This is a genomic window from Pseudomonas asuensis (genome assembly GCF_014646755.1).
Classification (GTDB): domain Bacteria; phylum Pseudomonadota; class Gammaproteobacteria; order Pseudomonadales; family Pseudomonadaceae; genus Chryseomonas; species Chryseomonas asuensis.
Map to the genome: position 1 here is coordinate 537,889 of NZ_BMNW01000002.1, position 57,528 is coordinate 595,416.

The 57,528-nt window shown below is 52.2% G+C and carries 58 protein-coding genes (2 of these 58 cut by a window edge); 5 read left to right on the plus strand and 53 right to left on the minus strand.

Features of this window, described 5'->3' with window-relative positions; all coding sequences use genetic code 11:
- Positions 1–379: the final stretch of an exonuclease SbcCD subunit D C-terminal domain-containing protein gene (locus IEX86_RS06230; protein ID WP_188865249.1), read on the plus strand. It extends 863 nt beyond the left edge of the window; only the last 379 of its 1,242 coding nucleotides appear in the window; the start codon falls outside the window, past its left edge; it ends in the stop codon at positions 377–379.
- Positions 376–4,041: an AAA family ATPase gene (locus IEX86_RS06235; RefSeq protein WP_188865250.1), complete on the plus strand. Its 3,666-nt coding sequence runs from the start codon at positions 376–378 to the stop codon at positions 4,039–4,041. The genes IEX86_RS06230 and IEX86_RS06235 overlap by 4 nt, the downstream gene beginning before the upstream one ends.
- Before the next feature lie 152 nt (positions 4,042–4,193).
- Here the strand turns inward: IEX86_RS06235 and pepN are convergent, their stop codons facing one another.
- From pepN to ccmA, 12 genes are all read right to left on the minus strand, one after another.
- Positions 4,194–6,851 carry an aminopeptidase N gene (pepN, locus tag IEX86_RS06240; RefSeq protein WP_188865251.1) on the minus strand — a complete coding sequence of 886 codons (2,658 nt, stop codon included), beginning with the start codon at positions 6,849–6,851 and terminating at the stop codon, positions 4,194–4,196.
- A 47-nt stretch (positions 6,852–6,898) separates the two neighbouring features.
- Positions 6,899–7,726, minus strand: a complete 828-nt coding sequence (locus tag IEX86_RS06245) for a DUF2797 domain-containing protein (RefSeq protein WP_188865252.1) — start codon at positions 7,724–7,726, stop codon at positions 6,899–6,901.
- Positions 7,727–7,804: 78 nt separating this feature from the next.
- Positions 7,805–8,068, minus strand: coding sequence for a YeaC family protein (locus tag IEX86_RS06250; protein ID WP_188865253.1), 264 nt, complete (start codon positions 8,066–8,068; stop codon positions 7,805–7,807).
- A 121-nt stretch (positions 8,069–8,189) separates the two neighbouring features.
- On the minus strand, positions 8,190–9,395 hold the full coding sequence (ccmI, locus tag IEX86_RS06255; protein ID WP_188865254.1) for a c-type cytochrome biogenesis protein CcmI: 1,206 nt from the start codon (positions 9,393–9,395) through the stop codon (positions 8,190–8,192).
- Positions 9,395–9,868, minus strand: a complete 474-nt coding sequence (locus tag IEX86_RS06260) for a cytochrome c-type biogenesis protein (RefSeq protein WP_188865255.1) — start codon at positions 9,866–9,868, stop codon at positions 9,395–9,397. The genes ccmI and IEX86_RS06260 overlap by 1 nt, the downstream gene beginning before the upstream one ends.
- A complete protein-coding gene (locus IEX86_RS06265) occupies positions 9,865–10,401 on the minus strand; it encodes a DsbE family thiol:disulfide interchange protein (RefSeq protein ID WP_188865256.1) in 537 nt (178 codons plus the stop codon). Before IEX86_RS06265 ends, IEX86_RS06260 begins: the two co-directional genes overlap by 4 nt.
- Complete coding sequence (locus IEX86_RS06270) at positions 10,398–12,371, minus strand: heme lyase CcmF/NrfE family subunit (protein ID WP_188865257.1); 1,974 nt, start codon at positions 12,369–12,371, stop codon at positions 10,398–10,400. Before IEX86_RS06270 ends, IEX86_RS06265 begins: the two co-directional genes overlap by 4 nt.
- A 47-nt stretch (positions 12,372–12,418) precedes the next feature.
- Positions 12,419–12,877 (minus strand): cytochrome c maturation protein CcmE, encoded by a 459-nt coding sequence (gene ccmE / locus IEX86_RS06275; protein WP_188865258.1) that lies wholly within the window; start codon positions 12,875–12,877, stop codon positions 12,419–12,421.
- Entirely contained in the window at positions 12,874–13,050 is a 177-nt protein-coding gene (gene ccmD, locus IEX86_RS06280) for a heme exporter protein CcmD (protein ID WP_188865259.1), read from the minus strand. The genes ccmE and ccmD overlap by 4 nt, the downstream gene beginning before the upstream one ends.
- Positions 13,047–13,808 carry a heme ABC transporter permease gene (locus tag IEX86_RS06285; RefSeq protein ID WP_188865260.1) on the minus strand — a complete coding sequence of 254 codons (762 nt, stop codon included), beginning with the start codon at positions 13,806–13,808 and terminating at the stop codon, positions 13,047–13,049. The genes ccmD and IEX86_RS06285 overlap by 4 nt, the downstream gene beginning before the upstream one ends.
- Before the next feature lie 12 nt (positions 13,809–13,820).
- Complete coding sequence (gene ccmB, locus IEX86_RS06290) at positions 13,821–14,492, minus strand: heme exporter protein CcmB (protein WP_188865261.1); 672 nt, start codon at positions 14,490–14,492, stop codon at positions 13,821–13,823.
- On the minus strand, positions 14,489–15,124 hold the full coding sequence (gene ccmA / locus IEX86_RS06295; protein ID WP_188865262.1) for a cytochrome c biogenesis heme-transporting ATPase CcmA: 636 nt from the start codon (positions 15,122–15,124) through the stop codon (positions 14,489–14,491). Before ccmA ends, ccmB begins: the two co-directional genes overlap by 4 nt.
- Positions 15,125–15,267: 143 nt before the next feature.
- Here ccmA and fliK point away from each other — a divergent pair, with 143 nt between their 5' ends.
- Together fliK and IEX86_RS06305 are read left to right on the plus strand one after the other, a co-directional pair.
- On the plus strand, positions 15,268–16,791 hold the full coding sequence (gene fliK / locus IEX86_RS06300) for a flagellar hook-length control protein FliK (protein WP_188865263.1): 1,524 nt from the start codon (positions 15,268–15,270) through the stop codon (positions 16,789–16,791).
- A complete protein-coding gene (locus IEX86_RS06305) occupies positions 16,788–17,102 on the plus strand; it encodes an EscU/YscU/HrcU family type III secretion system export apparatus switch protein (RefSeq protein ID WP_188865264.1) in 315 nt (104 codons plus the stop codon). The genes fliK and IEX86_RS06305 overlap by 4 nt, the downstream gene beginning before the upstream one ends.
- Positions 17,103–17,227: 125 nt before the next feature.
- Here IEX86_RS06305 and IEX86_RS06310 read toward each other — a convergent pair whose 3' ends face one another.
- From IEX86_RS06310 to flhA, 14 genes are all read right to left on the minus strand, one after another.
- Positions 17,228–17,626 (minus strand): DUF2802 domain-containing protein, encoded by a 399-nt coding sequence (locus IEX86_RS06310; protein ID WP_188865265.1) that lies wholly within the window; start codon positions 17,624–17,626, stop codon positions 17,228–17,230.
- On the minus strand, positions 17,626–18,105 hold the full coding sequence (locus IEX86_RS06315; protein WP_010797947.1) for a chemotaxis protein CheW: 480 nt from the start codon (positions 18,103–18,105) through the stop codon (positions 17,626–17,628). The genes IEX86_RS06310 and IEX86_RS06315 overlap by 1 nt, the downstream gene beginning before the upstream one ends.
- A gap of 93 nt (positions 18,106–18,198) precedes the next feature.
- Entirely contained in the window at positions 18,199–19,086 is an 888-nt protein-coding gene (locus IEX86_RS06320; RefSeq protein ID WP_188865266.1) for a CheW domain-containing protein, read from the minus strand.
- A gap of 77 nt (positions 19,087–19,163) precedes the next feature.
- On the minus strand, positions 19,164–19,955 hold the full coding sequence (locus IEX86_RS06325) for a ParA family protein (protein ID WP_188865267.1): 792 nt from the start codon (positions 19,953–19,955) through the stop codon (positions 19,164–19,166).
- A gap of 92 nt (positions 19,956–20,047) precedes the next feature.
- A complete protein-coding gene (gene motD / locus IEX86_RS06330) occupies positions 20,048–20,869 on the minus strand; it encodes a flagellar motor protein MotD (RefSeq protein WP_188865268.1) in 822 nt (273 codons plus the stop codon).
- Between the two features lie 3 nt (positions 20,870–20,872).
- Positions 20,873–21,613 carry a flagellar motor protein gene (locus IEX86_RS06335; RefSeq protein WP_188865269.1) on the minus strand — a complete coding sequence of 247 codons (741 nt, stop codon included), beginning with the start codon at positions 21,611–21,613 and terminating at the stop codon, positions 20,873–20,875.
- A gap of 85 nt (positions 21,614–21,698) precedes the next feature.
- On the minus strand, positions 21,699–22,793 hold the full coding sequence (locus IEX86_RS06340; RefSeq protein WP_188865270.1) for a protein-glutamate methylesterase/protein-glutamine glutaminase: 1,095 nt from the start codon (positions 22,791–22,793) through the stop codon (positions 21,699–21,701).
- A gap of 28 nt (positions 22,794–22,821) precedes the next feature.
- The gene (locus IEX86_RS06345) at positions 22,822–25,044 is read right to left on the minus strand and encodes a chemotaxis protein CheA (RefSeq protein WP_188865271.1); all 2,223 of its coding nucleotides are present in this window, start codon (positions 25,042–25,044) and stop codon (positions 22,822–22,824) included.
- 26 nt (positions 25,045–25,070) lie between these two features.
- The gene (locus IEX86_RS06350; protein WP_188865272.1) at positions 25,071–25,856 is read right to left on the minus strand and encodes a protein phosphatase CheZ; all 786 of its coding nucleotides are present in this window, start codon (positions 25,854–25,856) and stop codon (positions 25,071–25,073) included.
- A 19-nt stretch (positions 25,857–25,875) separates the two neighbouring features.
- Complete coding sequence (locus IEX86_RS06355; protein WP_173869067.1) at positions 25,876–26,250, minus strand: chemotaxis response regulator CheY; 375 nt, start codon at positions 26,248–26,250, stop codon at positions 25,876–25,878.
- Between the two features lie 78 nt (positions 26,251–26,328).
- Positions 26,329–27,069, minus strand: a complete 741-nt coding sequence (fliA, locus tag IEX86_RS06360; protein ID WP_010797938.1) for an RNA polymerase sigma factor FliA — start codon at positions 27,067–27,069, stop codon at positions 26,329–26,331.
- Positions 27,066–27,893, minus strand: coding sequence for a flagellar synthesis regulator FleN (gene fleN, locus IEX86_RS06365; RefSeq protein ID WP_188865273.1), 828 nt, complete (start codon positions 27,891–27,893; stop codon positions 27,066–27,068). The genes fliA and fleN overlap by 4 nt, the downstream gene beginning before the upstream one ends.
- 174 nt (positions 27,894–28,067) lie before the next feature.
- Positions 28,068–29,396 (minus strand): flagellar biosynthesis GTPase FlhF, encoded by a 1,329-nt coding sequence (gene flhF, locus IEX86_RS06370; protein WP_188865274.1) that lies wholly within the window; start codon positions 29,394–29,396, stop codon positions 28,068–28,070.
- 10 nt (positions 29,397–29,406) lie between these two features.
- Positions 29,407–31,506 (minus strand): flagellar biosynthesis protein FlhA, encoded by a 2,100-nt coding sequence (flhA, locus tag IEX86_RS06375; protein ID WP_188865345.1) that lies wholly within the window; start codon positions 31,504–31,506, stop codon positions 29,407–29,409.
- 279 nt (positions 31,507–31,785) lie between these two features.
- Here flhA and sodC point away from each other — a divergent pair, with 279 nt between their 5' ends.
- Positions 31,786–32,313, plus strand: coding sequence for a superoxide dismutase family protein (gene sodC, locus IEX86_RS06380; protein WP_188865275.1), 528 nt, complete (start codon positions 31,786–31,788; stop codon positions 32,311–32,313).
- A gap of 33 nt (positions 32,314–32,346) precedes the next feature.
- On the opposite strand, the gene flhB is transcribed toward sodC, so the two are convergent.
- The 27 genes from flhB to rpsA all read right to left on the minus strand — a co-directional run.
- A complete protein-coding gene (gene flhB, locus IEX86_RS06385) occupies positions 32,347–33,483 on the minus strand; it encodes a flagellar biosynthesis protein FlhB (protein ID WP_188865276.1) in 1,137 nt (378 codons plus the stop codon).
- A gap of 12 nt (positions 33,484–33,495) precedes the next feature.
- Entirely contained in the window at positions 33,496–34,272 is a 777-nt protein-coding gene (gene fliR, locus IEX86_RS06390) for a flagellar biosynthetic protein FliR (RefSeq protein WP_188865277.1), read from the minus strand.
- A gap of 3 nt (positions 34,273–34,275) precedes the next feature.
- Positions 34,276–34,545, minus strand: a complete 270-nt coding sequence (fliQ, locus tag IEX86_RS06395) for a flagellar biosynthesis protein FliQ (protein WP_188865278.1) — start codon at positions 34,543–34,545, stop codon at positions 34,276–34,278.
- Between the two features lie 12 nt (positions 34,546–34,557).
- Positions 34,558–35,343: a flagellar type III secretion system pore protein FliP gene (gene fliP, locus IEX86_RS06400; RefSeq protein WP_373290405.1), complete on the minus strand. Its 786-nt coding sequence runs from the start codon at positions 35,341–35,343 to the stop codon at positions 34,558–34,560.
- A gap of 73 nt (positions 35,344–35,416) precedes the next feature.
- A complete protein-coding gene (gene fliO, locus IEX86_RS06405) occupies positions 35,417–35,830 on the minus strand; it encodes a flagellar biosynthetic protein FliO (RefSeq protein ID WP_188865279.1) in 414 nt (137 codons plus the stop codon).
- Between the two features lie 4 nt (positions 35,831–35,834).
- Positions 35,835–36,290 carry a flagellar motor switch protein FliN gene (gene fliN, locus IEX86_RS06410; protein ID WP_188865280.1) on the minus strand — a complete coding sequence of 152 codons (456 nt, stop codon included), beginning with the start codon at positions 36,288–36,290 and terminating at the stop codon, positions 35,835–35,837.
- A 67-nt stretch (positions 36,291–36,357) separates the two neighbouring features.
- Positions 36,358–37,329 carry a flagellar motor switch protein FliM gene (gene fliM, locus IEX86_RS06415; protein WP_188865281.1) on the minus strand — a complete coding sequence of 324 codons (972 nt, stop codon included), beginning with the start codon at positions 37,327–37,329 and terminating at the stop codon, positions 36,358–36,360.
- Between the two features lie 8 nt (positions 37,330–37,337).
- Complete coding sequence (gene fliL, locus IEX86_RS06420) at positions 37,338–37,850, minus strand: flagellar basal body-associated protein FliL (RefSeq protein WP_188865282.1); 513 nt, start codon at positions 37,848–37,850, stop codon at positions 37,338–37,340.
- Positions 37,851–38,009: 159 nt separating this feature from the next.
- On the minus strand, positions 38,010–39,335 hold the full coding sequence (locus IEX86_RS06425) for a flagellar hook-length control protein FliK (protein WP_188865283.1): 1,326 nt from the start codon (positions 39,333–39,335) through the stop codon (positions 38,010–38,012).
- A 72-nt stretch (positions 39,336–39,407) separates the two neighbouring features.
- The gene (locus IEX86_RS06430) at positions 39,408–39,761 is read right to left on the minus strand and encodes an Hpt domain-containing protein (protein ID WP_188865284.1); all 354 of its coding nucleotides are present in this window, start codon (positions 39,759–39,761) and stop codon (positions 39,408–39,410) included.
- A 425-nt stretch (positions 39,762–40,186) separates the two neighbouring features.
- The gene (gene fliJ / locus IEX86_RS06435; protein ID WP_188865285.1) at positions 40,187–40,636 is read right to left on the minus strand and encodes a flagellar export protein FliJ; all 450 of its coding nucleotides are present in this window, start codon (positions 40,634–40,636) and stop codon (positions 40,187–40,189) included.
- A gap of 6 nt (positions 40,637–40,642) precedes the next feature.
- Positions 40,643–41,989 carry a flagellar protein export ATPase FliI gene (gene fliI, locus IEX86_RS06440; protein WP_188865286.1) on the minus strand — a complete coding sequence of 449 codons (1,347 nt, stop codon included), beginning with the start codon at positions 41,987–41,989 and terminating at the stop codon, positions 40,643–40,645.
- Complete coding sequence (gene fliH / locus IEX86_RS06445) at positions 41,979–42,761, minus strand: flagellar assembly protein FliH (RefSeq protein WP_188865287.1); 783 nt, start codon at positions 42,759–42,761, stop codon at positions 41,979–41,981. Before fliH ends, fliI begins: the two co-directional genes overlap by 11 nt.
- A 121-nt stretch (positions 42,762–42,882) precedes the next feature.
- Complete coding sequence (fliG, locus tag IEX86_RS06450; RefSeq protein WP_188865288.1) at positions 42,883–43,896, minus strand: flagellar motor switch protein FliG; 1,014 nt, start codon at positions 43,894–43,896, stop codon at positions 42,883–42,885.
- Entirely contained in the window at positions 43,883–45,697 is a 1,815-nt protein-coding gene (gene fliF / locus IEX86_RS06455) for a flagellar basal-body MS-ring/collar protein FliF (RefSeq protein WP_188865289.1), read from the minus strand. Before fliF ends, fliG begins: the two co-directional genes overlap by 14 nt.
- An 11-nt stretch (positions 45,698–45,708) precedes the next feature.
- On the minus strand, positions 45,709–46,047 hold the full coding sequence (gene fliE / locus IEX86_RS06460; protein WP_188865290.1) for a flagellar hook-basal body complex protein FliE: 339 nt from the start codon (positions 46,045–46,047) through the stop codon (positions 45,709–45,711).
- 347 nt (positions 46,048–46,394) lie between these two features.
- Complete coding sequence (locus IEX86_RS06465; protein ID WP_188865291.1) at positions 46,395–46,763, minus strand: ComEA family DNA-binding protein; 369 nt, start codon at positions 46,761–46,763, stop codon at positions 46,395–46,397.
- Between the two features lie 148 nt (positions 46,764–46,911).
- The gene (gene rfbD, locus IEX86_RS06470) at positions 46,912–47,841 is read right to left on the minus strand and encodes a dTDP-4-dehydrorhamnose reductase (RefSeq protein ID WP_188865292.1); all 930 of its coding nucleotides are present in this window, start codon (positions 47,839–47,841) and stop codon (positions 46,912–46,914) included.
- Positions 47,838–48,374 (minus strand): dTDP-4-dehydrorhamnose 3,5-epimerase, encoded by a 537-nt coding sequence (rfbC, locus tag IEX86_RS06475; protein ID WP_188865293.1) that lies wholly within the window; start codon positions 48,372–48,374, stop codon positions 47,838–47,840. Before rfbC ends, rfbD begins: the two co-directional genes overlap by 4 nt.
- Positions 48,374–49,255, minus strand: coding sequence for a glucose-1-phosphate thymidylyltransferase RfbA (gene rfbA / locus IEX86_RS06480; RefSeq protein WP_188865294.1), 882 nt, complete (start codon positions 49,253–49,255; stop codon positions 48,374–48,376). The genes rfbC and rfbA overlap by 1 nt, the downstream gene beginning before the upstream one ends.
- 62 nt (positions 49,256–49,317) lie before the next feature.
- Positions 49,318–50,382 (minus strand): dTDP-glucose 4,6-dehydratase, encoded by a 1,065-nt coding sequence (gene rfbB / locus IEX86_RS06485; protein ID WP_188865295.1) that lies wholly within the window; start codon positions 50,380–50,382, stop codon positions 49,318–49,320.
- Between the two features lie 306 nt (positions 50,383–50,688).
- The gene (locus IEX86_RS06490; RefSeq protein ID WP_188865296.1) at positions 50,689–52,665 is read right to left on the minus strand and encodes a polysaccharide biosynthesis protein; all 1,977 of its coding nucleotides are present in this window, start codon (positions 52,663–52,665) and stop codon (positions 50,689–50,691) included.
- Positions 52,666–52,701: 36 nt separating this feature from the next.
- Positions 52,702–53,718, minus strand: coding sequence for an MraY family glycosyltransferase (locus IEX86_RS06495; RefSeq protein ID WP_188865297.1), 1,017 nt, complete (start codon positions 53,716–53,718; stop codon positions 52,702–52,704).
- A gap of 1 nt (position 53,719) precedes the next feature.
- Positions 53,720–54,697 (minus strand): UDP-glucose 4-epimerase family protein, encoded by a 978-nt coding sequence (locus tag IEX86_RS06500; RefSeq protein ID WP_188865298.1) that lies wholly within the window; start codon positions 54,695–54,697, stop codon positions 53,720–53,722.
- A gap of 160 nt (positions 54,698–54,857) precedes the next feature.
- Positions 54,858–55,076, minus strand: coding sequence for a hypothetical protein (locus IEX86_RS06505; protein ID WP_188865299.1), 219 nt, complete (start codon positions 55,074–55,076; stop codon positions 54,858–54,860).
- 302 nt (positions 55,077–55,378) lie between these two features.
- A complete protein-coding gene (gene ihfB / locus IEX86_RS06510) occupies positions 55,379–55,660 on the minus strand; it encodes an integration host factor subunit beta (protein WP_019365163.1) in 282 nt (93 codons plus the stop codon).
- 195 nt (positions 55,661–55,855) lie between these two features.
- Positions 55,856–57,528, minus strand: partial view of a 30S ribosomal protein S1 gene (gene rpsA / locus IEX86_RS06515; RefSeq protein ID WP_188865300.1) — the 3' portion only. Its footprint extends 10 nt past the window's final position; 1,673 of the gene's 1,683 nt are visible here — the last part of the coding sequence; the start codon falls outside the window, past its right edge — the gene reads right to left on this strand; it ends in the stop codon at positions 55,856–55,858.

Genomic DNA, 57,528 nt, shown 5'->3' on the forward strand with positions numbered 1-57,528 from the left:
ACCTGCGCCGCTACAGGATATTATCGAGCACCTCCATAGCCTGCCTGACCTTGACCTTTTCAATACACCTGACAGCCAGTTGGCACCTTGGCTTGAGGTCAGGGTCACCCTTGATGCGCCCCAACCAGACTTGCGGCAACGCCTGGAGTCTGCCCTGGAAGGTAAATCGCTACGCCTAGTGCGCATTGGCGTTCACTACGCAGGAGCGACTAATAGCACACCTGATGAGCCCTCAGCGCTCGTCGCGCTGGAACAACTGACCCCACAGGACCTCTTCAGCCGTGCATGGCAAGACACCTATGGCCAAGCACCTGAATCGGCAGTGCTCGATGATTTCGCGCAACTGCTTGAAGACGTAACACTAGGAGAGCAGGCATGAAGATTTTGGCCGTTCGCCTGAAGAACCTGGCCTCACTCGCCGGCCCTCATGAAATAGACTTCACAGCAGAGCCCCTTGCTAGCACGGGCTTATTTGCCATTACCGGCCCTACCGGCTCAGGCAAAAGCACACTATTGGATGCTCTCTCACTTGGCCTCTTTGGAGAGGTACCCCGCCTGAGTAATGTCCGAAAAGAGGCGAAGGTACCTGATGGCGAGGGTGAAATTGCCACGGGCGATCCTCGCACGCTTCTGCGGCGAGGCAGCGGTGCCGGCTATGCTGAAGTGGACTTTCTGGGAATCGATGGCCACCGCTACCGTGCTCGGTGGGAGGCCAATCGCGCCCGCGACCGGGCGGATGGCAAGTTGCAACCCAGCCGCCAAAGTCTACGCAACCTGGATACTCAGCAACTTCTAGCGGCCGACAAGAAAGCAGAGTTCAAAACGCAGCTTGAGCAGCGGCTGGGCCTGACATTTGAGCAGTTTACCCGGGCTGTACTGCTCGCCCAAAGTGAATTCGGAGCCTTCCTGAAAGCAGATGACAACGGTCGCAGCGAGCTTCTGGAAAAATTGACCGATACGGCCATCTACAGCCAGCTGGGTAGACGTGCCTTTGAACGATCCAAACAGGCACGACAGGTTCTTGATCAACTCGAGCAACAAATTGGCGGGATCAAACCTCTGGATGAGGCCAGCCGTACTGCATTGGAAACACAGTGCCTGACCGTCCAGGAAACGTTGAACCGTATCCAGGGTGAGCTTGCCGAGGTAGAGCAACAGCGGCGCTGGCTTACCGAGCTTAAGCGCCTGGAGCATGACCTTTCCAACGCACAGGCGCAGTTTGTATCCGCTCAACAGCAACAGGATGAGCAGTCCGAAGCGTGCCAGAGACTTCATTGGCTCGATCAGATCCTGCCGCAACGGCACCGCTTTCAACACAAGCAACAGCTTGAGCATGAGCTGAATCAAATAACAGTCCGTATTGCGCAACTTGAACAGGACAAGCAGGTGCTTGAGCATCGCTTGAATGAGCTCTCTCGTCTTCAGCAACACGCTCAGGCCAAACGCCAGGAGGCAGAGAGTGCACAACAGCAAGCAGCTGATCCTCTTCGGCAGGCCTTCCAGGAGGAAAGTGATCTCAGCCGTCTCCAGTCTGAGGTCCAACAAACCCGCGAAGCCTGGCGTCAAGAAGACAGCTTCCAACGAGATGCCCTTGGCCGAATCAAAACCCTAGCCGAAAAGGAAGCTGAGCAGCGCGATGCATTGGCACAAACAATGGCCCAGCTTCAGCAGAGCGAACCCCTATCAGCTCTATGCGATACCTGGTCAGCCTACCGCCCTCGCTTCCAGCAAAGCCTGCAGCTTGATGAACGTATAGCAGCATCACGCTTGCGCATTCCTGAACTACAGTCAGCCCTGAAGGCTGCCGAAAGCGAAGCCAGCACTCATCAGAATGCTATCCAGCAATTGCAGCAGCAATCCGGTGCAGAGGGTAATCTGAGTGAACAGATCCAGGCCCTAACGCAGCAGCAACAGGCCAGCCGCCCTCTGCTCAGCTCATTGGAGCGGCTTGTCTATCTATGGCAGCAAGGAGAAGAACTTGAGGGCTACTGGGCAAACAATCAGGAAAAACAGACAGTCCTGCTTCAAGAGCGTGCACACACCATAGCCGAAGGCAAACGTGCAGCAGCGAAGCATGCTGAAGCAGAACAGAGCCTGAAGACCACACTCGCGTTACTCGAACGGCAACGGCTCGTGCGCAGTGTTAGCGTAGAAAAGTTGCGCGCTCAACTGACTGAGGGGGAGCCTTGCCCGGTTTGCGGTAGCCAGGAGCATCCTTATCATCAGGGAAATGCTCTGGCAGAAGCCATGGCCTCCCATGAGGCGCAGGAAGAAGAGCAGGCTCGGTTACACGTCCAGCAAGCCTACGAGCGCCTGATTAGTCTGCGCACCGCTGTTGCAGGCATAAATGAGCGCCTGAAGGATCTCAAACAACAGGAAGAGCAGCTGACTACGCAACAGCTGGCGATTCACGAGCAGCTAAGAGGTCACCCTCAAGGCAAGGCCCTGCTCGCCCAACCAGAAGAGCACCGCTCCTTCTGGCTGAACGAACAATTGGTCGAACTCGGAAACCGTATAAAGGCCGAAGAAGTACGCCTGCAATACCTGCTGGATCATCAGAGAAAGATCGATAGCCTGCAGCAGCGTTGGCAAACAGCACGCGAGCAGAGCAAGCAAGCTGCTTGGGATCTTGAAGAGCAGCTAAAGACCATTCATCAGGATGAGCAGCGTCAAGCCCAGGAGCTGGAAGCACTGGAAGCGCTCCTGCCTAAACCATGGCTGCAAGACTGGCAACAGGCGCCGCAACCCACCTTTGCTCACCTGGAAGAGGTCATGGAAAACCGGCGTCTGCAACTGACCAGGCAGCAGGCGCTGGAGAAAGCCTTGGCAGTTTGTGTCGCAGACCTTGAGCGGGAGCGCTATCAACAGCAGACACGCTTGCAGCAACACGAAAAGCTCTCCAGCTTGCTAGCGACACTTGAAGAGCAGTTGACCAGTAGTCAACTTCGGCTTCAGGCAACATTGGGCGAATACCCCAGCGCCCATACCTGGCAGCATGCCTTGCATCAGTGCGTCGAGCAGGCACGTCAGGCAGAAGCGCAGGCGCGTGAAACCTGGAGCGAAACGAACCTGACTCATGAACAGCTGCGCCATACTGTTGAGCTTCAGCACAACCAACACCAAAAGCTGAATAGCACCTATCAGGTGCTTCAGGCCGAACTTGAAGAGTGGAGAGTTCAGCACAGTGAACTCGACGATTCACTTCTGACCGAACTGTTAGCCTTTGATGAAGGCAAGCATCATCACCTACGTCAGCAGCAGCAAGCCCTAGAGCAGTCCCTTAGTGAAGCGAAGGTAGTACTGCAGGAGCGCGAAAAACGTCTGATGGCACATCGTGCAGAGCGCACCAAACCTCTTGAGAGTGAAACGCTGGAACAACACTGGAGCGAGCTGAACCAGCTCATCCAGACCTCCCGAGAGCACCATGCCGAATTACGAGCTGAACTCGCTGAAGATAATCGTCGGCGCACGCAAAGCGATGATTTAGTGAAAGCGATCGAGACCGCGCGGACAGAGTATGTCCGCTGGGCCAAGCTGGACGAGTTGATTGGTTCAGCGGACGGCCACACCTTCCGCAAGATTGCACAGGGCTATAACCTGGATCTGTTGGTTCACCATGCCAACGCTCAGCTGCGCCAGCTGGTCCGTCGCTACCGTCTCAAGCGCGGTGGCAGCGCATTAGGCTTACTGGTCATGGATACCGAGATGGGTGATGAGTTGCGCTCAGTCCACTCCTTATCTGGTGGGGAAACGTTCCTGGTTTCGCTGGCATTAGCATTAGGCTTGGCTTCGATGGCATCAAGCAACCTCAAGATCGAGTCGTTATTCATCGACGAGGGCTTTGGCAGTCTTGATCCTGACTCCTTACAGCTGGCCATGGATGCACTGGATGGCCTTCAGGCTCAGGGTCGTAAGGTTGCGGTGATTTCGCACGTTCAGGAGATGCATGAGCGCATTCCCGTTCAGGTGCAGGTCTGCAAGCAAGGTAACGGATTGAGCACCTTAAGAATACAAGGCCCTACCCCACGCTTTATAGACTAGAACCAAGCCGTTGGTATGACTCTCCAACGGCGTCTTTGATTAGCTTGCATGTAATTTAGGGTTCAGCCTGACTTTACACGGCTGTTAATGAGTCGCTAAATACCCGCCAGAAGCGGCAGGCCCTCTTCAGGCCAGCCGCTTAGGCATGCACCTTATGCCAGGCTCTTACTGACCACCTCATACACATCGCTCGAAAGCTGACCGCTTGCCATGATGCGCTCAAGCTCACCACGGATAAGCTGCTGGCGTACCTCGTCATACTTGCGCCAGCGAGTTAGCGGAGTCAGCAGGCGGGATGCAATCTGCGGATTCAGCGCATTGAGTGTGATGATCTGATCGGCCAGGAAACGATAACCGCTACCATCTTTCTGGTGGAAATTGACCAGATTCTGATTGGCGAATGCACCAATGAGCGCGCGAACCTTGTTTGGGTTTTTCAAGGTGAAGGCTGGGTGCTCCATTAGCGCCTTGACCCGATCCAGACTGCCTGGACGATAGCTCGTCGCCTGCACGCTGAACCACGAGTCCATGACCAGCGGATCGTTCTGATAGCGCGCTGCAAAGCGCTCCAGTACTTCGGCCTTCTCCGCCTCGAAGTCAGAGTTCACCAGTGCAGACAAGGCTGCCAAGCGCTCCGTCATGTTGTCACAATTATCAAACTGCTCCTGCGCTGCGGCCAGTACTTCAGGCTTGCGGCTGAGCATGAGATAACCAAGGGCAATATTCTGCAAGCTACGGCGGGCAATATGGTCAGCCTGGGCAATATACGGCGTAGTGCGCGAGGTCTCGCGGTTCGCCTGGTAGCGACTCCATAATGGCTCATATAAGGCCTTGACCAGCTCATCGCGGGCAAAATCGCGAGCGGCGTGAATAGCATCAATATCGGCTACTTCAGATAGCTCGACCAGATAGGCTTCGGTTGGAAGCGCAAGCATCTCGGCTACCATCGCTTGATCGAGACTTTCGTCTTCCAATACCGTACGCAGCGCTGCTACAAGGCGCTGGTCCAGTACCAATGCTTCGCCTTTCTGCTGCTGGGCGATCAGCTCCTGCAGTGCCTGAACGGCCAGCTGCTGGCCAGCATCCCAGCGGTTGAACCCGTCGGAGTCATGCTGCATAAGAAACATCAGCTGCTCACGGGTATAGGGAAAGCTCAGCTTGACCGGTGCAGAAAATCCGCGAAGCAACGACGGCAGCGGCTTTTCCGCGATGCCTTCGAAGGTAAAGGACTGCTCGACCTCAGTGACTTCAATAACTCGATCCGTTGCAGCTTCACCCACCTCGCCTGCCAGCTGTAAAGGTAGCTCTTGTCCTTGGGCATCGAGCAAGCCCAGCTTGACCGGAATCACAAACGGCTCTTTGGTCGGCTGGCCAGGTGTAGGCGGACAGCTCTGACGGAAGGTCAATGTATACGTCTTGGCCTGCCCATCAAATGCTTCGGAAACCTCCAGACGCGGCGTACCGGATTGGCTGTACCAGCGCTTGAATTGGGTGAAGTCCTTACCATTGGCATCTTCCAGTGCCTTGACGAAATCCTCAACAGTCACGGCTTGTCCATCGTGACGCTCGAAGTACAGGTCAGTGCCCTTGCGGAAGCCTTCGGCACCCAGCAGCGTGTGCAGCATGCGCACGATTTCAGAGCCCTTCTCATAGACCGTCAGGGTGTAGAAGTTAGAAATCTCGATAAAGGAGTCCGGACGTACCGGATGTGCCATCGGGCCGGCGTCTTCTGCAAATTGATTGGTCCGCAGAAAAGCGACGTCTTCAATACGCTTGACCGTTTCCGAGTTCATGTCGGAAGAGAATCTGGCATCACGAAAAACAGTAAACCCTTCCTTCAGGGACAGCTGGAACCAATCGCGGCAGGTTACGCGGTTGCCCGACCAGTTATGAAAATACTCGTGAGCAACGATGGCTTCGACACGCTGATGCGCAGCATCCGTAGCAGTATCCGGGCTCGCCAGCACAGCGCTGGAATTGAAGATGTTCAGACCCTTGTTTTCCATGGCGCCCATGTTGAAGTCATTTACCGCGACGATCATGAAAATATCCAGATCGTACTCACGGCCATATACGTCTTCATCCCAGCGCATCGAGCGCTTGAGGCTGTCCATGGCGTGTTGTAGCTTGCCGATATTTTCCGGCTCCACATAGATCCGCAGCGCCACGTCACGCCCACTACCTGTAGTGTACGTATCTTCGATGCACCAGAGATCACCCGCTACCAGCGCAAACAGATATGATGGCTTCTTGAAAGGATCTTCCCAGGTCGCCCAGTGACGCCCACCCTCTTCTTCACCACTGGCAATTGGGTTGCCGTTGGATAACAGGATTGGATACTTGGCCTTGTCCGCCTTGACGGTCGTAGTAAATACGCTCATCACATCTGGACGGTCAAGGTAGTAAGTAATCTTGCGGAACCCCTCAGCCTCACACTGGGTACAGAACATTTTGCCTGAGGTATACAGGCCTTCCAGCGCAGTGTTGGTTTCTGGATGGATACGTACGGTCGTGCTGAGGGTGAAGTTATTACCACAGGGCTGAATCGTCAGCTGGTCAGACTCGACCTGATATTCATTGGAGGTCTGTGGTTCAGCATTTATCGACAAACTCAATAGCTCGAGTTCTTCGCCATGCAATACGAGCGGTGGAAGACCAGCGCCACGCTCAGGGTTACGCCGCATATGCAGCTCGGCGTGAACGAGCGTATGGTCATCGAACAGCTCGAACGTAAGATGCGTCTCGTCAATGAGGTACTCAGGGGCCTGATAGTCCTTGAGATGTATCGTCTTCGGTTGTTCGGTGCGCATGACGTAACCCTTATGCTAATTCACGACGGCGGTTGTACCGCGGTGGCTTAATGATGCACGGCCAGCTGGTAAGCTGTGTATTTGCGAATGTTAATGACCCCGGTATCAAACATCAGGTATTGACCCTTGATACCGAGCAGTGTGCCTTCCACTATGGGTGTTTTCTCCAGATCATGGCTAACGATCTTGGTGGGATACACCGTAACCGGATAATGAATCTGAAGCGGTTCCATGTCGACTATTGGTTGGATTGCCTGCAGGCCAAAACGCTCCTGCAGAGTCTGCATGCCTTCAGCACAGGCATCCAGTATCCGATCACGTAGCGCGATAAGATCCTCTTGCTGGGCCTCGCCTTTCAGCATAGCGCGCCAGTTGGTGCGATCCCCTACCTGACTACGGAAAAGAGCCTCTACCAAGCCCGATTGCTGTCGTGTAGCAACACGCAAGATGGCCAGCGCCTGATGAGCCCCCTGGTCGATCCAGCGGGTAGGTATCTGATTGGCGCGGGTAATACCGACTTTAAGCCCAGAGGAGTTGGCAAGGTAGACAATGTGCGGCGTCATGCAAAAGGACTCGCCCCACTCCGGCTCACGACAGGTGCCATGCTCGAAATGACATTTTTCAGGGCTCATCATGCAGCTGTCACACTGGGCAAGCTTGGTAAAACACGGATAGCAATATCCTTGGCTAAAGCTTTTCTTGGTTTTGCGGCCACAGTGGATACAGTGGATGTCACCCAGGTATTCCAGACGAATCTTTTCGCCAATCAATGGATTGACTGGAATTTCTGTTTTGCCTAAACGAAACGAATACTGCACGGGGTCGCCGAGACGCACCTTCATCTTACTTAGCGCGCCGCGCCCTAACTCTGTCATGGTTGTTGCACTACCTTTAGAAATGAAAGCGCCACGGCTTTTGAGGCCGCGGCGCCTGGAACTGCCGAGTCGTGGCGATTAATGAATCGCGTCGGACTTGAAGAGAATATTGGGAACTGGCTCGGACTTAGAACTGCACTCCTGTGGGCCCATATAGCCGACTCGCTGGTCCTCTGGCACATGCTTGGCCTCGTAGGCAATGACCGCCTGCAAACTTAGCTCGACCTGCTCACGTGTCAGCTTGCGACCGTCCGGCCATTTGCCGATTTCTACGGCGCGCTTTAAATTCTCGTAGATTTCCGGCGTGATGTTATCGAGCATCTGGTCGAAGGGTGTAGACATGCTCCCGCTCCTGCTAAGTAGAATTACCTGCAAATAAAGGCTTAAGTGTAGCGGGACGTGAGTGCTTACGCACAGCCATCCGGCAAGGCATGGCCCTCTTTTAGGGGGCCATATCTTCATCTTATTTGGCGTCAGGCTGCACAATTTTCAACTGCTGCGGCTGGGCATCTTTTACCGTAATCGGCTTACCCAGCGCTTCCCATTCGCCTGACGTGGGGTTGCCAGCTCGAGAAATACGGGCCACCAGCTGAACCTGATCAAAACCTGACAGCTTTAACTGAGGCATCATGGCATCTGCATCGCTTAGCGACACACTGACAGGCAAGTCAGCGACGGTCAGCCGTTTTACGGCCAGCGGCATGGGCGGCCCCGACACGGCGCGCGCAAACACGAATACGCTATCACCCGGTTTAACATACGCGCTCAAGGACGGATCAAGGCTGACCGTGACCCTTAACGTGGCTGCCTGAGCGGCACTGGGTGCAGAGGGTATTTCACCGCGATCAGCCATGTATTGTCGAGCCCGCTCAATACCACTTTGAATGGCCTCACGAGAAGGGTCCGCAGCAGGCAGTTGGTCGATCAAGGTTTGCCAATGGGCGATGGCGCCGGCGTAATTCTTCTGTTCAAAAGCGGCAATACCCAATAGCCCAAGCGTGGTTACTTCTTTTGGATTGGCTTTGAGCGCTTCGTCAGCCAGTGCCTTGGTCTCTGGCGTCAGGGTTTTACCTTCTGCAAAGTAACGTGCCTGTGCCAACTGCCCCAGCAACTCAGGCTGACGACCTGCATACTGAACAGCTTGAGTAAATGCGTGGGCAGCATCGGCAAATCGTTCCTGGCTCATGTAGGTGCGGCCTAGCAGATACCAGCCCTCGGAAGACTCAGGCTGAGCCTTGACTGCTCGCTCAAGGCGGGAAGTCATTTCATCCATAGAGCGCGGTGGCTGGCTGAACTCGCGAGTTAGTTCGACTCGGTCGCTAGCGCCCCAGTGCAGATAGAGCCCAAGCCCGGCGAGCGGAACGATCAACGCCACAATCAAAGGTACGACTCGCCCACTCCTCGTGCCTACTATAGCGATGTCTGGCTGATTAGTGTCGGACAACAGCTCACGTGCAGCCTCAGAGCGCCCCTCCTCCCATTCCTGGTTATTTAACAAGCCTGTGGCATGTTGCTGGGATAGCTCCGCTAAACGCTCTTCATACAAGGCGACATTGAATGCAGTACGATCTTTGCCAGGCATTAGGCGCCAGCGGCGTATTGCGGGAATCAGCAAGAAGCCCAAGGCAACAAGCAGGAGCAGCCCTATGGCGAGCCAGAAGTCGATCATCAGGAGTTTTTCTTTTCCAGAAGGGATGCAAGGCGTGCCTGCTCATCGGCAGACAATTGAACGTGGGAAGGCAGAGCTTCGTGTCGGCGGCGCCGAACGACAATTAGGATAATGCAGAATCCGATAAGCAGAAACGCGGCAGGGCCATACCAGAGCAGCCAGGTTCGTTTTTCAACCGGCGGCCTGTACATGACGAATTCCCCATAGCGGGCGACAAGATAATCGATGATCTGCTCGTTGCTGTTGCCTTCTTCCATCAAGCGATGGATCTCTCGTCGCAAGTCGGCGGCAATGGGCGCATTCGAATCGGCAAGGTCCTGGTTTTGGCATTTAGGGCAGCGCAGCTCACGTGTGAGCGCTTGAAAACGTTCTCGCTCGGCATCGTTCGCATAATTGAACGTCTCGATGGCCGCCTGCGCAACGCCAATCCATACCAGTAACAGCAGCAACGATGCTGCGATGTAGCGGATCACGGCGCCTCCATAAGCTGCTGATAACGCGGCGCCAGCTCATCGCGCCAGACCTGCTGGCTCACGATGCCCACATGCTTGTAGCGGATCACACCCTTGCTATCAATCAGGTACGTTTCCGGTGCACCGTATACGCCCAGGTCTAATCCAAGGCTGCCTTTGTCATCACGAACATCAAGCTGATAAGGATTGTGAAACTCCTGCAACCACTTCAGTGCGCTGGCGTTATCATCCTTGTAATTGATGCCATAGATGGTAATCCCCTGCTCTTTGAGAGCATTGAGAACCGGATGCTCCTCCCGACATGCCACACACCAAGTACCCCATACATTGACCAAGGCAGGTTTGCCTTTGAAATCGGCCTGAGTAAGGATTCGACCCGGATCATTTACTGCAGGCAATGCGAAAGCCGGCAATGGCTTATCGATTAGTGCTGATGGCAGCTCAGAAGGATTCAGGTACAGGCCTTTGAATAGAAAAACGGCCATTCCAAGGAAAAGCACTAAGGGAATCAGTAAAATCAGACGACGCTTCATACCTGCGCCTCCTTAAGCCCTAGAGACTGACTGACGCGTTGACGGACCTTGAACCGGTAACGCTTGTCCGACATGGATAGCAGCCCGCCGATCGCCATCAACACGCCCCCTAGCCAAATCCAGCGTACAAACGGCTTTATGTGGATGCGAACTGCCCACGCGCCGTCTTCCAGTGGCTCTCCAAGCGCTACGTATAAATCACGCTTGAAGCCTGCGTCGATGCCTGCTTCGGTCATGACCGAGCGCTGCACCACGTAAAGACGTTTTTCAGGATGCAGGACTGCGACATTCCGATTGTCCTTTGATACCCGCAAGGTGCCGTAATCCGACTTGAAGTTAGGACCCTCGAAATGCTGAGTACCATCAAACACAAAATGATAACCCGCCAGCTCGACTGACTCTCCAGGCGCCATCCGCAGGTCCCGCTCAGCCGTGAACTGGGTCGAGAGGACAATACCCAGCGCTGATACTGCAAGCCCTAAATGAGCAGCCTGCATTCCCCAATAACTGCGGCTCAGACTGCGTATCCCTTGTATCCAGCCCTTGTGGCGCGTCTTATCCTGCAGGTCGCGAAGACCTGCCAATACGACCCAGGACGCCAACGAGCACGCAGCCAGAACGGCCCAATGAAAATCGCCCAGCATAAACGCGGCCAGCATACCGAGAACCACACTGGCGATCAGCACAGGCACGAGCATACCCTGCAGCCAACGCAAGGGGGTTGTCTTCCAGCGCACCAGCATACCGATTGCCAGTGCCATCATCAGAATGACCATCAACGGCACGAACAAGGCGTTGAAGTATGGCGGGCCTACTGACAGCTTGGCACCGCTTAGCGTATCGATAATCAGTGGATACAGCGTACCCAGCAAAATGGTGGATGCCGCCACAACCAGAATCAGGTTATTGACCAACAGGAAGGTTTCCCGGGACCACAGGCCAAAGCTAACCTGACTTTTTACAACAGGTGCTCGCAGCGCGAACAGTGTTAACGAGCTCCCGACCACGACCAGAAGAAACGCCAGAATGAACACCCCTCGGGTAGGGTCCGAGGCAAATGCATGAACAGACGTCAGTACGCCCGAGCGGACCAGGAACGTACCCAGAAGACTCAAGGAAAACGCAGCAATCGCCAGTAGTACCGTCCAGCTTTTGAATACCCCTCGCTTTTCTGTGACAGATAACGAATGAATAAGCGCCGTTCCGACCAGCCAGGGCATGAATGATGCATTTTCTACCGGGTCCCAGAACCACCAGCCACCCCAACCCAGCTCATAATAGGACCACCAGGAGCCCAAGACGATACCGATACCCAGGAATGTCCAGGCAACCAGTGTCCAGGGGCGTGACCAGCGTGCCCAAGCCGCATCTAATCGCCCACCCAGAAGCGCTGCGATAGCAAAAGCAAACGCGACGGAGAAGCCTACATAACCCATGTACAGCATGGGCGGATGCACAATAAGCCCGACATCCTGCAACAGCGGATTAAGATCATTCCCGTCTACGGGTGACTGCGGAAGCAGGCGCGAGAATGGATTGGACGTCATAATCAGAAATAGCAAAAAGCCTGTGCTGATCATTCCCATGATCGACAGGACCCGCGTCAACATGTCCTCAGGCAGCTGTCGAGAAAAAATCGAAACAGCAAAGGTCCAGCCTCCCAGGATCAATGCCCAGAGCAGAAGCGAGCCCTCATGCGCGCCCCATACCGCACTGAACTTGTAGTACCAGGGCAAGAGGCTGTTGGAGTTCTCAGCTACATAAGTCACAGAGAAGTCGTCGGTCAAAAATGACCAGGTCAGGCACCCGAAGGCAAAGAGAAGAAAGGTGAACTGCCCCCATGCGGCAGGTTGGGCGAGCCCCATCCACTGTTGATTGCCTCGCCATGCTCCCAGCAGGGGAAAGGTTGACTGGACTACAGCCATACAAAGCGCAAGTATCAGAGCCAGATGGCCTAATTCAGGAATCATGAATTTCTCGCATTACACTAAAACCAAAAAATGCAGGCAAGGCAGAATCAGCTGCCTTTCTGGTTAGTAAACTGCTGATAGGCGCCGCTATCCTTAAGGGCCTTGGTTACCTCGGGCGGCATGTAATTCTCGTCATGCTTCGCCAGCACCTCGTCGGCAATCAGTACACCTGATGCATTGAGTTTGCCTAACGCCACGATGCCCTGCCCTTCGCGAAACAGATCCGGCAGGATGCCATGGTACTCGATGGGAATCCGTTGAATGCCATCACCTACGATGAAGCGCACGTCGAGCGAATCAGCCGATCGCTTGAGCGATCCACGCTCAACCATGCCACCAGCCCTGATGCGAGTCCCTACTGGCGCTTCACCTGAAACAATTTGACTGGGGGTATAGAACAGGTTGATGTTCTGTTGCAGCGCTGACAGTGCCAACGCAACGGCCACCCCTACTCCTGCCAGAATGGCCAAAATTATGAAAAGACGTTTTTTACGGACAGCGTTCAAGCATTCATCTCCCGACGCAGGCGACGTGCTTCGCTTTGCAGATAACGACGACGTGCCAGCCGTGGCATCACGATATTGAGGATCAGGACCAGAGCAGTGATCCCATAAGCCGACCATACATAAGGTCCGTGATGACCCATAGCCAGAAACTCGCCTATTGAGTGAAATGTCATGCACTGCCTCCCCTGCCAATACTCTGCTCAACCAAAGTCCTGACCCAGGACGTCCGTGACTCACGACGTAGTACTTCGAGACGCATGCGCATCAGAACCACTGCGCCAAAAAAGCAGTAGAAACCCACCACCATGACCAGGAGCGGAAGCCACATCTGGGCAGGCATTGCTGGTTTTTCGGTAAGCGTGAATGTGGCAGGCTGGTGCAGGGTGTTCCACCACTCAACGCTGTATTTGATGATGGGTAGATTAATAACACCCACGATGGCAAGTACAGCGCAGGCCTTAGCGGAGCTGTCCCGGTTGGAAATAGCCTGTCCCAGCGCGATGATGCCAAAGTACAAAAACAGCAGGATCAACATGGAGGTAAGGCGAGCATCCCATACCCACCAGGTACCCCAGGTTGGCTTGCCCCAGATCGAACCGGTTACCAACGCGATAAAGGTCATCCAGGCACCTACAGGTGCCGCGCACTTCAGCGCGATATCCGCCAGCTTCATTTTCCAGACTAGACTCACTACCCCGGCGATCGCTAAAAGCAGATACCCCGATTGCGCCAAAAATGCAGCTGGAACGTGAATGTAGATAATGCGAAAGCTATTACCCTGCTGGTAGTCCTGCGGTGCAAAGACCAGTCCCCATACTGTACCGGCCAGAATCAGAAGTACGGCTGCCCACCCCAGGATGGGCAGCCAGCGACCACTGATCTCGTAGAACCACTTGGGCGAGCCTAGTTTATGAAAAAACGTCCACTTCATAGCTGTTCCACTTTATTCACCCACACTGATGCGTAACCCAGCGCCAATGGCGAACGGGGATAACGTCAGCGATAAAACCATCAGACTTCCCAGCCACAACAACTGCCCTGTAGCGGGCATTCCATGCAGGCAGGCTTGCAATGCACCACTGCCTAAGATGAGTACTGGAATGTAGAGTGGCAGGATAAGCAGGGCCAGTAACAACCCGCCCCGCTTGAGCCCTACGGTCAATGCCGCACCCACGGCGCCCAGCAGGCTTAACACAGGCGTACCTAGCAGCAGAGAGAGCAGCAGCACACCAAAACATTGCGCAGGAAGTCCCAACATGAGCGCCAGAACAGGCGATAACACGACCAGGGCCAGCCCTGTAAAGACCCAGTGAGCCGCAACTTTGGCCAAGACCAGAACAAAGAGTGGATGTGGAGAGAGCACCCATTGCTCAAGCGAGCCGTCTTCGTAATCGCCACGAAACAGGCCATCTAACGAAAGCAATACTGCCAATAGTGCGGCGACCCAGACCAAGCCTGGAGAAAGTTCCTGTAAAAGCTGACTCTCAGGCCCCACTGCCAAGGGAAACAGCGCGATGACGATCGCGAAGAAAACAAGAGGGTTAGCCAGCTCTGCAGGGCGTCGGCAAAGCAGCAGTGCTTCACGTTTAAGCAAAAGCACAAAGAGCCCAATCATGAAATTTCCTGCCCCAGCTCTAGCTGGCGATACCGAGCTGGCTTCATCATCAACTGATGGTGCGTCGTCAGCACAACTGCTCCGCCCCGATCGCAATGCTGACTGAGATGGTGCTCAAGATGCTCTACCGCATGGCGATCCAATGCGGTAAACGGCTCATCCAGTATCCACAAGGCAGGTGGATTAAGGTATAGGCGAGCCAAGGCGACACGGCGCTGCTGGCCTGCAGAAAGCGTGTGACAAGGAACATCCTCGAATCCACGAAGCCCTACCTGACCCAGCGCCTGCCAGATTGCTTCTTGAGTGGCAGGCTTGTTCAGGGCACACAGCCATGTGAGATTTTCCTCGGCTGTCAGGAGCCCCTTGATTCCAGCGGCGTGACCCAACCAGAGCAGTTGGCGGACCGACTCGTGGCACTGTTCTGAGTAAGCACGTCCAGCCAGACGCACTTCACCGGCAGTTGGCGCCATAAGCCCTGCCAGAAGGCGTAGTAAACTGGTTTTCCCGCTGCCGTTCGGCCCCATGATCTGCAGCATTTCACCAGGCTCGAGTATCAGATTGAGTTGCTCGAACAGTACACGCTCGTCACGCTCACAGGTGAGCGCAACGCCTTCAAGACAAGGGGGTATCACTACACGCAACCATTGGCATTAAGTCGGAGCGGAATCGGCCGCTATAGTGGGCTGGAAACAAGACCAAACCCGTCAAGTGGCCAGCATTATACACATCACGCCAGTCTGGACGACCGATTGCATGAAACTATCAGAGTGGCTATATGGCTGACATAGGCACTATCCGCCCCGCTCCCGCTTCCCCTACCGTTGCACGAACCGCGCCGCCAGCTGAGTCGGTCGTGCGGATTAGCTTGCCGACGGAAAGTCCATTGCTCACTGGCGAAACGGCCCAGGCGCAGGTGGTCGCACTTAAAAAAAACTTACAAAGCTTTCAATTGTTGCTGCAACTGACGCTAAGCAATGGGCGCCAGCTTACCCTTCCCGCTGAAAGCGCCTCGCCCCTGCCAACAGGGTCTTTGCTCAATATAATAGCGCTCTCACCTAGTCGGCTTGCTGTATACATTGATAACAAAGCAGAAGCACCGCTGAAAAGCCTGGATATCAAGATGCTTCCTGTCGGCACGTTGTTACAGACCCGTGTTATCAGCAGTCAACCTACTGATGCACTGGAAGGGCAACAGCCGTTCAAATCTGTCGTAACCCTACTCAACAGCAACCTTGCAGGCAAGCAGCTGGTAATCGATTCGCTTAACGAGCTCAAGCCCGGCAGTCTTGTGACCCTTGCAGTGCGCGATGCACAGCAGGTTGCGCTGATACCGTCCAGCGGAAGGCTCGATCAGATCGAACTCGGGCAGCAATTAGCCTCCCAGTTCCAGCGACAAGGCTCACTTGCCCAGCTCTTTCAGGCCCTGTCATTATCGGCTGGCTCGCCTGACACATCAAAAACGCTCCGCACTACGCTTAGCCAGCTGCTTGGCTCTGTACCTGATATTGAAGATCTCAAAAATCCAGATGCCCTGAAAGCATTATTCGAGCGAAGCGGCATTTTATTGGAACGTCACCTAGTTTCAGGCGAGACCGAGCGCCTGTCGCAAGATTATAAAACTCTTCTGCTACGCCTGATTAGCCAGCTGAGCCAGAACACAGCAGCCTCTGCCAGTCCTCCTCCAGCTACCGTACCGAATCTTCCAGGAAATCTGCGTAATGCCTTAACGGCGCTAGGCCAGAGCAATCCTAAAAACGCTGCATTGAACTTTCCACTGCCGTCACGTTTAGTCAGCTCGCTGCTGCAGGAAGGCATTGAATTGGAAGAGCTGCTCAAGCTGGCAACGGCGGCCTTGTCACGCCTGCAAACCCATCAGCTTTCCAGTGTCGAGCAGACGCACCTTTACCCTGATGGATCCAGGCTACTCACGTGGCAAGGTGAATTGCCTATGCGTAACGGTGATCATTTTACTAGCTTGCAATACAAGATACAGGAGGAGCGCCCACCTCAAAGCACTGGTGAGTCTCGCGACAGCATCTGGAAGGTAGATCTGGCATTTGATCTTGATCCACTAGGCAATATGCAAGTGGAGGCCAAGCTTGCTCGCGGTATGTTTTCGAGCCAATTCTGGGCCGAGCAGAAAGAAACCGCTGCGCTAATCACTCATGAACTAGAGCATTTTAAAGAGCGATTACTCGAAGCTGGACTGACGGTAGGCGACTTACAGTGCACGCTGGGAAAACCCGTGCGTGGATTACGTACTCACATTGAAGAACGCTGGGTGGACGAAAGCGCATGAATACTTCAAAACAAGCTATCGCCCTGGTCTATGACGGCCAGACAGCTCCCACGTTAACCGCCAAGGGTGATGCAGATCTTGCTGAGGCCATCCTCGCCTTGGCAAGAGAACACGAAGTGCCTATTTATGAAAATGCCGATCTGGTCCGCTTACTGGCACAGCTTGAGCTTGGCGATACCATTCCTGAAGCGCTATACCGCACGATTGCTGAAATTATCGCATTCGCCTGGTATCTGAAAGGCAAGCATCCTCACAATAAGCCAGTCAAGGGAGAAGGCCCTGGGTTACTCGCTCTACCTGGCAAAGTCTAAGCACCTTATTACCGCGCATAAAAAGCTATCGGCACATAGCCGATAGCTCTCTGGGAAATAAAGAAATGCAAAAGGCCTGCCCGGTACAAGGCTATACCGTATGGCAGGTCAAGCAGTGCCATGCATTAGGATTGCTGGCGTGCCTTATGCATCTTGCTGATCAGTTCGGCCTCGGCCCGTGAAAGTCCGCAAGACTGGGTCAGGTCATCGACACTGGCACCCAGTCCGGCGAGACGGGCAGCCTGACTGAACGACAGGCTGGCCGGGTCGCTTTGCTCGATACGGGTCAGCCTGTCAGGCAGAGGGGCAACAATCTCGTTGATTTCATGCAACTGTTCGCCCATGCGGACCGTGCCGGCCTGATAGGTTTCAAGCCGCTTGGCCAGAGCCCTCAGACGCTTTTCAGTTGTCTCCTCATGCTGGACAAATTTTGACGATTGCCGTTTAAGCTCCTGCCATAGCAGAAAGCAGGCACCCGCCAGCCCGAGGCAAATGAACACCAGCACGATCAACGCTGCCAACATTAGATACTTTCCAACTCAGACCATTCTTCTTCGCTCATCATCTTATCCAATTCCACCAGAATCAGCAGCTCGCCGTTCTTATTGCAAACGCCTTGGATAAACTTAGCGGACTCATCGTTACCAACGTTTGGCGCGGTTTCGATTTCAGATTGACGTAAATAAACGACTTCCGCCACGCTGTCGACAAGAATACCAACAACTTGCTTATCGGCCTCAATGATCACAATGCGAGTATTGTCCGTAATCTCGGCAGAATCCAGGCCAAAACGCTGACGCGTATCAATGACTGTCACGACGTTACCGCGTAGGTTGATGATACCCAGCACGTAGCTTGGAGCACCAGGTACCGGTGCTATTTCCGTATAGCGCAGAACCTCCTGAACCTGCATGACGTTGATACCGTACGTCTCGTTGTCCAGACGGAAGGTTACCCACTGCAGGATTGGATCTTCGGAACCTTGTGCAGACGTTTTCTTCATTTTCCCAGCCTCGTTGATACCGCCTTGGCGGTCTTGACGGTCTTGCCGCCTTGGTTGATCCAGAATCGACCCCTTAAGCGTAGGCCAACCCTTCTATTGTTTCCTTTGCTTTGCAGCACCGCTTTCAATCAACGCAGCAAGTGCTGATACATCCAGCAAGGCACACATGTGCTCAATTACCGTACCCGCCAGCCATGGCCGCTGGGATCGTTGTGTCCGCCACTTGACCTCAGCAGGGTCCAGGCGTATCGAGCGACTGACCTGATGCACAGCAATTCCCCAGTCATACCCCTCTACCGAGATAACGAACCGGAGACCGTCCTTGAAGTCTTCGCGGTAACGCTCTGGCATGACCCAACGTGCCGCGTCCAACACCTTCAAATTGCCCTGCGGGCTAGGCAGGATACCCAGGAACCAGTCAGGCTGACCAAATAGGGGCGTCAGCTCTCGATTCTCAAGTGAATGAATCGTACCCAAACAAATCAACGGCACCGCAAGGGTCAGCCCTGCCACGTCGAACAACAGGCATTCAAACGGCTCTTCAGCCCAATCTGGGCGCCCATCGTCGTTTGCCTTGACAGGCTGCACCTGCGGTTCTGCAACCTGACCAGCCTTAAGCGGAACGACTGTATCAGCAATTTTTTCCGGCACTGCCATAGCAGGCCTTACAACTGGCACTACAGGAAGCCTAACAGGCTCAGCAGCTACCTGGGCAGGTTTAACCCTGACCTGAGCATCGCGTGCCTTTTCTTCGAGTACCGCAGCTTCGAACTCATCCAGCGTCACGCACTCGGTCGCGGGCGTAATAAGAGCAGGCGCAGACACGGGCACCGCTTCGGCAAAAGAGACGACAACTGCCTCATGCTGGAGGGTGGCAGGCGTCTCTACCGGCAACTCAAGTGTCGCTTCCATCAGCAAGGCATCCAGATAGGACTGCAAAGCCAGCTGTGGACGAATTTCAGTGCTAGTAGAACGGTTCATGTCACGTTTCACACTTGAAGATTGAAGAAACTATCGGCTGGACACCGAGAAAACTTGAGCGTTACGTCACATCTAGGCTAAGCGACATTAACTGCAGCCGGTTCCGCTCCTAGCAGGTGCTTGAGCAAGGCTCTATAAGCAATGACACCACGACTATTCGCATCGTTCTGCGAGGGGGTTATCCCTGCACGGCTGGCATCCCGCAGTTTAGTATCGATGGGGATGAATGCCTGCCACAGGTTTTCAACGTAGTTGTCTCGCAGATGCTTAAGCGTTCCAAGCGAAGCCTGTGTGCGGCGATCGAATAGGGTCGGCACAATGGTGTACGGGAGCGCCTGCTTACGTGAGCGGTTAATCATGGCCAACGTATTCACCATGCGCTCTAATCCCTTGATCGCCAGAAACTCTGTCTGGACAGGAATGACCAACTGCTGACTTGCGGCTAACGCATTAACCATCAGAATGCCCAGCAATGGCGGACTATCGATTAGCGCATAGTCAAAATCATTCCATAGTTGTGCAAGACTTTTGGAAATCACCAACCCCATGCCATTCTGTCCAGGCGACTGCCGTTCCAATGTTGCCAGTGCCGTACTGGCTGGCAGCATTGAGATGCGCTCATGGCTGGTAGGCAGCAAGAGGTTTTTAGGGAGCCCTTCTGGAACCTGTCCTTGATGCAGGAAGAGTTCAAAGGTGCTTCGCTCTAACCGGTCTGGATCCTGCCCAAAATAGCTCGTCAACGAGCCGTGAGGGTCAAGATCAACCATCAGGACACGCTTGCCCGAGTCGGCCAGAAGTCCTGCCAGAGAAACAGACGTTGTAGTCTTGCCTACCCCGCCCTTTTGATTGGCTATTGCCCAAACTCTCACGTTCTACCCTCCCCAGGCAGCGCATTGCAGTGCCAAGGCCAAGCCGCTGGCTAAACCAGCGGCGAAGATTTGACAGCGATTGGTTCTACCGCTTACTTAGAGGGAGCAGGTGCACTTTGCGTGCCATTTTTGCTAGCAGCGGAACGCTCCTGGAAGCCACTGATACCACGATGAATATCAACGTTACGAGAAATAAGTAAGACAACCCGGCGGTTACGCGCCCTACCCATAGCGGTCGAGTTATCCGCAATTGGCTGATAGCTACCATACCCAACGACAGCAAGCCGCTCAGGCGTAACACCATCACCAATAAGCATCCGGGCAATACTGGCGGAGCGCGCAGCGGACAGCTCCCAGTTGGTCGGATATTGCGGCGTACTGATTGGAATATTGTCAGTAAACCCTTCTACCTGAATTGGATTTTTGTAAGGCGCCAGAATTTTGGCAACCTTAGCCATTAGCCCAAACGCAGGATCTCCCGGTATAGCATCCCCACTGGGAAACAGAAGATTGGAATTCAGTTCAATTTCCAGCCAGGTTTCAGTTGCCCTCAGGCTCATCTGATCCGAATCAATAAGGTCGCCAAAGGCGTTCTGCATGCTCGTTGCAATCTGCTCAAGCGGATCGACTGTCTGAGTCGTCGCTGGAGAGGTGTCTGTGGCAGGCGTATTCTGCTCAATGGTTGGCTGAACGCTACGCGGTACCTGGTCACCAATGGGAATAGGTTTCATGGAGCGATCTGGCTCTGTGAAGATCCCCGTAAGCGCTTCAGAAAGAATCTTATATTTGCCCTCATTGATGGATGAAATGGAGTACATCACAACAAAGAAGGCAAATAAGAGGGTAATAAAGTCCGCATAGGACACCAGCCACCGCTCGTGATTTTCGTGCTCTTCGGGTCGACGACGGCGCATCGGTTACTCCATGAAGCCTTGCAGCTTGAGTTCGATGGAGCGAGGATTTTCACCTTCGCCAATAGACAACAGACCTTCCAGAAGCATTTCTCGATAACGCGTCTGACGTAGCGCCATGCCTTTGAGTTTGTTGGCAATAGGAAGCAATAACAGGTTGGCAAAGGCGACACCGTAGATTGTGGCTACGAAGGCAACGGCAATACCATTGCCTAGCTGGGAAGGATCTGCCAGATTCTGCATGACATGGATAAGCCCCATCACGGCACCGATAATACCAATAGTCGGTGCATAGCCACCCATGGCTTCGAACAGTTTGGCCGCCTGAATATCACGATCCTCCTGACCGTACATGTCCACTTCCAGAATGCTACGAATGGCTTCGGGTTCAGCACCATCAACCAGAAGCTGTAAGCCTTTACGCGCAAAGGGATCACGTTCGGAGTCAACAAGCGGCTCAAGCCCTAACAGCCCTTCCTTGCGCGCCGACATGCTCCAGCCAATGATGCGATTGATACCAGCCGGCATATCAATTTTAGGCGGCAGGAAAACCCAACTAAGCATCGTAAGAGAGCGCTTGAGAGTGCGAGTAGGCGTTTGCAGCATTGCAGCACCGCACGTACCGCCCAATACGATCAGGGCTGCAGGCCCGTTGAGTAAAGCGGCAATGGTGCCACCTTCAAGAAAGTTACCTCCAATGATGGCAATAAAGGCCAACAGGATGCCAATAAGGCTTAAGACATCCACACATCATCTCCCTAAGGCATGGCCGCCAGCCAAAACCTGTCAAATTCAAACCCAGCGCCGCTTCTGCCGAGCAGAAGCAGTACTATTACGTGCACGCGTCAGTAATATGTCGACCGATGTCGTCAAGACTGTAGACGGCATCTGCCAGATTTGCCTTGACCACTGCCATTGGCATGCCATAAATCACGCAGCTGGCTTCGTCTTGAGCCCATATCTGGCTGCCACCCTGCTTGAGCAGGCGTGCACCTTCGCGACCATCGGAGCCCATGCCAGTCAACACAACGGCCAATACCTTGTCGGTGAAGACCTTGGCAGCCGAACCAAACGTAATATCAACGCAGGGCTTGTAATTCAGTCGCTCATCACCCGGCAGGATTTTTACAGCACCCCGCCCGTCCAGCATCATTTGTTTACCGCCGGGTGCCAAGAGCGCCAGCCCTGGACGAAGCTGATCACCATCCTCAGCTTCCTTGACAGAAATCTTGCATAACTTGTCTAAACGCTCCGCAAATGCCTTGGTAAAGGCTGCAGGCATGTGCTGAATTAGCACAATCGGCGCAGGAAAGTTGGCAGGCAGCTGAGTCAGCACACGCTGCAAAGCCACCGGACCGCCGGTCGACGTGCCAATTGCTACCAGCTTATAGTTTTTACGACGTGGCGCAGCACTACTCACCGGCGCTGAGGACGACGAGCTTGCTGAAGCAGACCGTACCGCCGGACGAGATATTGCTGGCGAGGATGCAGCGGTATGAGCCGATACGCTCCCCGAGGCAGAGCGACGATTGCTTCGGGCAATGGTATGGATTTTCTCGCACAGGAGACGCTTTACGCTCTCTGGATGACGAGAAATATCCTCAAAATTCTTGGGTAGATAATCCACCGCGCCCGCATCCAGCGCGTCGAGCGTAACTCGAGCGCCTTCATGCGTAAGCGAAGAGAACATCAGAACGGGCGTCGGGCACTTTTGCATGATGTGCCGAACAGCCGTAATACCGTCCATGAAGGGCATTTCGTAGTCCATGGTAACGACGTCGGGTTTCAACGCCATCACCTGGTCAATCCCTTCACGCCCATTGGTCGCCGTCCCGACGACCGTGATATTAGGGTCACCCGCCAGGATTTCAGTCAAACGGCGGCGGAAGAAACCCGAATCATCCACCACCAACACTCTTACAGCCATATGACACTCCTAACGGCGGGGCTTTGGCTCAAATACTGCGGCGGGCGTAGCGCTTGAGCATGCTTGGTACATCAAGGATCAATGCGATCCGGCCATCACCGGTAATCGTAGCTCCAGACATACCTGGCGTTCCTTGCAACATCTTGCCTAAGGGCTTGATGACTACTTCTTCCTGGCCTACCAGTTGATCTACCACAAAACCGATGCGTTGCGTGCCAACTGAAAGAATCACGACATGACCTTCCTGTTGCTGCTCGTCGTACGCTGCATCCTTGACCAACCACCGCTTGAGATAGAACAGGGGTAACGCCTTGTCGCGCACCACTACAACCTCTTGTCCATCTACCACATTGGTACGTGACAGATCCAAGTGGAAAATCTCGTTGACGTTGACTAGTGGGAAGGCAAAAGCCTGATCACCCAACATCACCATTAGCGTTGGCATGATTGCCAAGGTCAATGGAACCTTAATGACGATCTTGGAGCCTTGGCCCTTGGTAGAAAAAACGTTTACCGTGCCGTTAAGCTGGGTAATTTTGGTTTTCACCACGTCCATTCCCACACCACGGCCAGAAACATCGGAGATTTCAGTCTTGGTAGAGAAACCTGGAGCAAAAATCAGGTTGTAGCATTCAAGGTCGGTCAAACGATCCGCTGCATCCTTATCAAGCAGCCCTTTCTCAACCGCTTTGGCACGCAATACATTGGGATCCATACCTTTGCCATCATCAGAGATAGCCAGCAAAATATGATCGCCTTCCTGCTCTGCGGACAAAATAACGCGCCCTGAACGAGGCTTGCCATTCATTTCGCGTTCGGCAGGCTCCTCGACACCGTGGTCTACTGCGTTACGCACCAAGTGCACCAACGGGTCGGCCAGGGCTTCAACCAAGTTCTTGTCGAGGTCGGTTTCTTCACCTACCAGCTCAAGACTGATTTCTTTCTTCAAATTGCGCGCCAGATCGCGAACCAGACGCGGGAAGCGGCCGAATACTTTCTTGATCGGCTGCATGCGGGTCTTCATGACCGAGGTCTGAAGGTCCGCTGTCACGACATCCAAGTTCGATACAGCCTTAGCCATGGCTTCATCGCCGCTGTTCAACCCAAGGCGAACCAGACGGTTACGAACCAGCACCAACTCGCCGACCATGTTCATGATCTCGTCGAGACGAGCCGTATCAACACGAACGGTAGTTTCGGCTTCGCTCGCCGGCTTCTCGGCAGCTGGAGCAGCTGCTGCACGGGGTTCGGCCTTGGGTGCTGCGCTTGCTGCCGGTACAGGAGCTGCTACCGGCTGAGGCTTCGCCGCTGGAGCAGGTGCCTTAGCAACAGGAGCTGGTGATGCCGGGGCAGCAGTAACGCCGGCGTCGAAACGGCCTTTTCCGTGTAGCTCATCCAGCAATGACTCAAACTCATCGTCAGTGATTTCATCGCCTGACTTCGGAGCAGGTGCAGCAGCCTTGACGGGTTCAGATGGAGCTACAGCAGCAGCGCCGTCAAACTTGCCCTTGCCATGCAACTGATCCAGTAATGACTCAAATTCATCATCAGTGATTTCATCGCCTGACTTCGGAGCAGGCGCAGCAGCCTTGGCAGGCTCAGACGGAGCTACAGCAGCAGCGCCGTCAAACTTGCCCTTGCCATGCAACTGATCCAGTAATGACTCGAACTCATCGTCAGTGATTTCATCGCCAGAAGCCGGCACGGCCGGGCTAACGGCTTCCACCGATGCAGGCTCGTTCCCAAGAGCGCTGAGAAGTCTGTCGAACTCATCGTCACTTACATCGCTAGCTGCAGGCTCTTGATCAGCCGCTATGGAGACCTGAGCCGGCTCCATAGCTACTGGAGCAGGCTCGGCACCTTGAGGCTCTGCCAGGCGTGCCAAGGCAGCCAGCAACTCAGGAGTAGCGGGTGTCGGCTCGGTACGTTCACGCACCTGACCAAACATTTCATTGACCGTATCCAAAGCTTGCAGGACAACGTCCATCAGCTCGGCATCTACACGACGCTCCCCCTTACGGAGGATGTCGAACACGTTTTCGGCAATATGGCAGCACTCAACCAGGGCATGCAGCTGCAAGAAGCCTGCACCACCCTTTACAGTGTGAAAACCACGGAAGATAGCGTTGAGAAGATTCATATCATCCGGGCGGCTTTCGAGTTCCACCAATTGCTCGGATAACAATTCGAGAATCTCGCCGGCCTCTACCAGGAAATCCTGGAGGATTTCTTCATCGGCGTCGAAGCTCATTCATGCACTCTCCAAAAAAGCCTGGCTCAGAAACCGAGGCTGGACAGAAGGTCATCTACGTCATCCTGGCTGGATACGACGTCTTCTCTTTTATCGGCATGAATTTGCGGACCTTCACCCCTCGAAGACTTTTCTTTTTGAATTTCTTCGATGGCCTTGACGTGGTCGTGGCTAATTCCTGCATAACGATCCACCTGACCGGCCATACGGACCAGTTTGACGAGATCGCGCTCGACTTGTGTGACAAGACTCGTCACACGCTTGATAACTTGACCGGTAAGATCCTGGTAATCCTGAGCCAACAGGATGTCGTTCAGCAGCGCAGAGAGCTTGTGGGCGTCCTCATCACTGCGGCCCAGGAAAGCACCGACACGCTTGGCCAAGTCACGAAACTCTTCAGCGCTGAGTTCGCGCCGCATGAAGCGGCCCCACTCTGCATGAAGCTCATGCGCGTCCTTACCAAACGACTCGATAAGCGGTGTACTGGCATCGACCAAATCCATGGTGCGGTTGGCAGCACGTTCTGTCATTTCTACAACGTAGCTAAGACGATCGGTTGCGTCCGCAACATTGGTCACTTCATTGGCATAGGACGCCTGAGGGTCAATTTGAAAATTGACGATTGCGTTGTGCAACTCCCGCGTCAGCTTGCCAATTTCCTGATACAGACCGCGATCACGTACCTGATTAAGCTCATTAATGAGCAGTACTGCCTGGCTAAAATTGCCTTCCTCAAGACTGGAAACCAGCTCTTGGGCATGCTTTTTCAGGGTCGTTTCCAGGTCTTCGAATGATTTACTGCCAAGGTCCATAACATCCTCGAGATGGTTATCAGCCGTTGACCCGCTCAAAGATCTTGTCAATCTTTTCTTTGAGCACCTGGGCAGTAAACGGCTTTACAACATAACCATTCACACCCGCTTGAGCTGCCTCGACAATTTGTTCGCGCTTGGCTTCGGCCGTTACCATCAGAACAGGCAGGTTCTTCAGGCGTGCATCGGCACGGACTTCCCGCAGCAGGTCAATACCCGTCATGCCCGGCATGTTCCAATCCGTTACCAGAAAGTCGAAGTTACCGCTTTGCAGCATTGGCAACGCCGTCAAACCGTCATCGGCTTCGGTAGTATTGGTGAACCCCAGATCTCGCAGCAAATTCTTGATGATGCGTCTCATAGTGGAGAAATCGTCCACGATGAGAATTTTCATATCTTTGTCCAAGTCGACCTCCATCCTTACCCAGACATGCCTTTTTGAAGGCATGCCATACATGCTTAGTGTTTTGCCTTAGCGCGAACGCCATTCAGCCAGACGAGCCCGCAGACGCGCTGCGCACTGACTGTGCAGTTGACAGACTCGGGATTCACTCACCCCAAGCACCTCTCCAATTTCCTTTAGGTTCAACTCCTCGTCGTAGTACAGCGACAAGACGAGACGCTCACGCTCTGGAAGATTGGCAATGGCTTCCGCCAGAGCCTGCTTGAAACGATCATCTTCCAGTCCTCGACCTGGCTCAAAATCATGGGCTCCGCTCTCTTCAAGACCGTGCTCACCCTCTTCCATCAAGTCATCAAAGCTAAACAGGCGACTTCCCAAGGTGTCATTGAGAATGCCGTAATATTCTTCAAGGCTTACACCAAGTTCGGCAGCAACTTCAGGATCTTTAGCGTCACGACCTGTTCTTGCTTCAACGGCACGGATAGCATCGGCTACCATACGGCTGTTTCGGTGCACCGAACGGGGTGCCCAGTCGCCCTTGCGGACCTCATCCAGCATCGCTCCGCGGATACGGATACCCGCATAGGTCTCAAAACTTGCACCTTTACCGGCATCGTATTTCTTGGATGCCTCAAGTAAACCGATCATGCCGGCTTGCATCAAGTCTTCTACCTGAACATTGGCAGGCAGACGCGCCAGCAAGTGATAGGCAATACGCTTGACCAACGGTGCATACTGATTAATCAGTTGCTCCTGCTGTGAGTGGGTCTGAGATTTACTGTACATACGGAGACCGCTGGAAGCTGTCATACATTTGGCCCTACAGTGGGTTGCACCAATCGTTCGACGAAAAACTCCAAGTGACCGCGTGGATTGGCCGGTAACGGCCAGGCATCCACCTTCTGGGCTATTGCCCGGAAAGCCAGAGCGGCTTTGGAGCGCGGGAATGCTTCGAATACGGACCGCTGCTTCTGGACGGCTTTCCGTACACATTCATCAAAAGGAACCGCACCCACATACTGCAGAGCCACATCCAAGAAACGGTCAGTTACCTTGGTCAGCTTAGCAAAGAGATTGCGACCTTCCTGGGGCGTCAATGCCATATTCGCTAGTACGCGAAACCGCGTGATTCCATGATCGCGGTTAAACATCTTGATAAGCGCATAGGCGTCCGTGATGGAAGTAGGCTCATCACAGACCACCAAAAGCACTTCCTGGGCAGCCCGTACAAAGCTCACTACCGAATCACCGATGCCGGCAGCCGTGTCAACGACAAGCACATCGATATCGTTGCTAATGTCGCTGAATGCCTGGATTAGACCGGCATGCTGAAGAGACGACAACTGCACCATGGCTTGCGCACCAGAGGCAGCCGGAACAATCCGAACACCACCTGGACCTTGCAGAATCACATCACGAAGATCACATCTACCTTCGATCACATCGGCGAGGGTCTGCTTTGGCGTAAGACCAAGCAGAACATCGACATTTGCCAAGCCCAAATCGGCATCGAGCAACATGACGCGTCGGCCAAGTTCGGCTAACGCCAGCGAAAGGTTCACTGAAACGTTGGTTTTACCAACGCCTCCCTTGCCGCCTGTCACTGCAATTACCTGTACGGGATGCATACCCATTGCTGTACACCTATGAAAAACCAGCCAGCCCGTTGGGGCAATTATGGTGTAGCCAGTTCGTTATCCTAACGAGCCAGCTGGCACTTAATCCTGAAGCGTGTACTGCTTTCTGACACTACGCCGCCTTTAAACCTTCTATTGCAAAAACCTTACCCAACTTGCAAAAAATGTTGCTCAACCTACACGCTTGGCCGGCTTTTGATACAGCTCGGCAAACATGTCTGCCATGGTTTCTTCAGCAGGCTCTTCAGTCAGCTGACGATTAACGGCACGGCTAACCAGCTGATGCTTGCGAGCAATGTGCAGGTCATCAGGGATACGCGGACCATCGGAGAGATAGGCTACCGGGATATGATGGCCAATTGCTACACCCAGTGCCTCACCGAGTGTGGCGGATTCATCCAGCTTGGTCAGAATGCAACCGGCCAAGCCACACCCTTTGTAATTTTGATAAGCCGCTTTAAGTACCTGGCTCTGACTGGTAACGGCCATTACCAAATAACTGCGAATTTTTAGTTTCTCACTTGCAAGCGCTTCCAGCTGCAGCCGCAGGGATGGATCATTGCCGGGCAGACCTGCTGTATCGATCAGCACCATGCGCTTGCGAGAAAGCGGCTCAAGTGCCTGAGCCAACGACTGCCGTGGATCTACAACGGTCACCGGCACATCGAGAATATGACCCAGCGTCTTGATTTGCTCTTGAGCGCCAATACGATGGCTATCCATGGTGACCAGGGCGAGGCTCTGCGCGCCATACTTCAAAACATAGCTCGCTGCCATTTTGGACAATGTTGTGGTCTTGCCTGATCCAGCCGGCCCGACGAAAGCGACAATACCGCCCTCTTCCAATAGATCAACCTGCGGGGTGTCGATAGCTTGAGTCAGGTGTGCCAGCAGCATACGCCAAGCCTGACGCGGCTCGTTGATGCTCGCTACACGCGCCATGAGGTCACGGCACATGTCAGCAGGAAGTCCCATGCGTTGCAGGCGGCGCCAGAAGTTTGCTTCATCCGGACGCTTATCCTGCATCTGCCCCCAAGCAATGGAACCCAACTGTACTTCGATCAGCTCACGCAGGCCGGTAATCTCGGAGCGTACGGCATCCAGAGCACGGCGATCTTCAGCAGAAGGTACTGCAGCCGCTACAGGTGCCGGCTGGGCAACTTTTGGCTCAGCAAGAACAGGTTCCTGGCGGGCTGTAATCTGCTCACTGCCAAAGAGTTGACTGTCTTTAGCTTGCGGTGCTGCCATACCCTGGTTAGGCGAGCGAATGGCCAGCTCAGCATGGGCTTCGGCGATACGCACTTGAGTCTTACGCAGCTCAGCTTCCAACGCGACATTCGGGGCAGTAGGCGTCGGCGCCTGATAATCCAGGGCAGCGGTTAGCTCAATGCCACCGGCAACACGACGATTGCTCAGGATTGCGGCTTCTGCACCCAGCTCGTCACGAACCAATTTCATGGCTTGACGCATATCAGCAGCAAAAAAGCGTTTAACTTGCATGGTTCAAACCTCAGCCGTTCTGGCCAACCGTTGCGATAATGGTGACTTGTTTGTTATCCGGAATTTCCTGATAAGCCAGCACAGACATAGTGGGAACTGCCATTCGAGCGAAGCGAGACATCATGCCGCGAATCGCACCGGCTACCAGCAACACGACTGGTTTACCCATCATTTCTTGACGCTGTGCTGCATCTACCAGAGAGCGTTGCAATTTCTCGGCCATTCCTGGTTCCAGGAACATGCCATCTTCAACGCCCTGTCCGGCCTTCTGCATACCATTAAGCAACATCTGTTCCAATCTCGGCTCTAGCGTAATAACAGGCAGCTCAGGCTCCAATCCAACAATGTTTTGGACGATTGCGCGGGACAGTGCCACGCGAACCGACGAAACCATGACGGCGGGATCTTGACTACGTGGCGCCACATTCGCAATAGCCTCGGCAATCGTACGGATATCACGAACCGAAACCTGCTCCTGCAGCAATTGCTGCAATACCTTAAGAAGCGTAGACAAGGAAATCATGCCTGGCACCAATTCCTCCGCCAGCTTTGGCGAACTCTTTGTTAAAAGCTGCAGTAACTGCTGTACTTCTTCATGGCCAAGCAACTCATGAGCATGCTTCTGTAGAACCTGGTTAAGGTGCGTCGCAACGACTGTGCTGGCATCCACTACGGTATAACCCAAGGACTGCGCCTGATCACGCTGACTCACGTCAATCCAGACCGCATCCAGGCCAAAAGCCGGATCCTTGGCAATCACACCATTTAGCGTGCCGAATACCTGACCGGGATTGATAGCCAGTTCGCGCTCAGGATAGATTTCAGCTTCTGCAACATTGACCCCCATCAGCGTCAAACGATAGGCGTTAGGCATTAGTTCCAGATTGTCGCGAATGTGTACCGCTGGCATCAGGAAGCCAAGGTCTTGAGACAGCTTCTTGCGGACACCCTTGATTCGTGTCAGAAGCTCCCCTCCCTGATTACGATCCACCAAGGGAATCAGGCGATAGCCTACTTCCAGCCCTACCATGTCAACCGGCGTTACATCATCCCAGCCGAGTTCTTTGGTTTCAGCCGGGCGTTGTACCGGAGCGAGATCCTGCTGACGCTTGGCTTCCTGTTCTGCTGCCTGCTTGACCTTACGCTGGCGATCCCAGATGAAATAGGCACCGGCTGCGGCCATAAAGCCCAGGCCCAGGAAGGGTACGTGCGGCATGCCCGGCACCAGACCCATCGTAATGATAATCGCAGCCGAAACCGCAAGCGCCTTTGGTGAGGCGAACATCTGGCGATTAACCTGCTGCCCCATGTCTTCAGAGGAAGACACACGAGTTACCATGATGGCAGCTGCAACAGACAACAGCAGTGAAGGTACTTGCGCAACCAGACCATCACCAATGGTCAACAACGCATAGATACGGCCAGCGTCAGCAATGCCCAGATTATGCTGCGTCATACCGATGGCGATACCGCCAAGAAGGTTGATAAACAGCACGAGAAGACCGGCAACAGCGTCACCACGAACGAACTTACTGGCACCATCCATCGAGCCGTAGAAATCAGCTTCCTGACCTACCTCAGCACGACGCTTCTTTGCTTCGGCTTGGTCAATCACACCTGCGTTCAGGTCAGCGTCGATAGCCATCTGCTTACCCGGCATGGCATCCAGGGTAAAGCGTGCGGATACTTCAGAGATACGACCGGCACCCTTGGTCACCACCACAAAGTTGATGATCATCAGGATGGCGAACACGACCGCACCGACGACGTAATTACCACCGACGACGACGTCACCAAATGCCTGAATCACCTTACCCGCAGCAGCATGGCCATCATGACCGTGGAGAAGAACAACACGGGTAGAGGCGACGTTCAGTGCTAGACGCAACAACGTTGCTACTAGCAGAATGGTCGGGAATACGGCGAAATCCAACGGTCGCAGCGCGTAGACGCTAACCAGCAACACCACAATCGACAGTGCAATGTTGAAGGTAAATAACACGTCGAGTAGAAACGGCGGGATCGGCAATGTCATCATGCCGAGCATGGCTAGAACCAATATCGGTACAGCCAGATTACCGCGGCTTAGGCTGCGAACATTGGTTAACATTTGCCCGTGATTAACTTTCACAGTCGTTCCTCTTGAATGCCTTGCATATCAATCTTTTGACGTCAGAGCGTCTTGATACAGGCTATTCAGCAAGCAACGGGCCAAGTCTCTTTTTTATTTATATTTGTTGCGTTTATACCGACTATATCGGCACACGCCGCCGTTTTCTTGAGGCCGGCCTTTGGCCATCCTTGATACCAAAACCATAATGAGGAAACCTGAACACCTGTACGAGGTCCCTTCACAAGACGCGCACGAAGCGCATAACAGGAGAACGTGATGAAAAAATGGATCGCCGTAACGCTTATGTCGGCAGGACTGGCTGGCCTGGCCCATGCAGATGAGGCATTAACTGTTCCACTCAATAGTGCGACAGCGAAAGGCCCAGGCGAAAGCGTAGGCAGCGTCACCATTACCAAAACTGAATACGGGCTGGTATTTACGCCGGACCTCAAAGGTCTGGAGCCGGGCGTACATGGATTCCATATTCATGCCAAACCCAGCTGCGATGCAGCAGAAGTCGATGGAAAAAATACGCCGGCGGGCGCTGCTGGTGGTCACTGGGATCCTGAAAACACCGGTAAACATGATGCGCCATGGGGGAATGGCCACAAAGGTGATCTTCCCGCGATCTACGTCACTCCCGATGGTATGGCCAGCCAACCAGTGCTAGCACCACGCCTCAGCGATCTGAACGAACTAAAAGGGCATGCCTTAATGGTACATGTAGGCGGTGATAATCATTCTGACCACCCCAAGCCTCTAGGCGGCGGTGGAGCCCGAATGGCGTGTGGTGTCATCAAGTAATAAAAAGGCCCCATTCAATGGGGCCTTTTACCTTTATTCGTCGCGTCGTAAATCTGGCGGAATAGGCGGTTCGTATGGCCGCTCTGGACGCCGACCCTGACCTGCCTTGTATTGCTTGAGTTGATAGACATAGGCTAGTACTTGCGCTACGGCAATATAGAGTCCGGCCGGAATTTCTTTATCTATATCAGTCGAGTAATACACTGCTCGCGCTAGGGCTGGAGACTCCAGTGTGGTAACGGCGTGCTCTTGGGCAAGCTCCCTGATTTTCAATGCAACAAAGTCGCTTCCCTTGGCCACCAGGATCGGTGCTCCTCCGGTAGCCGAATCGTATTTTAGTGCGACTGCATAATGCGTCGGGTTAGTAATAATGACATCCGCCTGCGGCACAGCAGTCATCATGCGCCGCTGAGCCATTTCCCTCTGCATCTGCCGCATACGCCCTTTCACCTCGGGCTTACCTTCACTGTCCTTGTATTCATCCTTGATCTGCTGTTTGGTCATCATCAACTTTTTCTTGCTGCTGTACCATTGAAATGGCACGTCAACACCAGCAATGATGAAAAGCCCTAATGACACCATTAGCGCTGCGTGCCCTGCTACTTGTATGCTATGCACAATAGCGCTTCCCAAGGGCTCCTTGGCAATAGATAGCAAGGCATCACGCTCAGACAAGAGAACCAGTATTGCAATCGTCAATAAGAGTACGAACTTGATCAGCGCCTTGCTCAACTCCATCAGCGCATGCGTCGAAAACATTCGCTTGAGCCCCGATAGAGGATTCATACGACTGAACTTGGGCTGGAGGGATTTGCTGGAAAATAAAAATCCCCCTAGTGCTATAGGACCAATAACGGCAGCCAGCACGAGGACAACAAAAATAGGTATCATGCCAAGCATGGCCGTCTTGCCTGAAGCCAGCAGCAGAATCCCCATGCTTCGCTCATCGAGAACGGCCTCCCGGTTCAACGAAAAGCTTCCGCGCATAAGATCCAGCAGCGCATCCCCCAGTACTGATCCAAACGCCAAAAGCGCTATGAGTCCGCCCATCACAACTGTCAGCGTGCCCAGCTCTCGGGATCGGGGTAACTGCCCTTCCTCTCGCGCCTCACGCTTACGTTTATCGGTGGGTTCCTCTGTACGATCTTCACTGCTGGATTCGTCCGACATGGCGACCTCCTATTATCGCGCCCGCACCAGCTCGCGGAGCCATTGCAGTGCTTCAGTGACTAATGATTCGTAGTGCGAAAAAATATCAGCCGTCCCAATCCAGATAATGACCAGCCCCAACCCAACGGTTAGCGGCATACCGATGGAAAAAATGTTGAGCTGAGGCGCTGCACGGGTCATTACGCCAAAGGCAAGGTTAACAACCAGCAATGCTGTAACGGCAGGCAAAACCAGCAGCACCCCAGCCCCCAGTACCCAACTCAATTTGCCCGCCAAATCCCAGAAGTGATCAACCGAGAGTACCTGGCCAACTGGCAGGGTCGTAAAGCTTTCCGCCAATATCTCCATGACGATCAGATGCCCATTCATGGACAAGAACAAAAGCGTCACCAGCACATTGAAGAACTGCCCCAGCACCGGTACCGAAATACCATTAGCCGGATCAACCATCGAAGCGAAGCTAAGGCCCGCCTGGGTCGATAACAACTGTCCGGAAATCACAAACACATGAAAAAACAGCTGGAGGCTAAAGCCCATCAGCGCTCCAATCAGTATCTGCTCTGCAATTAATGGCATGGCCTGCACGCTAACCGCATCCACTTGCGGCATAGGAGGCAGCGTAGGCACCAGCAATGCAGTAAACGCTAGCGCCATATAAAGCTTTACGCGCGCGGGAACCATATTGGTTCCAATGATAGGCATTGTCATAAAGAGCGCAGCAACTCGGAACAGGGGCAGCAGGAATGTACCGACCCAGCCGCCGATCTGTGCATCACTGAGTTCCAGCATGACTCAACCAATCAACATAGGAACGTTGATGATTATGTTACGCATAAACTCCATTAATTGGCGCGTCAACCAGGGCCCTAGAACAATTAGTGTCAACAGCGTAACAATCAATCGGGGCAGAAAGCTTAAGGTTTGTTCGTTGATCTGGGTTGCCGCTTGAAACATCGAGACAATCAAGCCAACAACCAAACTCGGCACAATCAAGATGCCCACTAACAACGCGGTTAACCAGAGCGCTTGTCGAAACAGATCTACGGCGACTTCAGGCGTCATGGGCCATCTCCCTTATACGGTACCGAAACTGCTAGCCAGGGTGCCCATGATCAGGGACCACCCATCAACCAGCACGAAAAGCATCAGCTTGAAAGGTAGAGAGATAATCATTGGCGACAGCATCATCATGCCCATACCCATCAGCACGCTGGCGACCACAAGATCGATCACAAGGAAAGGAATAAAAATCATGAACCCGATCTGAAAAGCCGTTTTCAGTTCAGAGGTTACGAACGCTGGAACCACAATTGTCAATGGGGCCTGATCAGGTGAAGCGATGTCCGTACGCTTGGACAACCGCATAAACATATCAAGATCAGACTGCCGGGTCTGTGCAAGCATGAAGTCCTTGATCGGTCCCTCCGCCCGCGCAATTGCATCCTGCGCGGTCAACTGCTCATTCAGATAGGGTTGCAAGGCGTCATTATTGATGCGATCAAAAACCGGCGCCATGATGAACAGCGTGAGAAACAGTGCCAAACCAATCAACACTTGGTTTGACGGTGTTGTCTGAAGTCCCAAGGCCTGACGGAGAATAGCGAATACAATAATGATTCGCGTAAAGCTGGTCATCAACATGACGAACGCTGGAATGAAACTCAGCGCTGTCATGATCAGCAAGATCTGCAGGCTGACGGAATATTCCTGCTGACCGTTAGCGTTTGTATTGAGTGTAATGGCGGAAATAGATAGCGGATTATTATTAGCCGCGCTTTCCTGACCAAAGGCCAAGGGTGCTGCAAGCGCGAGCAGCACGAGCAGGCAGTTACAAAGCAAACGAAGATTAGGTTTTAACAACGTTGTAAACACACCGGTTGTAACAGTCAGCACCAGTTCATTCTCCGCACCAGTAGCGCGAAAGGCTTCAATGTCATGATTTATCCTTAGGATCACGACTGATCAGCTCGAAAAGCCGTTGAGCAAACTCAGGCGAAGCCGGCTGTTCGTCAGCCAAACGAACCGGCTCTTTCATCACATGCAAAGGCGTAATACGCCCGGCAGTAAGCCCTACAAGCACTTGCTCTTGCCCTACCTGCACCAGCACTAATCTCTCCCGCGGGCCTAAATGCTGAGTCGCTACCAATTTGATAGTGTTATTACCGCGTGGTCCCACTTGCTGCACACGGCGGATAAGCCAGGCAAGGCCGAAGATAAGGCCGACGATCAACAGAAGACCCAGCACCAGTTGAGTCAACTGAGACCCTGTATTGGTAGCCGGAGCAACCGTCTCGGCCGCCTGAGCAGCAAGCGGCAAGGTAGTCAGTAGAGCTATGAGCATTCGCATAAGGTCAGCGTAGTTTCTTGATACGTTCACTGGGGCTGATGACATCGGTCAGCCGGATACCGAACTTCTCGTTAACCACCACCACTTCACCGTGAGCAATCAATGTACCGTTGACCAGAACATCGAGTGGCTCGCCTGCCAAGCGATCAAGCTCGATAACCGAGCCCTGATTCAGTTGTAGCAGGTTCCGAATGGAAATGTCGGTATGACCAACCTCCATCGAGATCATTACCGGGATGTCCAGAATCACATCCAGGTTCGGACCTTCCATACCCGTGATTTGCTGATTGTTACCCTGGGCTCCAGCAAACTCTTCTACAGGCGCACGGGCCGCAGGACTAGCACCCTGAGCCATCATCGCATCGATTTCATCCTGATTGGATTCGCCCGCCTCTGCCATCGCAGCGGCCCACTCATCAGCCAGAGCCTGTTCTTCGCTGTTGGTGTTTTGATCTGCCATCTTAACCTCAATCCAAAACGGTGAGCCTACGGCTCGAAAGAAATAAAAGCTTTCAGTCAAAATCGCATCAGCGAGAGCTCTTGACCGGTTCGATGATTTGCAAAGCCAGGTTACCTTTACGAGCGCCCATCTTGACCCTGAAAGTCGGCATACCATTAGCGCGCATTAGCATTTCTTCCGGCATTTCGACCGGAATTACATCGCCAGGCTGCATATGCAGAATGTCACGCAGTCTGAGCTGACGACGCACCACTGTCGCCTCCAGCGGTACACGGATATCCAACAGATCTTCGCGCATGGCCTTGACCCAGCGCTCATCCTGATCATCTACATCTGACTGAAAGCCAGCATCCAGCATTTCGCGGATTGGCTCAATCATGGAGTACGGCATGGCAATATGTAGCTCACCGCCACCGCCATCGAGCTCAATGCTGAACGAGCTAACCACTACCACTTCATTCGGGCTGACGATATTCGCCATAGCCGGATTGACTTCAGAGTTAATGTACTCGAACTGGCACGCCAGCATTGCGCCCCAAGCTTCCTTGAGGTCAACGAAGCACTGATCAAGCACCATGCGCACTACACGCAGCTCGGTCGGCGTAAACTCACGGCCCTCGATCTTGGCATGACGACCATCACCACCAAAGAAGTTATCCACCAGCTTGAAGACCAGCTTGGCATCCAGAATGAACAACGCCGTACCACGCAACGGCTTGATCTTTACCATGTTCAAGCTAGTCGGAACGTACAACGAGCGAACGTACTCGCCAAACTTCAGGACTTGTACACCCCCTACGGAAACGTCTGCCGAGCGACGCAACAAGTTGAACATACTAACGCGGGTATAACGAGCGAAGCGCTCGTTGATCATCTCCAGCGTTGGCATACGCCCACGAACGATGCGGTCCTGGCTTGTGAGGTCATATCCCCTGACCGAGCCTGTAGGTGCTATAGGATCCGTTTCTACAAGACCATCATCGACTCCATGTAGAAGTGCATCGATTTCATCCTGAGACAGTAAATCTTGTACAGACATGGCAATCCCTATTGCAGGACGAAGTTAGTGAACAAAACCTGCTCGACTGTAGGTTGACCCACCTGCTTCTGAGCAAGCTCCTGAATCTTGGACGTTGCCTGCTGACGCAACAGCTCTTTACCAACTGGCGTCAACAAGGCGTCATAATTTTGTGCCGAAAGCAGCATGACCAGCTGGTTACGCACTTGGGGCAAATGCGCCTTGAGCTCGTCCATCTTTGCCTGATCGCGCCCCATTAATGCTACGCCAACCTGCATATAACGCTGCCTACCGTTCACATTGAAGTTGACCACAAAAGACGGCGTTAATTTTTCATAGATAGCAGGTAACCGGACAGGAGTGGTCGGCTCTGCCTTTGCGGCTTCGGCATCATGAGCCTTCTTGTTCATGATGAACCATGTTGCTCCGACCGAAGCACCTATCGTTAATAGCAGCGCGACTACGACAATGATGATGAGCTTAAGCTTGCTTTTGCCAGCAGGTTTGGCGCCGTCATCAGCCGTTTGTTCTTTCTTGGCCATGCTTATATCCGTACTTGAGTGAACCGCTTACAGCCCTAGCAAAAGAGAGGGATAACAGCAGTCTTGTTGATACATTCATCTTTAGCCAGTCGCTTAAAGCCTGGCCTTCAGATTTGCCCTTGGTGAGACAAGCCTCATTACCTGTGAAAACCTTAGCGATCAGGCATAGAAGTCCACGACACCGTCATTTCTTTTTATCGCATGCGCTACCGTCTCACTTGAGGCTGCAGCTACTTCGTCGTTTGCACGATCCTCGTTACCCGATTTGGCATCTGAAGAGCGCCGCCCGCCCGTTCCCGTGTCCTGCTGCGCGGTTTGCCAGTCACGATGCGTCGACTGGTCAGAAACGTTTACATCAAGCGTCATACCCTGCTGCAGAAACATGTCCCGCAAACGCTGAGACTGGCTATCGAGCGCATCACGAACATCAGCATGCGGACTCGCAAAAGTAACCTGTGCCTGATCACTGGTCATGTCGATACGGACCTCCAGGCGACCCAACCCTGCCGGCTCGAGGCGAATATCTGCACTTTTAAGGTTTTGGCTCGACATCCACATGACTCGATCAATAACACCCTCGTGCCAATCGGACTGATTCATTGCCAACGGCTGGCCAGGCACTGTAGGTGCAACGGGCCGAGCAGTCTGAACGGGTGTTCCCATTGCCTGGGACAAGCTATTCAACTTGTCTGCAAAGGATTCATCGCGCCCACCAGATAATGCCCTGTCGTCAACATCCTTTAAGCCCTGCAGCACTTCTAGAGAGGCTTCGCCCTCAGCAGGTTGGTCTCCAGCTGCCGCTGCCAACAGAGAGTTCATCATCTCAGTCTGTTTGGTTACGCCTTGATTTGTACCTGCACTGGCTTGTCCAGCATTAGACGTTGTGTCGGTAGTTTGCGGCAGCTTACCGCCAGCCTGGGCCAGCAGTTGGCCAGCAACCTCATCCGAAGGCGTTGTCTGGCTGCTCAAAGTATCAGTTTCAGAAGCTGCATCCAGCCCTTGCAAAAGTGCTGGCTCATCACCTGCCATTAACGTCGACGTCAAAGAGCTGACGGCATTGGGAACAGGCACAGGGGCTATCTCAGCAGGTAGAGCCCCTGTCATTCCGAGTAGCAATAGCGGATCCAGCTGAACCTCGGGCACAGGGGATACATTCTCTTCCGCTATCGGCAAAGCTTTGCCGTAATCGGCAGACTGGGTGTCACCCTTCTGCTTCACCTCTGAAGAGGCAGATTCGCCAGCCTTGCTGTCATCAACCCTGCTGTCTTTAGGCGATGCAGATGACTCACGTCTTACAGATTTAGTGTCCGTGTCACGCGTACGTGTTTCGTTGCGAGCAGGTTGTTGCTCCTTGGCATAGACATCGGAAAAACGCGGGGTATCACTGCGAATTGACTCAGCAGGCTTTGACGGCGCTTTAAATGCCGATTTGGCCGAGCTGATGTCAGGCGTCGACGACAAGGTGAAGTCAGAGGCGACAGCCATAAAATTGCTCCAGTTAAGGTATCTAGAGCTAGAGAAGCAAACGCTGGGCCAGCTTTGAGGAAAGCTTTAAAATTATGTATACCGTTGCCGTTCCGATTTAAACAGAATGCGCACAATGGCAAACTCACGCTGGATGCTTTCGATTTTTTCATCGATTATGGCCAGAGGAGCATTCCGGCGAGCAGCCTCCTCTAAATCCCGACAAAGATTTGTCAGAATTATAGCGCCCATATTGCTAGAGCTTCCCTTGAAGCTATGCGCTACATGCCGAAGCTGTACCAAGTCTTGTGCCCCACAGGCGTTCCTCAGCGCACGAATGCGCTCCTCGGAGTCAGAAATATAGGTATCGAGCAAGTTACCGTACTCATCTTCCATGATTTCCTGTAAAGCAACGAGGGTATCGGTATCTAAATGTGGCAATGACATGCTAGGACTCACTCATCAGGCCAAAGATGCCAGACGAAATGGTGAAGTAACGTGAGGGAAAAGCGTAAGCGCAGCGTTGCACAAAGCTTCCACATTAAACCCTCCGTTAATAGTTAAGACTGGTAAATGCTTTGAGAGATGATTCTGACAAAGCTGGCACTCTAATGGCACCCCTAATCCAGAATAAATTGCTCCAAGGCGAGTCCGGTAAGCTTTTATGCTGCTGTAATTAAGCTTGTAGACATCATAATGACCAATCTTTTACCAGACTTGAAAGGATAACCATAAGCCTGGCGTCAAAAATCCAGCAACTTGTAATCCTTATCTTTCACTTACTGCAAAAATTGACTTGCTGACTTTTATATGGCGGCATTTGAAGCAGATGATGACGATAAAAAAGGCCAGCAAATAGACTGGCCTTGAGATCACTGCATACGGACCCGCTGCAAAATTCGCTGAGAGAACTCATCCATCTGCTTCTGCTCTCGCTTGTCTTCCACGAGCCGCTGCTCCTGACGGTACTTTTCAACCAGCTTCTTCAAGCCTTCCAGTCGAGCATAGCGCTGCTGCCAGGACTGGCGCGCCTTGTCCACAACATCGCGATGCCAATGCGTGCTTCGCTCCTGTTGAGCAATAGCATCCTCAAGCTGGCTGAGAAAGCGCTGATAACCAATCATCCACTGGCCTGAAACACCTTGGCTTCCGGCATTGAGCCACTGCTTGTGATAGTCATCCCGATAACGCTGTAGATCGGCGAGCTTCTGCTCGGCTTGCATCAACTGCGTCTGGCACTTGCCTAATTGACGAGCGGCATCCCGCTCCTCTTGCTCACTCATGTCTACTACTGGAGACAACCGTTCAGCACGACCTTTCATGATTCATCAGCTCTCCAGCAATACGCCTAGATTTTGCCCGCTCTGCTCAAGCGACTCGCTTTCATTCAGACCCTGCCGCAAATACTGCTGCATGGACGGGTAGCGCTTGATTGCCTGGTCAGTTTCAGGGTCACCACCGGGCACATAAGCCCCTACACTGATCAAGTCACGGCTTTGCTGGAAGCGAGACCACAACTGCTTCATACGCTGAGCATTACGCAAATGCTCAGGGCTTACGACTTGCGGCATTACCCGGCTGATCGACGCTTCAATATCGATGGCTGGATAATGACCCTCTTCCGCTAAACGCCGGGATAAAACGAAGTGACCATCCAGCACACCTCGCGCCGCATCGGCAATAGGATCCTGCTGGTCGTCACCCTCAGACAATACAGTGTAGAACGCTGTGATTGAACCACCACCTTTTTCAGCATTACCGGCGCGTTCCACAAGACTAGGTAGCTTGGCAAACACAGACGGCGGATAACCTTTTGTTGCAGGCGGTTCGCCAATAGCCAGTGCGATTTCACGCTGAGCCTGTGCATAGCGGGTCAGGGAATCCATTAGCAGCAGAACGTTTTTGCCTTTGTCACGGAAGTACTCAGCAATACGAGTGCAGTACATGGCGGCACGCAGACGCAGTAATGGCGCATCATCCGCAGGCGAGGCGACAACGACGGAGCGTTTGATACCCTCCTCTCCCAGGATGTGCTCGATAAACTCCTTAACTTCACGACCCCGCTCACCAATCAGCCCGACCACGATGATGTCCGCCTTGGTAAAGCGGGTCATCATGCCGAGCAGCACGCTCTTACCTACGCCAGTACCCGCAAATAGACCCAAACGCTGGCCGCGGCCGACCGTCAATAAACCATTGATGCTACGTACACCAACATCGAGGGGCTCATGAATAGGTTCGCGATTGAGTGGGTTGATGGTTGGGCCGTCGATTGGTACCCAATCCTCAGCCCTCATCCTTCCTTTACCATCCAGTGCATTGCCCAATCCATCAAGAACGCGACCTAGCATCGACATGCCCATCGGCAAACGTCCGGTATCAGGCAGGGGAACAACACGCGCTCCGGGTGCAATGCCAGCCAAACTACCAATCGGCATTAAAAATGTTCGATCTCCTGAGAATCCCATCACCTCAGCTTCTACCTGAGCATGCTGGTAAGTGCCGCCATTGATGACTCGGCAACGGCTACCTACGGCAGCACGTAAACCCTCGGCCTCAAGCGTCAGACCTACCATTCGCAACAGGCGTCCCTCAATCACGGGTTCACCCGGCAGGCTTACCGCGTCAATATAACCACCCAGGCGACGTTGAAAACTCAGTCGATCAAGATGCATCAGCAGCATCCTCCAGCGAGATATGCAGATCAGGGTCAGCAGGTTGTGTAGCTTGGTGGCGTTGCTGTTCCATAATTTGAGTCAGCGCTTGGGCCAGTCGCGTTTCAATGCTGGCGTCGATCACACTGTGCTCGCTTTCGATCCGGCAACCGCCCGGCAAAAGATTTTCGTCCTCCAACAGCTTCCAACGCTCGTCATGTCGATCACGCAGGGCTTTTACTAGATCGAAATCCTGCGGGTTGAGATGAATACGAATATTCTCAGCGCCCATAGGCAGAAGCTTCAACGCCTCCCGCAAAATCCTTTGTAGCTGCGTAGAGTCGTCCTTCAGTTCACGTTGGATGACCTGCTTGGTGACGTGCTCCACAAGACGAACCAGAGCCTGCTCCAGCTCGCGGTCTTGCTGAGCGATAGGTTCAAGAAGCTGCTCCATGAGGATTTCCAGGCTACGCAGCTTGGCTGTCAACACTACCTCAGCCTCTTGTCGGGCCTTCATTTGCCCAGAGTGGAAGCCGTCACGTTCACCCGTTACAAAACCTTCGTTATAGGCTTCCTGGCGGATAGCCTCCACTTCCTCGAGCGTCAACGGCTTGACTTCCTCTACCGGAACGTCCTCAACCGTGACAGTCTCTTCGTCAGCTGCCTCAGGCTCAGGCTCAGGATCAATAGCTACGTCTTCGACAGGGTTACTGTCTAGATCAGGCAGAAGCCATCGCTCGAAGATACTGACTTCCTTCGCGCGAATCAGATCGCTGACATCCTCTTTGTTCATGACCCACCTGACAGAAAAGCTACGGTATACCAAGTAGGTAGCAAGGCTTGGGCCAACTTAGAATAAAAAAGCCCGATCACTGCCAGAGGGCAGTGATCGGGCTTAGAGCTATTGCAAAGGCTTACACCATTTCTTCGCCGCCCTTGGCACCTAGAACGATTTCGCCAGCCTCAGCCATACGACGAGCCACTGCGATAACCTCTTTCTGAGCCCCTTCCACTTCAGAGATACGAACAGGTCCACGAGACTCTAGATCATCACGCAGCAACTCACCTGCACGCTTAGACATATTGCGGAAGAATTTTTCCTTGATCCCTTCATCTGCACCCTTAAGCGCTAGAACCAGGATATCGGACGACACCTCACGCAGCAGTGCCTGGATACCACGGTCGTCCACATCAACCAAGTTACCAAAGACGAACATAAGATCTTCGATCTGGGCAGACAGTGCATCGTCCACGCTGCGGATCGCATCCATAAGAGGAGCTTCGACCGCGCTGTCCAGATAGTTCATGATATCGGCAGCACGCTTCACACCTCCCAGCGTAGTACGAGCCGAGCTGGCGCTACCAGAGAATTGTTTCTCCAGAATCATGTTCAACTCTTTCAAGGCTGCTGGCTGGACCGTATTCAGCGAGGACACTCGCAGAATGATGTCCAACCGAATCTTCTGATCGAAATGCGCCAGAACTTCGGCAGCCTGATCTGCATCCAGGTAAGCCACTACAATCGCCTGAATCTGCGGATGCTCGTAGCGGATGACATCCGCTACAGCACGAGGTTCCATCCATTTAAGACTATCCAGACCGCTCGTATTGCCACCTAGCAGGATTCGATCGATCAGGCCATTCGCCTTATCCTCACCCAGTGCCTGAGTCAGCATCTTGCGAATATACCCGTCGGTACCTACACCTAGGCTGGTCTGCTCACCCACTACTTCGATAAAGTTACCTAGTACATGTTCGGCTTGGTCCCGGCTGATGTTACGCACTTGAGCCATCGCAGTACCGACACGCTGTACTTCTTTCGGGCCCAGGTGGCGCAGGATCTGGGCAGCGTCTGCCTCTCCCAGGGAGAGCAACAGGACAGCTGCTTTATCTACATTGCTCATGCTGTTGAATTCACTCGTCGGCATTGATCCAGTCCCTCACAACTTGGGCTACCAGGCCCGGGTCTTCGGTCACCAATTGCTTGATGGCGTTGAGTTGTACTTCGTAGTTTTCGCTCGGTCCAGGCAGCATCAGCGCTGAAGGACTTGCCAGACTTACCTTGTCATCGGCCAAATCACCACCACCCAGGCCACCCGCTCCACTGCCTGCCAGATCTCCAGCAGTACCGCCTATACCATCAGCCGGCACCAGGTCCTTGCTCTTGTTAGTACCTGCCAGGTTGTTAAGAACCGGACGCAAGACACCAAATACCAAGACCAGGATAAACAGCACACCCAGACCTTGCTTAACGACATCCCAGAACCAAGGCTGCGAGTAGAAGGGAACGCTCTCCACATCATCAGCAGCGATCGGGGCAAAGGGCGCATTGATTACGCTAACACTGTCACCACGACTTGCATCAAAACCTACCGCGTCTTGTACCAGGCGAGTAAAGCGAGCCAGGTCATCGGCACTCCAAGGGGTACGATTTACTTGCCCCGTTGCCGCATCCAACTTCACCTGATCATCCAGTACTACCGCTACAGAGAGTCGACGTACTCGGCCTTGCTGTTGGCGGGTGTAGCTGATACTGCGATCCAACTCATAATTACGTGTGCTTTGGTCACGCTTGTCTGTCGGGTAAGGCACTGTCGCTGGCAAGCCGGTCTTCGGATCATTGATGAACTGATCATTAGGGTCACGAATCGGCTGACCTGGCGCCGTAAAGTTAGCACCCGCTGCTGCCGTTGCATTCTCAGGTGCAGTTGCTGGTCCAGGTGGCTGATTGGACAGAGCACCCGGTACCCCCTGCGGCCCACCGCCAGCCGTTTGACGCTGTTCGGTATTGACCTGCTCGCTACGGAGCGCAGGCTGATCAGGGTTGAATTGCTCAGATGTTGATTCAACCGAGTTAAAATCTACATCTGCCGATACTTCTGCCTTAAAGCGACCGTTACCTACAATCGGTTGCATCATGTTTTGCACACGTTGAGTCAGTGTGCTCTCGATGCGATTCGTATAATCCAGCTGCTTACCTGCAACACTGAATTCAGACTGGTTTAGCTGATCAGACAGAAGCTGCCCTTTCTGATCAACCACTGTTACCTGAGACTTCGTTAACTCGGGAACACTTGTGGCTACAAGATTAACGATTGCCATTACTTGTCCAGTCTCTAAGGTACGACCGGGATAAAGATCAACCAAGACCGAGGCTGTCGGCTTACGCTCATCCCGTACAAAGACAGAGCCTTTTGGAATCGCCAAGTGAACACGTGCACTTTTGATGCCATTCAAACTAGCAATGGTACGGGACAACTCACCTTCAAGACCGCGACGGTAATTTGCCGCCTCCATGAACTGGCTGGTCCCTAGTGGCTGCTCTTTATCCAGCAGCTCAAAACCAACGATACCATCAGTAGGCGCTACGCCAGCGCTAGCCATCTTTAGTCGGGCACGACCTAGATCGTCAGCCTTTACCAACAAGGCTCCCGTATTAGGATCAACCTTGTAAGTGATATCAGCTGAAGTCAGCGCTTCGACTACTTGGTTGGCATCCAAGCCAGACATGCTGCCGTACAAGGGGCGGTAATCAGGCTGTTGTGACCACAGCACAACTGCGAACCCCAAGGCGACGCTGGCAGCCAAGCCAACCATAAGGCCGACTTGACGCAAAATTGGCATTTCAGACAGGTTGTCTAAAAACCCTAGGCCCGGAAAAGACTTCTTGGATGCGCCAGAGGCATCTACCTTAGCGGGAACCTGATTATTGAGGGCGGTGTCGGCCATTCAATCTATCCTCAGATAGGCATCTGCATAATGTCTTGGTAGGCCTGAACCATCTTGTTACGGACTTGGGTCATGGCCTGGAAGGAAACGCTTGCTTTCTGCGAGGCGATCATGACTTCCGTCAGATCAACTCCACCTTGGCCAAGCTCAAATGCTTTGGCCATATCATTGGAAACCTTTTGCGTCTCATTGACTTTACGGACAGCCTGTCCAAGTAAATCCGGAAAGCTAGGCACGCCTGCAGCAGCCTCGACACCGACAGGGCTAGCCATTGGCTTTCGTGCCATAGCTTCTGTCTGCATGGAGCGCATCTCCAGCATTAAACGATTGAACTCAACACCTTGAACCATTTCACCCTCCAACCAGCGCAGATTTTTGACGCCGCGCTTTTGCTATACTTTGATATTGCAATGGCGATGCCAAGTTTGATTCGTCAGCCAAACTCACCTAGCCAACCGGCTTGACGCCAGGTTCCAATCACTATCAAGGTCAGAGCAATTAACAGGCCAGAAAGGTAAATATTTAATCGGAACAGCCCTGCTTCGATTAAACCAAGGTGGGTGGATAGAAAGAAATACAGGATAGTGCCTTAGTAGAAGGCACCATCAGCAGACACTGGCGAGGCAGTACTTAGAAACGCCAAAAGATTAGCGAAGCTAAGTACTTGTAAATAAGTGAAGGTACTAGCTTTGCTTCGTCAATCGATTGTCAGAACTTGGGCATTCTTTTCAAGAATTGCAGGACCAATACCTTTTACCTCTATCAATTCGTCAATCGCCTGAAATGGCCCATGTTCACTGCGATATTCGACAATAGCTTTTGCTTTGGCAGCACCAATACCCTTAAGTCGTTTATCCAGCGTTGCGGCATCTGCCGTATTGATATTTACCTTGCCAGAAAACGCAGTTTCAGAGGATCTAGAAACTCTTGAAGGAGCGTCTATTACCGGAATGCGTTTAGGTAGCTGGTAATGCAGGGGGTCACCGTACGTTTCTGCGTGAGCAGACGACGCGATCATAAAGAGAGTAAAACAGGCAAAAATACGGGATAGCAGAAGTTTGCGCATAAGCAGATGTCCTTTTCCAAGCGCATGATCGAATTTTAATGCACCAGAGCTTGAGCCTGAATCCCTAGCCTCGCTCTAGATGCATAATGCTACCAACTACTCATGTCTTATCGAAAAGACTACGACTGGTAGCACTACACCGTCACTGTTAAGCAGTCACCTGACTGGAGTTTTCATTAGAATGCACAGCCTTTGCACCCATTAGCGCATCAAGGGAGTTCTGAACTCCTGCTTGCCAGTTGCTTGGGTCAATTCCAAAGCGACTTTTCAGTAATGTACTGTCTAGCACCGAATAAGAAGGACGACGTGCAGGTGTCGGAAAATCTGCTGTCGTAATCCCATTTACTCTAGGAAGCTTGCTGATAAATCCTCTATCCAACGCAACCTCGAGAATATACCGTGCAAACCCACACCACGTGACGGGATTGTTACCTCCGAAATGGTAAAGACCGAATAAATCAGAGTCGTCAGCAGCACCAACCTGATGAGCTATAGATAGCAACGCATCAGCGATGTGACCTGCATAGGTTGGAGTCCCTTGCTGATCATCTACGACTTGCAACTTATCTCGTTCTGATGCCAGACGAAGCATGGTCTTCATAAAATTATTACCATGCTCGCTAAATACCCAAGCCGTTCTTATGATGACATGGTTTGGACAAGCGTCCTGAATACGATATTCACCTTCCAATTTCGTCGCTCCGTAAACACCAGACGGCCCTACAGGATCATCAGGTGTATAAGGAACAGAAGCGTCGCCTGAAAATACATAATCGGTAGAAATATGTAATATCGAACAACCATGCTCCTGACAAAGCTTGGCTAACGTAGCAGGGCCTTTAATATTGGCTCGAGCTGCTACATCAGGTTCCATTTCAGCCTTATCTACTGAGGTATAAGCTGCAGCGTTTATCAGCACAGATGGCTTGAAACGCTGCAGGTGCTCGGCCACAGAGCGCTCGTCCGCAATATCCAACGTGGCACGACCGTGCGCCTCCCACGCCAAGTCACTGCGCTTCAAGCGATCAATCAGGCATTTTCCAACCTGACCATTTCCCCCTGCGACCATAACTCTCATTTATACAGCTCCACTAGGCGTAGACCCTGAGCATCTTTGGCTGACAACTGAGGATCTGACATCTTCCAGTCAATGCCAAGATCAGGATCATTCCAGATCAGGCATCCTTCATCGGAAGGATCATAATAATCAGTGCACTTGTATTCAAAATCCGCCGTCTCAGAAAGAACAACGAAGCCATGAGCAAGTCCTGGCGGAACCCAAAGCTGCCGCTTGTTATCTTCAGAGAGAATCTCAGCAACCCAACGACCGAAAGTGGGCGAGTCTTGACGAATATCAACTGCTACGTCCAGCACTTCACCCTTCACGCAGCGAACAAGCTTGCCTTGAGGCCGACTGCGCTGAAAATGCAATCCGCGCAGAACACCTCGTGTTGAACGGGAATGGTTGTCTTGCACAAAAGGCAACGTTATGCCGGCTTGCTCGGCATAACGATCAGCTTGAAACGTTTCGAGAAAGAATCCCCGCGAGTCCCCAAAGACTCGCGGCTGAATGATCTTTACGTCCGCAATGATCGTATCGATCACTTCCATTATTGGTCTCCTGCAATCAAGCGTGCCAGATATTGGCCGTAACCCGTTTTGCTTAGAGACTCAGCCTGCAATGCAACCTGGTCGCGAGTAACCCAACCCTTTTGAAAGGCAATCTCTTCAAGGCAGGCGACCTTGAGACCCTGACGCTTTTCAATAGTCTGAACAAAATGGCCCGCTTCAAGCAATGCATCATGAGTGCCAGTATCAAGCCAGGCAAACCCACGCCCGAGAACAGAAACATTCAGATCGCCACGACGCAAATACTCATTATTGACGTCGGTAATTTCCAACTCGCCGCGAGGTGACGGCTTAATATTGGCCGCAATTTCAACTACATCGTTGTCGTAAAAGTACAGGCCTGTTACCGCATAATTAGACTTCGGCTTTTTGGGCTTCTCTTCGATACTGATGGCTTTGCCATTTTCATCAAACTCAACAACACCAAAACGCTCTGGGTCAGCCGTGTAATAACCAAAAACAGTTGCGCCCTTTTCACGAGTCGTAGCGTTTACCAGTGTTTGAGTAAAGCTTTGGCCGTAAAAAATATTATCGCCGAGGACCAGGCAAACATTATCGTCACCAATAAAGTCAGCCCCAATGATGAAGGCCTGAGCTAACCCATCAGGACTCGGTTGCACGGCATAACTCAGCTTGATACCAAACTGACTACCATCGCCAAGCATACGCTGAAAGCCAGGTAGGTCTGTTGGCGTGGAAATAATCAAAACTTCTTGAATGCCTGCCAGCATCAGTACTGACAGAGGGTAGTAAATCATCGGCTTGTCATAGACAGGCAATGACTGCTTAGAAACACCTAGTGTAATCGGATGCAAACGAGTTCCCGAACCGCCCGCCAGCAATATTCCCTTGTACTTTTTCATTACGCGTCCTTCTCAGTCGATATAGGCTTAAGGATATAAATGCAGCTAACCCTGGCTGAAAATTAAACAGCTTCACCCAATCGCTCGAGACGGTAAGCGCCAGAAAGAACGCGCTGCCACCAGGAACGGTTGTTAAGGTACCACTCAACCGTTTTACGCAGACCGGTTTCAAAGCTTTCCTGCGGAACCCAACCAAGTTCTGATTCAATCTTGCTAGCATCAATTGCATAACGCAGATCATGACCTGGACGATCTTTTACGAAGGTAATTAGATCGCGATAGGCTGTAATACCTGCAGGCTTCTCAGGAGCCAACTCTTCAAGCAGATCACAAACAGCTTCTACCACTTCCAAGTTACGCTTTTCGTTATGGCCTCCAATATTGTAGGTCTCGCCTACGACACCCTTGGTTACTACGGTATAAAGCGCACGGGCATGATCTTCGACAAACAGCCAATCACGAATTTGTGAGCCATCACCATATACAGGCAGCGGTTTGCCATGCATGGCATTTAGGATAATGTGCGGAATCAGTTTTTCAGGGAAATGGAAAGGACCATAATTGTTAGAACAATTGGTCACTAGAACTGGTAAACCGTAGGTACGTCCCCAAGCACGAACCAGATGATCACTACCCGCTTTGCTAGCTGAGTAAGGTGAGCTTGGCGCATAAGGTGTTGTTTCGGTGAACAAGTCATCCGTGCCATGCAGATCGCCGAATACTTCATCAGTAGATATATGATGGAAACGGAATGCTTGTTTGGCCTCACTTTCCAGACCAGACCAATATGCGCGAGCAACCTCAAGCAATGTGCCCGTACCCAGCACATTCGTACGAATGAACTCGGCCGGTCCTTCAATTGAGCGGTCTACGTGAGACTCAGCAGCCAAGTGCATAACTACGTTAGGCTTGAAGGAGGCAAATACTTTTTCTAGCGCAGTCTTATCGCAGATGTCAACCTGATGGAATTCGTACCGATCAGACGATGAGACCTCATTCAAGGACTCCACATTGCCTGCATAGGTCAGCTTGTCAACGTTGGCAACGTGACAATCGGTCTCATTAACTAAAAAGCGGACCACTGCAGAACCAATGAACCCCGCACCACCTGTTACCAGAACTTTCATCCTGAACCTGCCTGATAGTTAAACTTCCCGCACGATAGATCCCATAGAGAACTAGCTGCAGAAAAACACATGGAAAACTTACACGACCCGAGCTTTTCGCAGCCTGCAAGCGGCATCATTACACAGCAACAACGTACTGCATGACTCGTCACTGCTTTGTGTTGCGACGAAGACTCGAGTTAAACAGTTTTCCATATGAAAAGTTCCAACTGACAAAGGACGGTTGAACTTTTGTGTGCAGAAGATCAAATTACATCGCTTAAGAATTGCTGAGTAATCCTAGTGAAACCCCAATTATCTCTAGGATCAAGCATCCCGACGGCGCTGAAGGTGGAGCCAGTCTACGATCTCGCCTTCCGGCGCATAGCCGTCGACCGTTTCGCGAAGAAGCTGCCGCAGCCGAGGGTAATCTTCACTGTGAATACAGGCCATCAGATCCATTAGTACCTTGCGATAATTATCCCACGGCAGGTATTTTTCATTAGCTCGCATAATCATTGCATGATCAGTTGGGCTTACGTTATCGCCAATCAAAAGCTCTTCATATAACTTCTCACCAGGCCTTAAGCCAGTGAAGATAATCTCTATGTCTCCGTATGGATTATTCTCTGAGCGCACAGTCATTCCAGACAAATTGATCATTTTTTCCGCTAGTTCAATGATTTTGACTGGCTCCCCCATATCCAGAACGAATACATCCCCACCCTCACCCATTGAACCCGCCTGTATAACGAGCTGAGCAGCTTCAGGTATAGTCATGAAGAAACGCGTAATATTAGGATGGGTAACCGTGACGGGACCGCCCTGTTTAATCTGGCTCCGAAATAACGGGATGACCGACCCTGATGATCCCAGCACGTTCCCGAACCTCACCATGGTAAAGCGGGTTTTATTGACATGGTGAACAGCGTTCTTCTCACCGATAAAGACTGGTGCTGCTTCGTGACTCAATGCTTGCAGGATCATTTCTGAAAGGCGCTTCGTACTACCCATAATATTGGTAGGACGGACAGCTTTATCAGTAGAGATGAGAACAAAGTTCTGTACTCCCGCCTGAATACTGGCCTGGGCAGCATATAGAGTGCCGATGACATTATTGAGGAAGCCCTCAGCAATATTATGCTCCACCATAGGAACATGCTTATAAGCTGCGGCATGATAGATAGTATTTACGCCCCAAGTGTGCAGTACATGTAGCATATGCTCATTATTACGCACAGTTCCCAGTATGGGGATTAAGGTAATTGGCAATGACTCGCGCTGTATACGCTGCTCTAACTCAGCATGAATCGTATACAGATTAAATTCCGATTGTTCGAACAATAAAAGTGTTTGCGGTAACGTTTTGACAATCTGTCGACAGAGTTCGGAACCTATCGACCCACCTGCTCCAGTCACCAGTACCACTTGGCCCCGAATACACCGATCAAACAGCTCTTGTCTGGGAGCAACAGAGTCACGCCCGAGAAGATCGGCAATATCTACTTCCTGGATGTCTTCAACTTTTACCCGTCCGTTAGCAAGGTCCGCAACACTTGGCACACTACGAACATGCAAAGGAAACGCTTTTAACAACTCCAAAATCTCTTTTCGCCGTGCGCGACTAGCAGACGGAATAGCCAGCAAAATTTCTTCGGCGCCAGTATCCTCAATCATTTGTTGAATATGTTTTGGCGAGTAGACCTGAATACCAGCAATCACTCGATTAGCAATTGTTTTATCGTCATCAACGAAGGCTACCGGGCGCATTACCCGCCCCATACGCAGCGCTGCTACTAATTGATTTCCAGCAGAACCCGCACCATAGATAGCTACACGAACAAGGCTTTCCTGCTGCTTAATAAACGGCACAGCCGCATACCAGTCCCCCAAGAAGTACTGACGCAAAGCCAAGCGCAGTCCACCCACAAATAAAAGACTGAGTATCCAATAATTAAATATCATGGATCGCGGCACTATTTCAGGTAGGTCGCGATACCAATAAATCACCAGCGAAAGAATTAAGACAGAAAGGGTGACTGCTTTGGAAATTGCCAATAAAGCATCATTGCCTAGGTATCGCATTACGGCTCGATACATGCCAAACCGAATGAATAAGGGGATGGAGAGGATAGGTGTTACGATGAAAAGCCAGGCATGCCCTCCAAAGGGCTCAATCATTTTGGCCGAGCCGAGGCGGATATAAAAAGCTAACCAAAGCGCAAGCCAAATAAGCAGCAGATCCACACTGACCTGTATTAACCGCTTTGTACGGCGATTCAGCTTGACCAGTCGTTCACGCATGCCATACCTCTCTTAACTACACTCGCAAACGATCAGTTAAGACCGCACCTCTTTTATACCTGCTTTAAAGCTTATAGCTAAAATGAGCAAAGGGATATAAGCGATAGTCAGTCCTAAGAGGCCTGATACATATCCAAGCGTCACTAGAAATGCACAGGGTAGCAACCACAATATATTTATAGCTATGACACTTAATGTCACCACCCTATGGCTGGCGAAATAGCGTGACGCCCATTGATAAGCATGACTCCGATGGGCTTCATAAATCCTATCTCCACGAAATAAACGTCGAAATAATGTCCAAGTTGCATCAACGATAAAAATACCGAGCAAAATCAGCCAAGACCAAAATAACTCGGGCTTCGCCCAGCCAGCTTGAATAGACATCAGCCCCAAGATGATACCTAGAAATCCACTACCTACATCTCCCATAAATATACGGGCAGGCGGCATATTCCAAAATAAGAAACCCAATACGGTACAACCAAGCAAAGCTGGAAGCCAGACAACATCTTGGTTACCGCTTAGGACATATAACAGTACGCCACTAAAGGTTACACATACAGCTTCAGCCCCGGCAATTCCATCAATGCCGTCCATAAAGTTGTACAGGTTGAGCAACCATACTAAATATAAAACTGCAATAGCCTGAGCAAGCAGACCGGGCGTTAAATACAAAAACCCTAGATCCAAAGGAGGCAAACCATTAAGCCAAAAAGCCCCCCAAAACGCAGCAACAATATGCCCTAAAATGCGCCAGCGAGCAGGAACATGTTGGTGATCATCTACAAAACCTATCAGTGCTACAAAAAGGCCGCTACCTAGTAAACCTATAAGCTCACCGGCGGAGATGAGGTCGCTTCTTTCAAATACGAGAAGCGCCAATAGAAATACCAAAACTATAGCTAGCCCCCCTCCACGGGGAGTAGGAACAGTATGAGAACTTCGCGCATTAGGCACATCCATTATTTGTCGAGACAAGGCGTAACGGCGCAGCACAGCTGTTCCCAGCAAGGCGGCTACAATAGCGGCCGGAAAAATCCATAAAACCATTTTAGTTATTTGATTCCAGATAGGCTTGCGCAACTTGGCTTAAAGCTTGGCGGGCTTTATATGGCGGTACCCAGCCTAATATTTTAGATGTTTTATAAATATCGACCTGTAGTGAAGCGCATAATCGAATTGCCAGATCCTTGCGTCCAATACAATGTGCAATGCCAATCAGCCAATTTGCAGGTATAGGGATAAGCCGTGGAGAGCGGGACATACCCTGAGCTAAAGTGCAGAGCAATTCTGTCGTAGAAAGGTCTTCACCATCACTGACTAGAAATACATTGCCAGAGGCGGCAGGATGCTTAATACATAAGCAAATTAAATCAACTAAATTATCCAACGATACAAGGCTGCGTCGATTATAAATAGCGCCTAATGGCAAGGGCACTCCGCGGGCCGTCCACTTCAACATACTTTTGAAGTTTGCCTTTACATCAGGCCCATAAACCAACGGAGGCCGAATGATCACGACCTCCAAACCAGAGCGCTCTCCCAGCTGCAATAACGCCTTCTCTGCTTGCAATTTAGTACGCGCATAGGCATCGGATGGACAAGGAGCATCATCGGCTGTGAACGGCACTCCAGGCTGAGTAAAGTCGCCGTTTACTTTAATGCTGCTAAGAAAAATAAGGCGCTTGACGCCCGCACTTATTGCCTGCTCAGCCAAATTCAGCGTACCTGCTACGTTGACACGATAAAACTCATCTTCAGGCGCATTTACTGACTCCCGCATGACATGAACACGCGCCGCAGCATGGATAATAGTACTAACACCTTCGAAAGCGTCAGCCCAACACGTATCGCCATCAATAGTCCGAACCAGCTCATCGAGGCCCGGACTGTTTCTTGAGCGACGCACAACGGCACGAACAGGTATACCTTGCTGTATCAACTGCTGCACGATGGCACGCCCAACAAACCCGCCGGCCCCAGTGACAAGGACTCCACAAGCTTCTATTTTTGCCACGCTATCTTGCACTGAGCACTCTCTTGACCGCTTCCCTCTACAGCCATCTTACACGAGTAACAAAAGCATCAGTATGGTGGCCAGCTTCGTAGCTCCTATCCACTGACATACCTTTTCGGCAAAAACAAAAAAGCCCAACCGACAGGTTGGGCTTTTTTGAGAAAAGAATGTCTTAAGCGTTTTTAATCGTAGGCTTAAGTGCAGACTCAACCTTAACTAACGCATCGCCCATGTATACAGATGAAAATGTATCACGTTGCACGGAAGGCTTAACGAAAAGCGCCACTATCCAGCTAGCTATAAGGCTTGATACGGCTAGCATTGCATGATCCATTTGCAAAAACGCAAAGCAGGCAGCAACACCGAGCCAAATGAACAGGTAATGACGCATGATGACATCCTCACTAACGTGGACTTCGAGGCCATGGGCGACCAGATGTGAGGATTCTTGCTTAAAGCGAGAGCCATGTCCAATAAAAAAATAAAAAAACACTTGATTTTTTTATAAGTGTCAAATTTACGCTTTCATATTTACTGGAGTCAAAATACAGTCGCATAAAACTGACAGTAGAGCGTACAGATATAGTGCTTATCGCGAGTTATTTACACGTAAAAATTTAAAAAAGCTGATTGCTATTGCTCAATGTAATAGATCAGCTTTTAGTCTAGAACTCGAAAGGACTCATGCACCAGTCAAAGCTCATTCACTCTATCTCTAAGCTCTTTGCCTGGCTTAAAATGAGGAACGTATTTTCCATCTAGCGTCACGGACTCGCCTGTTTTAGGGTTTCGGCCCGTACGAGGCGAGCGGTAATGTAGGGAAAAGCTGCCGAAGCCTCGTATTTCAATACGATCCCCAGTTGAGAGCGCTTGAGCCATTTGCTCAAGCATAGTCTTGATAGCGAGCTCAACGTCACGAGACGAGAGCTGCCCTTGCTCCGAAACTATACGTTCGATCAACTCCGACTTGGTCATGGAATTTTCCTTCTTTTTCAAGCGGCTAGATCATTTTTATTCTTTTAACATGACCGCTTGGCTTTGAAAAGCACACATCCTGCAAAAGCTTACAATAATTAATTCAAGGAATATGACAGCTTTCAATTGGAGAGATTTTTTGAGCAATAAAAAAGGGTGGCCTAAGCCACCCTTTTTCAGAAAACCTAAAGGTTATTAACCCTGGTTTTCCATCTGCGCCTTGATCAGGTCACCGATAGTAGTCGGACCCGCGCTTGGCTCCTGCTTAGTGCTACGCAGGGAAGTCATCGCTTCCTTCTCATCATCAACGTCCTTGGACTTGACGGAGAGGCTGATCACACGGCTCTTACGATCAATGCTGATGATCTTGGCTTCAACTTCGTCGCCTTCCTTCAGAACGTTACGCGCGTCTTCAACGCGATCGCGACTGATTTCGGAAGCCTTCAGAGTACCTTCAATCTCATGGCCCAGAGTGATGATGGCGCCTTTAGCGTCAACTTCTTTCACAGTACCACGAACGATAGTGCCCTTCTCATTCAGAGTGGCATAGCTGGAGAACGGATCATCTTCCAGTTGCTTGATACCCAGAGAGATACGCTCACGCTCAGGATCAACGGACAGGATAACCGTATCCAGCTCATCACCCTTCTTGAAGCGACGCACAGCTTCTTCGCCCGGCTCGTTCCAGGAAATGTCAGACAGGTGAACCAGACCGTCTATACCACCATCCAGACCGATGAAAATACCGAAGTCAGTGATGGACTTAATAGTGCCGGAAATGCGGTCACCCTTGTTGAACTGACCGGAGAACTCTTCCCACGGATTCGGACGGCACTGCTTGATACCCAAGGAAATACGACGACGTTCTTCGTCGATATCCAGGACCATCACTTCTACTTCGTCGCCAACCTGAACGACCTTGGACGGATGGATGTTTTTGTTGGTCCAATCCATCTCGGATACGTGCACCAGACCTTCAACACCCTCTTCCAGCTCAGCAAAGCAGCCGTAATCGGTCAGGTTAGTGACACGAGCCTGAACACGTGTACCTTCTGGGTAACGTGCCTTGATAGCAACCCATGGGTCTTCGCCCAGCTGCTTCAGGCCCAGAGATACGCGGTTACGCTCACGGTCAAACTTCAGAACCTTAACGTCGATCTCGTCGCCAACATTAACGATCTCGGAAGGATGCTTGATGCGCTTCCATGCCATGTCAGTGATGTGCAGCAGACCATCTACGCCGCCCAGATCAACGAACGCACCGTAATCGGTAAGGTTCTTGACGATACCACGAACCTGCTGACCCTCTTGCAAGGACTCCAGCAGCGCTTCACGCTCAGCACTGTTCTCAGCTTCCAGGACGCTACGACGGGAAACGACCACGTTGTTACGCTTCTGATCAAGCTTGATTACTTTGAACTCGAGCTCTTTACCTTCCAGGTGAGCTGTGTCACGCACAGGGCGGACATCTACCAGAGAGCCTGGCAGGAAAGCGCGGATGCCGCTAACGTCAACAGTGAAACCACCCTTGACCTTACCGTTGATAACACCCTTGACCACTTCGTCAGCGTTGAACGCAGCTTCCAGGACCAGCCAGGATTCAGCGCGCTTGGCTTTCTCGCGAGACACTTTGGTTTCGCCGAAACCGTCTTCCACGGCATCGAGAGCCACATGGACTTCATCGCCCACGTTGATGGTCAGCTCGCCTTGTTCGTTGTAGAACTGCTCGAGCGGAACGAGACCCTCGGATTTCAGGCCAGTGTCGACAACTACCCAGTCACCATCGATGGAAACCACAGTACCTGTGATGATGGCACCCGGCTGCATGTCGAGGGATTTCAGACTTTCTTCAAAGAGTTCTGCGAAGC

What these genes read in the sequence shown, in the direction of transcription:
- rfbB (WP_188865295.1), bottom strand. Translation starts at nt 50,382, where the DNA reads ATGAAAGTTCTGGTAACAGGTGGTGCGGGGTTCATTGGTTCTGCAGTG.
- IEX86_RS06495 (WP_188865297.1), bottom strand. Translation starts at nt 53,718, where the DNA reads ATGGTTTTATGGATTTTTCCGGCCGCTATTGTAGCCGCCTTGCTGGGA.
- IEX86_RS06320 (WP_188865266.1), bottom strand. Translation starts at nt 19,086, where the DNA reads ATGAACCGTTCTACTAGCACTGAAATTCGTCCACAGCTGGCTTTGCAG.
- fleN (WP_188865273.1), bottom strand. Translation starts at nt 27,893, where the DNA reads ATGGGTATGCATCCCGTACAGGTAATTGCAGTGACAGGCGGCAAGGGA.
- fliA (WP_010797938.1), bottom strand. Translation starts at nt 27,069, where the DNA reads ATGACAGCTTCCAGCGGTCTCCGTATGTACAGTAAATCTCAGACCCAC.
- fliK (WP_188865263.1), top strand. Translation starts at nt 15,268, where the DNA reads ATGGCTGACATAGGCACTATCCGCCCCGCTCCCGCTTCCCCTACCGTT.
- IEX86_RS06305 (WP_188865264.1), top strand. Translation starts at nt 16,788, where the DNA reads ATGAATACTTCAAAACAAGCTATCGCCCTGGTCTATGACGGCCAGACA.
- fliE (WP_188865290.1), bottom strand. Translation starts at nt 46,047, where the DNA reads ATGGTTCAAGGTGTTGAGTTCAATCGTTTAATGCTGGAGATGCGCTCC.
- flhB (WP_188865276.1), bottom strand. Translation starts at nt 33,483, where the DNA reads ATGTCGGACGAATCCAGCAGTGAAGATCGTACAGAGGAACCCACCGAT.
- rfbD (WP_188865292.1), bottom strand. Translation starts at nt 47,841, where the DNA reads ATGAGAGTTATGGTCGCAGGGGGAAATGGTCAGGTTGGAAAATGCCTG.
- rfbC (WP_188865293.1), bottom strand. Translation starts at nt 48,374, where the DNA reads ATGGAAGTGATCGATACGATCATTGCGGACGTAAAGATCATTCAGCCG.
- IEX86_RS06245 (WP_188865252.1), bottom strand. Translation starts at nt 7,726, where the DNA reads ATGACAGAGTTAGGGCGCGGCGCGCTAAGTAAGATGAAGGTGCGTCTC.
- ccmD (WP_188865259.1), bottom strand. Translation starts at nt 13,050, where the DNA reads ATGACATTTCACTCAATAGGCGAGTTTCTGGCTATGGGTCATCACGGA.
- IEX86_RS06235 (WP_188865250.1), top strand. Translation starts at nt 376, where the DNA reads ATGAAGATTTTGGCCGTTCGCCTGAAGAACCTGGCCTCACTCGCCGGC.
- fliF (WP_188865289.1), bottom strand. Translation starts at nt 45,697, where the DNA reads ATGGCCGACACCGCCCTCAATAATCAGGTTCCCGCTAAGGTAGATGCC.
- flhF (WP_188865274.1), bottom strand. Translation starts at nt 29,396, where the DNA reads ATGCAAGTTAAACGCTTTTTTGCTGCTGATATGCGTCAAGCCATGAAA.
- IEX86_RS06430 (WP_188865284.1), bottom strand. Translation starts at nt 39,761, where the DNA reads ATGTCATTGCCACATTTAGATACCGATACCCTCGTTGCTTTACAGGAA.
- IEX86_RS06265 (WP_188865256.1), bottom strand. Translation starts at nt 10,401, where the DNA reads ATGAAGCGTCGTCTGATTTTACTGATTCCCTTAGTGCTTTTCCTTGGA.
- IEX86_RS06350 (WP_188865272.1), bottom strand. Translation starts at nt 25,856, where the DNA reads ATGGACCTTGGCAGTAAATCATTCGAAGACCTGGAAACGACCCTGAAA.
- fliI (WP_188865286.1), bottom strand. Translation starts at nt 41,989, where the DNA reads ATGCATCTTGATCGACTGAGTTTTCAACGTCGCCTGGGTGGTTATATT.
- IEX86_RS06250 (WP_188865253.1), bottom strand. Translation starts at nt 8,068, where the DNA reads ATGTCTACACCCTTCGACCAGATGCTCGATAACATCACGCCGGAAATC.
- IEX86_RS06345 (WP_188865271.1), bottom strand. Translation starts at nt 25,044, where the DNA reads ATGAGCTTCGACGCCGATGAAGAAATCCTCCAGGATTTCCTGGTAGAG.
- fliN (WP_188865280.1), bottom strand. Translation starts at nt 36,290, where the DNA reads ATGGCAGATCAAAACACCAACAGCGAAGAACAGGCTCTGGCTGATGAG.
- rfbA (WP_188865294.1), bottom strand. Translation starts at nt 49,255, where the DNA reads ATGAAAAAGTACAAGGGAATATTGCTGGCGGGCGGTTCGGGAACTCGT.
- IEX86_RS06340 (WP_188865270.1), bottom strand. Translation starts at nt 22,793, where the DNA reads ATGGCTGTAAGAGTGTTGGTGGTGGATGATTCGGGTTTCTTCCGCCGC.
- IEX86_RS06285 (WP_188865260.1), bottom strand. Translation starts at nt 13,808, where the DNA reads ATGAAGTGGACGTTTTTTCATAAACTAGGCTCGCCCAAGTGGTTCTAC.
- fliL (WP_188865282.1), bottom strand. Translation starts at nt 37,850, where the DNA reads ATGGCCAAGAAAGAACAAACGGCTGATGACGGCGCCAAACCTGCTGGC.
- fliR (WP_188865277.1), bottom strand. Translation starts at nt 34,272, where the DNA reads ATGCTGGAACTCAGTGATGCACAGATCGGCGGCTGGGTCGGTACATTC.
- IEX86_RS06490 (WP_188865296.1), bottom strand. Translation starts at nt 52,665, where the DNA reads ATGCGTGAACGACTGGTCAAGCTGAATCGCCGTACAAAGCGGTTAATA.
- fliM (WP_188865281.1), bottom strand. Translation starts at nt 37,329, where the DNA reads ATGTCTGTACAAGATTTACTGTCTCAGGATGAAATCGATGCACTTCTA.
- flhA (WP_188865345.1), bottom strand. Translation starts at nt 31,506, where the DNA reads ATGTTAACCAATGTTCGCAGCCTAAGCCGCGGTAATCTGGCTGTACCG.
- fliH (WP_188865287.1), bottom strand. Translation starts at nt 42,761, where the DNA reads ATGAACAAAGAGGATGTCAGCGATCTGATTCGCGCGAAGGAAGTCAGT.
- motD (WP_188865268.1), bottom strand. Translation starts at nt 20,869, where the DNA reads ATGCGCCGTCGTCGACCCGAAGAGCACGAAAATCACGAGCGGTGGCTG.
- IEX86_RS06505 (WP_188865299.1), bottom strand. Translation starts at nt 55,076, where the DNA reads ATGCGTCATTACCTGTTCATTTGGCTCGGTGTTGCTGCCTGCTTTGCG.
- fliO (WP_188865279.1), bottom strand. Translation starts at nt 35,830, where the DNA reads ATGCGAATGCTCATAGCTCTACTGACTACCTTGCCGCTTGCTGCTCAG.
- IEX86_RS06310 (WP_188865265.1), bottom strand. Translation starts at nt 17,626, where the DNA reads ATGTTGGCAGCGTTGATCGTGCTGGTGTTCATTTGCCTCGGGCTGGCG.
- IEX86_RS06315 (WP_010797947.1), bottom strand. Translation starts at nt 18,105, where the DNA reads ATGAAGAAAACGTCTGCACAAGGTTCCGAAGATCCAATCCTGCAGTGG.
- IEX86_RS06465 (WP_188865291.1), bottom strand. Translation starts at nt 46,763, where the DNA reads ATGCGCAAACTTCTGCTATCCCGTATTTTTGCCTGTTTTACTCTCTTT.
- IEX86_RS06270 (WP_188865257.1), bottom strand. Translation starts at nt 12,371, where the DNA reads ATGATTCCTGAATTAGGCCATCTGGCTCTGATACTTGCGCTTTGTATG.
- fliJ (WP_188865285.1), bottom strand. Translation starts at nt 40,636, where the DNA reads ATGAAAGGTCGTGCTGAACGGTTGTCTCCAGTAGTAGACATGAGTGAG.
- IEX86_RS06425 (WP_188865283.1), bottom strand. Translation starts at nt 39,335, where the DNA reads ATGGCTGTCGCCTCTGACTTCACCTTGTCGTCGACGCCTGACATCAGC.
- fliQ (WP_188865278.1), bottom strand. Translation starts at nt 34,545, where the DNA reads ATGACGCCTGAAGTCGCCGTAGATCTGTTTCGACAAGCGCTCTGGTTA.
- ccmB (WP_188865261.1), bottom strand. Translation starts at nt 14,492, where the DNA reads ATGATTGGGCTCTTTGTGCTTTTGCTTAAACGTGAAGCACTGCTGCTT.
- fliG (WP_188865288.1), bottom strand. Translation starts at nt 43,896, where the DNA reads ATGCCGACGAGTGAATTCAACAGCATGAGCAATGTAGATAAAGCAGCT.
- IEX86_RS06355 (WP_173869067.1), bottom strand. Translation starts at nt 26,250, where the DNA reads ATGAAAATTCTCATCGTGGACGATTTCTCCACTATGAGACGCATCATC.
- ccmI (WP_188865254.1), bottom strand. Translation starts at nt 9,395, where the DNA reads ATGATCGACTTCTGGCTCGCCATAGGGCTGCTCCTGCTTGTTGCCTTG.
- ihfB (WP_019365163.1), bottom strand. Translation starts at nt 55,660, where the DNA reads ATGACCAAGTCGGAGTTGATCGAACGTATAGTTTCGGAGCAAGGGCAG.
- sodC (WP_188865275.1), top strand. Translation starts at nt 31,786, where the DNA reads ATGAAAAAATGGATCGCCGTAACGCTTATGTCGGCAGGACTGGCTGGC.
- pepN (WP_188865251.1), bottom strand. Translation starts at nt 6,851, where the DNA reads ATGCGCACCGAACAACCGAAGACGATACATCTCAAGGACTATCAGGCC.